Source organism: Acaryochloris sp. CCMEE 5410 (assembly GCF_000238775.2).
In the GTDB taxonomy this organism is placed as follows: domain Bacteria; phylum Cyanobacteriota; class Cyanobacteriia; order Thermosynechococcales; family Thermosynechococcaceae; genus Acaryochloris.
Map to the genome: position 1 here is coordinate 403,698 of NZ_AFEJ02000001.1, position 57,671 is coordinate 461,368.

The 57,671-nt window shown below is 46.2% G+C and carries 42 protein-coding genes and 2 pseudogenes (2 of these 44 cut by a window edge); 23 read left to right on the top strand and 21 right to left on the bottom strand.

From position 1 onward, the window contains the following. Positions 1–613, top strand: the 3' portion of a protein-coding gene (locus tag ON05_RS01665; protein WP_010476289.1) for a response regulator. Its footprint begins 602 nt before the window's first position; 613 of the gene's 1,215 nt are visible here — the last part of the coding sequence; its start codon lies beyond the left edge, outside the window; it ends in the stop codon at positions 611–613. A 548-nt stretch (positions 614–1,161) separates the two neighbouring features. After that, the gene (locus ON05_RS01670) at positions 1,162–2,517 is read left to right on the top strand and encodes a CHRD domain-containing protein (protein ID WP_010476288.1); all 1,356 of its coding nucleotides are present in this window, start codon (positions 1,162–1,164) and stop codon (positions 2,515–2,517) included. Between the two features lie 53 nt (positions 2,518–2,570). On the opposite strand, the gene ON05_RS01675 is transcribed toward ON05_RS01670, so the two are convergent. Beyond that, positions 2,571–5,846: a DEAD/DEAH box helicase gene (locus ON05_RS01675; RefSeq protein ID WP_010476287.1), complete on the bottom strand. Its 3,276-nt coding sequence runs from the start codon at positions 5,844–5,846 to the stop codon at positions 2,571–2,573. A 411-nt stretch (positions 5,847–6,257) separates the two neighbouring features. On the opposite strand from ON05_RS01675, the gene ON05_RS01680 reads away from it, so the two are divergent. Next, a complete protein-coding gene (locus ON05_RS01680; protein ID WP_029315367.1) occupies positions 6,258–8,408 on the top strand; it encodes a polyribonucleotide nucleotidyltransferase in 2,151 nt (716 codons plus the stop codon). On the opposite strand, the gene queG is transcribed toward ON05_RS01680, so the two are convergent. After that, positions 8,338–9,378 (bottom strand): tRNA epoxyqueuosine(34) reductase QueG, encoded by a 1,041-nt coding sequence (queG, locus tag ON05_RS01685; RefSeq protein ID WP_071826373.1) that lies wholly within the window; start codon positions 9,376–9,378, stop codon positions 8,338–8,340. The genes ON05_RS01680 and queG overlap by 71 nt on opposite strands. 478 nt (positions 9,379–9,856) lie before the next feature. Between queG and ON05_RS01690 the strand changes: the two genes are divergently transcribed. After that, positions 9,857–10,438: a pentapeptide repeat-containing protein gene (locus ON05_RS01690; RefSeq protein WP_010476284.1), complete on the top strand. Its 582-nt coding sequence runs from the start codon at positions 9,857–9,859 to the stop codon at positions 10,436–10,438. A 686-nt stretch (positions 10,439–11,124) separates the two neighbouring features. Here the strand turns inward: ON05_RS01690 and ON05_RS01695 are convergent. Further along, on the bottom strand, positions 11,125–11,484 hold the full coding sequence (locus ON05_RS01695; protein WP_010476280.1) for a hypothetical protein: 360 nt from the start codon (positions 11,482–11,484) through the stop codon (positions 11,125–11,127). A 140-nt stretch (positions 11,485–11,624) separates the two neighbouring features. Here ON05_RS01695 and ON05_RS01700 point away from each other — a divergent pair, with 140 nt between their 5' ends. Continuing rightward, positions 11,625–12,512 carry an SPFH domain-containing protein gene (locus ON05_RS01700; RefSeq protein WP_010476278.1) on the top strand — a complete coding sequence of 296 codons (888 nt, stop codon included), beginning with the start codon at positions 11,625–11,627 and terminating at the stop codon, positions 12,510–12,512. Beyond that, complete coding sequence (locus ON05_RS01705) at positions 12,509–12,691, top strand: hypothetical protein (protein WP_010476276.1); 183 nt, start codon at positions 12,509–12,511, stop codon at positions 12,689–12,691. The genes ON05_RS01700 and ON05_RS01705 overlap by 4 nt, the downstream gene beginning before the upstream one ends. 40 nt (positions 12,692–12,731) lie before the next feature. On the opposite strand, the gene ON05_RS01710 is transcribed toward ON05_RS01705, so the two are convergent. From ON05_RS01710 to ON05_RS01735, 6 genes are read right to left on the bottom strand one after another with little or no spacing between them, the layout of a single operon-like run. Next, positions 12,732–13,124: a DUF4280 domain-containing protein gene (locus ON05_RS01710; RefSeq protein WP_010476274.1), complete on the bottom strand. Its 393-nt coding sequence runs from the start codon at positions 13,122–13,124 to the stop codon at positions 12,732–12,734. 22 nt (positions 13,125–13,146) lie between these two features. Continuing rightward, a complete protein-coding gene (locus ON05_RS01715; protein ID WP_010476273.1) occupies positions 13,147–15,105 on the bottom strand; it encodes a VgrG-related protein in 1,959 nt (652 codons plus the stop codon). 25 nt (positions 15,106–15,130) lie between these two features. Then, positions 15,131–15,706, bottom strand: a complete 576-nt coding sequence (locus ON05_RS01720; RefSeq protein WP_010476272.1) for a hypothetical protein — start codon at positions 15,704–15,706, stop codon at positions 15,131–15,133. 29 nt (positions 15,707–15,735) lie between these two features. Further along, the gene (locus ON05_RS01725) at positions 15,736–23,160 is read right to left on the bottom strand and encodes a hypothetical protein (protein ID WP_010476271.1); all 7,425 of its coding nucleotides are present in this window, start codon (positions 23,158–23,160) and stop codon (positions 15,736–15,738) included. Positions 23,161–23,172: 12 nt separating this feature from the next. Beyond that, entirely contained in the window at positions 23,173–23,736 is a 564-nt protein-coding gene (locus ON05_RS01730; protein WP_010476270.1) for a phage tail protein, read from the bottom strand. Continuing rightward, positions 23,736–23,957: a hypothetical protein gene (locus ON05_RS01735; RefSeq protein WP_010476269.1), complete on the bottom strand. Its 222-nt coding sequence runs from the start codon at positions 23,955–23,957 to the stop codon at positions 23,736–23,738. The genes ON05_RS01730 and ON05_RS01735 overlap by 1 nt, the downstream gene beginning before the upstream one ends. Before the next feature lie 896 nt (positions 23,958–24,853). On the opposite strand from ON05_RS01735, the gene ON05_RS01740 reads away from it, so the two are divergent. The 3 genes from ON05_RS01740 to ON05_RS01750 are packed head-to-tail and all read left to right on the top strand — an operon-like array spanning position 24,854 to position 27,590. Beyond that, the gene (locus ON05_RS01740; RefSeq protein ID WP_010476266.1) at positions 24,854–25,135 is read left to right on the top strand and encodes an HU family DNA-binding protein; all 282 of its coding nucleotides are present in this window, start codon (positions 24,854–24,856) and stop codon (positions 25,133–25,135) included. 30 nt (positions 25,136–25,165) lie between these two features. Continuing rightward, positions 25,166–26,269: a threonine-phosphate decarboxylase CobD gene (gene cobD / locus ON05_RS01745; RefSeq protein WP_010476264.1), complete on the top strand. Its 1,104-nt coding sequence runs from the start codon at positions 25,166–25,168 to the stop codon at positions 26,267–26,269. A 34-nt stretch (positions 26,270–26,303) separates the two neighbouring features. Then, positions 26,304–27,590 carry an FAD-dependent oxidoreductase gene (locus tag ON05_RS01750; protein ID WP_010476263.1) on the top strand — a complete coding sequence of 429 codons (1,287 nt, stop codon included), beginning with the start codon at positions 26,304–26,306 and terminating at the stop codon, positions 27,588–27,590. Positions 27,591–27,628: 38 nt separating this feature from the next. On the opposite strand, the gene ON05_RS01755 is transcribed toward ON05_RS01750, so the two are convergent. Both ON05_RS01755 and ON05_RS01760 read right to left on the bottom strand, forming a co-directional pair. Beyond that, positions 27,629–28,630, bottom strand: a complete 1,002-nt coding sequence (locus ON05_RS01755) for a glutathione S-transferase family protein (RefSeq protein ID WP_010476261.1) — start codon at positions 28,628–28,630, stop codon at positions 27,629–27,631. A gap of 72 nt (positions 28,631–28,702) precedes the next feature. Next, positions 28,703–28,849 (bottom strand): hypothetical protein, encoded by a 147-nt coding sequence (locus tag ON05_RS01760; RefSeq protein ID WP_175307245.1) that lies wholly within the window; start codon positions 28,847–28,849, stop codon positions 28,703–28,705. Positions 28,850–28,905: 56 nt separating this feature from the next. Here ON05_RS01760 and ON05_RS01765 point away from each other — a divergent pair, with 56 nt between their 5' ends. Next, complete coding sequence (locus tag ON05_RS01765; protein ID WP_010476260.1) at positions 28,906–29,265, top strand: phage holin family protein; 360 nt, start codon at positions 28,906–28,908, stop codon at positions 29,263–29,265. 52 nt (positions 29,266–29,317) lie between these two features. On the opposite strand, the gene ON05_RS01770 is transcribed toward ON05_RS01765, so the two are convergent. Together ON05_RS01770 and ON05_RS01775 are read right to left on the bottom strand one after the other, a co-directional pair. Continuing rightward, the gene (locus tag ON05_RS01770; protein ID WP_010476259.1) at positions 29,318–29,608 is read right to left on the bottom strand and encodes a hypothetical protein; all 291 of its coding nucleotides are present in this window, start codon (positions 29,606–29,608) and stop codon (positions 29,318–29,320) included. Positions 29,609–29,882: 274 nt separating this feature from the next. After that, complete coding sequence (locus tag ON05_RS01775; protein ID WP_010476258.1) at positions 29,883–30,758, bottom strand: EamA family transporter; 876 nt, start codon at positions 30,756–30,758, stop codon at positions 29,883–29,885. A gap of 127 nt (positions 30,759–30,885) precedes the next feature. Between ON05_RS01775 and ON05_RS01780 the strand changes: the two genes are divergently transcribed. From ON05_RS01780 to ON05_RS01790, 3 genes are all read left to right on the top strand, one after another. Continuing rightward, a complete protein-coding gene (locus ON05_RS01780) occupies positions 30,886–31,377 on the top strand; it encodes a MarR family winged helix-turn-helix transcriptional regulator (protein ID WP_010476257.1) in 492 nt (163 codons plus the stop codon). 386 nt (positions 31,378–31,763) lie between these two features. Further along, the gene (locus tag ON05_RS01785) at positions 31,764–34,202 is read left to right on the top strand and encodes a PAS domain S-box protein (protein ID WP_010476256.1); all 2,439 of its coding nucleotides are present in this window, start codon (positions 31,764–31,766) and stop codon (positions 34,200–34,202) included. A 162-nt stretch (positions 34,203–34,364) separates the two neighbouring features. Continuing rightward, positions 34,365–34,790: a response regulator gene (locus tag ON05_RS01790; protein ID WP_010476255.1), complete on the top strand. Its 426-nt coding sequence runs from the start codon at positions 34,365–34,367 to the stop codon at positions 34,788–34,790. 26 nt (positions 34,791–34,816) lie between these two features. On the opposite strand, the gene ON05_RS01795 is transcribed toward ON05_RS01790, so the two are convergent. Both ON05_RS01795 and ON05_RS01800 read right to left on the bottom strand, forming a co-directional pair. Then, positions 34,817–35,224, bottom strand: a complete 408-nt coding sequence (locus ON05_RS01795; RefSeq protein WP_010476254.1) for a response regulator — start codon at positions 35,222–35,224, stop codon at positions 34,817–34,819. Positions 35,225–35,237: 13 nt separating this feature from the next. After that, the gene (locus tag ON05_RS01800) at positions 35,238–37,781 is read right to left on the bottom strand and encodes an HWE histidine kinase domain-containing protein (protein WP_262561056.1); all 2,544 of its coding nucleotides are present in this window, start codon (positions 37,779–37,781) and stop codon (positions 35,238–35,240) included. 610 nt (positions 37,782–38,391) lie between these two features. Between ON05_RS01800 and ON05_RS01805 the strand changes: the two genes are divergently transcribed. After that, positions 38,392–40,476 carry a chemotaxis protein CheB gene (locus ON05_RS01805; protein ID WP_262561057.1) on the top strand — a complete coding sequence of 695 codons (2,085 nt, stop codon included), beginning with the start codon at positions 38,392–38,394 and terminating at the stop codon, positions 40,474–40,476. On the opposite strand, the pseudogene ON05_RS01810 reads toward ON05_RS01805, so the two are convergent. Then, positions 40,473–41,863: pseudogene (locus tag ON05_RS01810) on the bottom strand (ISKra4 family transposase). The gene ON05_RS01805 and the pseudogene ON05_RS01810 sit on opposite strands and share 4 nt — an antisense overlap. Before the next feature lie 74 nt (positions 41,864–41,937). Between ON05_RS01810 and ON05_RS01815 the strand changes: the two are divergent. The 5 genes from ON05_RS01815 to ON05_RS01835 all read left to right on the top strand — a co-directional run bounded on the left by ON05_RS01815 (position 41,938) and on the right by ON05_RS01835 (position 47,983). Then, the gene (locus ON05_RS01815; RefSeq protein ID WP_010482010.1) at positions 41,938–44,394 is read left to right on the top strand and encodes a PAS domain S-box protein; all 2,457 of its coding nucleotides are present in this window, start codon (positions 41,938–41,940) and stop codon (positions 44,392–44,394) included. Between the two features lie 14 nt (positions 44,395–44,408). Next, entirely contained in the window at positions 44,409–45,005 is a 597-nt protein-coding gene (locus ON05_RS01820) for a PAS domain-containing protein (RefSeq protein WP_010482008.1), read from the top strand. A 651-nt stretch (positions 45,006–45,656) separates the two neighbouring features. Next, positions 45,657–46,130 (top strand): 2Fe-2S iron-sulfur cluster-binding protein, encoded by a 474-nt coding sequence (locus ON05_RS01825; RefSeq protein ID WP_010482004.1) that lies wholly within the window; start codon positions 45,657–45,659, stop codon positions 46,128–46,130. Between the two features lie 682 nt (positions 46,131–46,812). Then, positions 46,813–47,034, top strand: coding sequence for a hypothetical protein (locus ON05_RS01830; RefSeq protein ID WP_010482001.1), 222 nt, complete (start codon positions 46,813–46,815; stop codon positions 47,032–47,034). 205 nt (positions 47,035–47,239) lie between these two features. Beyond that, entirely contained in the window at positions 47,240–47,983 is a 744-nt protein-coding gene (locus ON05_RS01835) for a hypothetical protein (protein ID WP_010481994.1), read from the top strand. A 45-nt stretch (positions 47,984–48,028) separates the two neighbouring features. Here ON05_RS01835 and ON05_RS01840 read toward each other — a convergent pair. Beyond that, positions 48,029–49,417 (bottom strand): annotated as a pseudogene (locus ON05_RS01840) (ISKra4 family transposase). An 814-nt stretch (positions 49,418–50,231) separates the two neighbouring features. Here ON05_RS01840 and ON05_RS01845 point away from each other — a divergent pair. The 4 genes from ON05_RS01845 to ON05_RS01860 are packed head-to-tail and all read left to right on the top strand — an operon-like array spanning position 50,232 to position 53,525. After that, complete coding sequence (locus ON05_RS01845) at positions 50,232–51,581, top strand: hypothetical protein (RefSeq protein WP_010469055.1); 1,350 nt, start codon at positions 50,232–50,234, stop codon at positions 51,579–51,581. Positions 51,582–51,638: 57 nt separating this feature from the next. Beyond that, positions 51,639–52,376 (top strand): prepilin-type N-terminal cleavage/methylation domain-containing protein, encoded by a 738-nt coding sequence (locus ON05_RS01850; RefSeq protein ID WP_010469057.1) that lies wholly within the window; start codon positions 51,639–51,641, stop codon positions 52,374–52,376. Further along, positions 52,354–52,875, top strand: a complete 522-nt coding sequence (locus ON05_RS01855; RefSeq protein ID WP_010469059.1) for a Tfp pilus assembly protein FimT/FimU — start codon at positions 52,354–52,356, stop codon at positions 52,873–52,875. Before ON05_RS01850 ends, ON05_RS01855 begins: the two co-directional genes overlap by 23 nt. Further along, positions 52,872–53,525: a prepilin-type N-terminal cleavage/methylation domain-containing protein gene (locus tag ON05_RS01860; RefSeq protein ID WP_010469061.1), complete on the top strand. Its 654-nt coding sequence runs from the start codon at positions 52,872–52,874 to the stop codon at positions 53,523–53,525. The genes ON05_RS01855 and ON05_RS01860 overlap by 4 nt, the downstream gene beginning before the upstream one ends. A gap of 97 nt (positions 53,526–53,622) precedes the next feature. Here the strand turns inward: ON05_RS01860 and ON05_RS01865 are convergent, their stop codons facing one another. From ON05_RS01865 to ON05_RS01880, 4 genes are all read right to left on the bottom strand, one after another. Further along, the gene (locus ON05_RS01865; RefSeq protein WP_010469062.1) at positions 53,623–55,326 is read right to left on the bottom strand and encodes a YdiU family protein; all 1,704 of its coding nucleotides are present in this window, start codon (positions 55,324–55,326) and stop codon (positions 53,623–53,625) included. Between the two features lie 292 nt (positions 55,327–55,618). Continuing rightward, positions 55,619–56,578 (bottom strand): hypothetical protein, encoded by a 960-nt coding sequence (locus tag ON05_RS01870; RefSeq protein ID WP_262561061.1) that lies wholly within the window; start codon positions 56,576–56,578, stop codon positions 55,619–55,621. A gap of 51 nt (positions 56,579–56,629) precedes the next feature. Further along, positions 56,630–57,364, bottom strand: a complete 735-nt coding sequence (locus tag ON05_RS01875; protein ID WP_262561062.1) for a transposase — start codon at positions 57,362–57,364, stop codon at positions 56,630–56,632. A 209-nt stretch (positions 57,365–57,573) separates the two neighbouring features. Next, positions 57,574–57,671, bottom strand: partial view of a hypothetical protein gene (locus tag ON05_RS01880; RefSeq protein ID WP_262561063.1) — the 3' portion only. 916 nt of this gene lie beyond the right edge of the window; only the last 98 of its 1,014 coding nucleotides appear in the window; its start codon lies beyond the right edge, outside the window; its stop codon occupies positions 57,574–57,576.

The following is a 57,671-nucleotide window of genomic DNA, read 5'->3' on the forward strand; positions in this document are numbered from 1 at the left end:
CTTGCGAGATACCAGTGGGACCATGCAGAAACTCATTGATGCTTTACTAGATTATGCTCGGGTTGGCAATGAAGAGTTAGCCATTGAGGAAATTGCATGCGAGTCTATTTTGGCCATGGTACTCGATAATCTTCAGGTGGAAATTACTGAGCAATCTGCTGTTATTCATCATGATGCACTACCAACTATCATGGCAGATAGAAATCAAATGATGCAGCTCTTCTATCACCTCATTACAAATGCCTTGAAATTCCAGCCTCCTAATAACAAACCAGACATTAAAATCTCAGTAAATTTGTTACCACAAGATGTGACTGAGCAAACAGGCAGTACTGGGTTTCTTTCCTTTGGAAACTATGATCAGCAGGAAAACTATAAAACTCAAAGCTACCTGTTTAGTATTCATGACAATGGTATTGGTCTAGATGCTGACCAAGTTGAGTTGATCTTTGAAGTCTTTCAAAGACTTAATTCAGATGATTACTCAGGGACGGGGATGGGATTGGCAACCTGCAAAAAAATCCTAGAACGCCATAATGGACGCATTTGGGTGGAGTCAGAACTGGGTAAAGGTACAAATGTATACTTTACGCTTCCACAAAATCCTTCCTGATCGCTTGGATGTAAAGGACAAAACATTAATTTTTAAAAAATAATAAAAAGCAGATCTGAAGTAACCAGATAGGTGTTAGCTCACACCAGAAGTTCTGAGTGCAAACTCTATAGAATTAGTTTGCTTCCATGCTTTAGAAAATCATCAATTCCGTGTTAAATATCTGCCAGTTTGGCTTGATTTTTATCGCATCCATTTGCTTTTATACCTATAGTTAACTATTTCAAGGTTCCCCCTTGACCGTTTAATCTCGCATTATTTTCATTGCTAAACTCTTTTTTGAAGGTTAATTTATGTTTATCTCAACAAGAAAATATCCGGTTACTACCGAGGAATCTGATGCCGACCTAGATATATTCAGGAACAGTGGTGATCGGAGATCTACTTCTTCTAATAGTGATGACATATTTGATTTTTCCCTCCATAACGTAGATGTGACTGCGGCAAGCAGGACTGGAGTGAGCACAAAAAGGCAAATCAATGTTGTAGCCAATAGTCCTACTGTTCCTCCTAATCCATCCAATCCATTAGTCGCTAGCAGCCCAATAGTGCCTGCACTTTCTCTAGAGCAGGAAGATACCACGGGTATCCAGGTTCGGGTGGCTTCTGTCCTCACTGCAAACCAAGAAGTTACCCCTAGCAACAACCCTGGTGCCAGAGGAAATTCTATCCTTCTACTTAATCCTGATGGAGATGCCTTAAGTTATCAATTAACGGTCTTTGGTTTGGATTTCGGCCGGTTTATTGGGGATGGGCCCCCCTTTACAGCGGATACCAATGATGATGTGACCAAAGTTCATATCCATAATGCAATTAGAAATGAGAATGGCCCCTTAGCTTTCGCCCCCATCGATTTAAGCGATCCAACCATCGATAATCAGGATGCCGACGATTTGCAGTTCCAACTAAATGTGGATGGATCCGTGACCTTGACCGGACGATGGGAATTAACAGATCCAGCCTTAATTTCCCTGAGCGAGTTTGTAGATGATTTTCGCAATGTAGTTAGAGGTGGTGACATTCCTTTGTATTGGAATATCCATACTGAAGGCTCTCCTTCCGGGGCCATTCGGGGCCAACTTATTGAGCGGGGATTGCAATCTCCTGTCCGTCTAACATCAGAGTTAACGACAAGCCAAGAAGTTACACCCAGTAGTAATCCTGAAGCCTCGGGACAATCGGTGCTCCAACTCAATAGTGCTGGTGATGCCTTGAGTTATACCCTTACAATCTTTGGTTTAGACTTTGGACAGTTTATTGGTGATGGCACTGCCTTTACCTCTGATACCAGCGATGATGTGACTAAAGTCCATATCCATAACGCGGTTCGAGGAGACAATGGTCCCCTTGCTTTTGCTTTGATTGACTTAGAAGATTTAGCGGTTAACGATCAGGATAATGACGACCTCATAATCTCTCGAAATGAAGATGGCTCAGTGACCCTGCAAGGCATTTGGGAAACGTCTGATCCAGCTCTCATTCCCTTGAGTGATTTTGTGAATACGATCCGTGGTTCGGCTGCTGGCGAGGATATCCCTTTGTATTGGAATGTTCATACCGTGGGTTCTCCAGCTGGAGCGATTCGTGGACAGTGGCAGCCAGATGGGTTAACAGGGAGTGACTTGCCCAACAGCCTTGTCGCCAGTACTTCTCAGGCTACTTTGCAAGGAAGTGAGGGCTACGATCGCTTTACCTTGGGAGATGAGGTTGTTGAGGACACTCTCCAACAACATTTTGTTTTTAAGGATTTTGATGTTTTAGATGAAATGGATTTGGGTACAGCAACGGTACTATCAACCCATGTAATTAGCTCAGACCGGATGGTCGCTAACCTAAGTAGTGGCGATACTCTGACTGTTGTGGGTGATACTATTACAGCTCAAACCCAGATGATGACGGTATAGGTACATCTAAACTTACACTGCATTGACCGAAATGCCGTTATTGATAGGTGGAACTATGTTTCTTCTTCATCAATAACGGCATTTCGGTCTAGTAACAACAAATTACGAAGTTGATCTGTATCAAGTTCGGTTAACCAATTCTCTCCTGCACCAACAACCTGTTCTGCCAGCGCTTTTTTGCTTTCAAGCTGTTCATGAATCCGTTCTTCTAGGGTGCCAGTACAGACAAATTTATGCACCTGAACATTGCGAGTTTGGCCAATCCGAAAAACCCGGTCAGTGGCTTGATTCTCGACGGCGGGATTCCACCAGCGATCGAAATGAAAGACATGGTTGGCACGGGTGAGGTTGAGACCAACACCACCTGCTTTTAAGGACAAGATAAAGATTCGGGGCCCCTGGGGATCATGTTGGAACCGATCAATCATCGATTCTCGCTGCTTCTTGCTGCTGCCACCATAAAGCAACAAGGTTTCACGCTGCAGTTTGGTTTGTAAATACTGTTGGAGCAGTTTGCCTAACTCTGCAAATTGAGTAAAAATCAACGCCCGATCGCCTTCATCTAATAATTCTTCCAGCATTTCTTGTAGCCGTTTCAATTTGCCAGAACGCTGAAGATCGAGATCTAAGGTTTCTTCATGCAAATACTGGGCAGGATGATTGCAAATTTGTTTGAGCTTGACCAATGTGGCTAGGATAATGCCCCGTCGCTGAATTCCTTTGGCAGCATCCACTGCGTCCAGAGATTCTTGAACCGTGGTTTGGTAAAGTTTGGCCTGTTCAGGAGTCAGGCTACAGAAGACAGTCATTTCCTGCTTCTCGGGCAAGTCTTGGATGATGTCTCGGTCTGTTTTGGTTCGGCGCAGGATGAAGGGTTGGACGAGGGAGCGCAATGTTGTCAGCGATGCCGTATCACCGTATCGCTCAATAGGGGTGGCAAATCGTCGTTGGAAAAAGGGCTTAGGTCCGAGATAGCCTGGATTCAAAAAGTCAAGAATAGACCAAAGCTCAGTTAAGCGATTTTCTAAGGGGGTACCAGTCAAGGCAATCCGCACTTTAGATTGCAGATTGCGGACTGCCTGGGATTGCCTGGCCTCAGGATTTTTGATGTTTTGAGCCTCATCCAAGACAATTCCCTGCCAGGTAAGGGCGGATAAGGTCTTTTCGTCCCGATGGATCAGGGGATAACTCGTAATCACTAAATCTAAGGGTTTGATTTTTTTGAGAAAGGTTTTGCCCTGTGGTCGTCCCGAACCATGATGCACTACTACCTTTAACTTTGGACCGAACCGATGCACCTCTCGCTCCCAATTTCCCAGCACAGAGGTTGGACAAACGAGTAACATCGGCCCAGTTAATCGACCTTCATTTTTTAGGTGCAAAAGATAGGCGATAAACTGTACGGTTTTCCCCAGACCCATATCATCCGCTAAACAAGCGCCAAGGCCCCATTGCTCCAAAAAAGTTAGCCAGCCCACCCCTCTGGCTTGATAGGGACGTAAACTCCCCTCAAAACCAGGAGGTTCAGAGATGGCCGTTAAGGTTTGGTTGCCGTTTAGGGTTGTTAGTAATGCTTCTAAGGACCCTGAGGCTTCAAAACTGACCACCGGCAGTTTATCGATGGTTAAGGTATCTCCGGTGCTGATGCGAAGGGCATCTTCGAGGGACAAACCGGTTTTATTCTGGCGAGATGCAAAGAAGTTCTGAGCTGCCTTCACATCCTGAGGTCTAAATTCAACCCATTCGCCGTTAATTTCCACTAAAGGAGACTCTTGGGCAACCAACCGATCAAATTCGGCTTTGGACAAGGTTTGTCCGCCAATGGCAAGCCCCCACTGGAAATTCAATAAGCTGTCCAAGCCAATGGTACTGTCATTGTGAGATTGAGCCGCCGCCTTAATTTGCAGTCCCAGCCGATTTGCCATGGCATTTTGGTCTGACAAACTGGGGGGAAGCATTACTCCAAACCCACTATCTTCCAGTCGCCATGCTGCTGCTTTGATAAAATCATAGGCTTGGGTTGGGGATAAGCTCAATTTTGTCGGCCGTGCTCCCTGTAAGCTTTCTTCTAACAAGGGGTAAACCCTGGAGGCCAATCCCAATCCCTGCAACAAGGTTTCTTGGGGGCGCTCAACCTTACGGCCTAAATAATCCATATGTTCTGAATTCGTATTCCAAACCACCTCTGCGGTGACCAGAAAAGTTGGATCATCTGTTGCTTGGAGAAAGTACTCTACTTTCCAGTCTCCATGACTGGTTGGAGGTTGTAAATTGAAGCAGGCGCGATACTGCTGTTCTTGTAGGCTTTGTTCAATGGGACGCAACCATTGATTTAGGGTCTCAACCCAAGTACCACAGTTTTCTTTCGTTTCTTTGAGAAGCGAGTTAGATGAGCTAAAAGCTGGTAACCATTGTTTAAACGTTGAATTGATCCCTGCCTTTTGCATGGAGGTGATGAGCTCATCGTCAATCCCTTGACGAACCTGATGATCGATGATGTGAGTTAAAAAATCTGTAAGCAGATATCCAGCTTTGGTCGGTAAGCCCACTGCTGGTGCTTGAGTAACGATGGCCTGATAAAACAGACAAGCTTGAGGCATCCCTTTAACGAACTGTTGAAATCGCTGTCGATCCGTCGCGCTATCTAGTAAGGGTTGCCAGAAAAAGTGGCAGGTTTGGTCTGTTTGAGCCTGAATTGAGGGTATAAATTTTGAACGGGTAAGTAAGTCCAGCCCCCAACGTACTGAATGGCACCAAAAAAGAAGTTCTGCTCCTAAAAATGCCTCTTCACCGGTACTGGTGTGTAAGGGGAGTCCAGCTAAGAAATCCAAAGCTTGCCCAGGGGGAATCTCTAAACCTTGCACGATGAAAGGGTGCAGTTCATAGGATTCATCCTCATCGAATACTGTAGATGAGTGCAATGGTATTAGCTTTTCTTCCTCGGTATAGGCCGGTAAGGTAACAGTCTGGGCACTCCACGAGGTCGTAATGGGGGATTCTTTGGCAGCACGACTTTTTGCTGAACGAGATTTTTTCCGCTTGGGGGGGGATGTAACGACCGTTTGCAGGGAGGGGGTGAGGGATAGTTGTCGAGACTCAGATAACGTTAGTAGAAACTGACTCAATTCCTTTGGGTCCATGGCCAAAGGATGGGGCAACGTCTCTTCTGAAATTGGATTTTGTTTGGCGGTTGTACCGCGCCAAGTTTCAGCCCAAATAAACAATGTTCCATTTAAAAGCCGCTGAGCATTGGTTTTAGATGCAGCGTTTGACGGTTGCCCATCTTTAAAGTCTGAGGTTGGCCGCCAACTACCATGCAAGATCGCCATAATTTAGTTATGAATACTCCCTTGGAGACGTATGGTCCATTCACTGGTAAAAACGGGGTTGATATCACCTTTAAACTCGTTAATGTGATGACAATATTGATGCAACCTTTGCTTCATGATGATGCGGTGAAGAGATGACTGGGATTTGTCTTTTGAGCCATCATCAATCTGAAAATATTGTTATGAACATAAACGGGCCACCCAAACTTAAGTGTCTTAAGTCTAGGCGGTGATCTTCTATACCTATGCTACAGGGTGAACTTGTCATATGGATATCCCTTTTAAAGGTCAGATGGGAATCAATAAGCAACATGTCTGATTGCTGTTCTGCAAAGCAAGCGGTTCTCTATCAATGTTAGGATTGCGACAGAAAAAAAAAGGACAAAACAATAAGTAAGGACAAGTCACTTAATGTCAGAAGTTATTAAGTCAATATCTGTTGACGGGCGGGAAATAAAACTCACTATCGGCCGTTTCGCTCCGCAGGCCGGTGGGTGTGTATTGATTGAATCTGGTGAAACTTCAGTTCTAGTCACTGCGACGAGATCGTCAGGACGTGAAGGAATTGATTTTCTTCCTTTACTCGTAGATTACGAGGAGAGACTGTATGCAGCCGGTCGTGTGCCGGGGGGCTTTCTACGACGGGAAGGCCGACCCCCTGAAAAAGCGACCTTAACCTGTCGCCTGATCGACCGACCCATGCGGCCCCTATTCCCAAATTGGTTGCGGGATGATTTGCAAATCGTGGCGACAACGATATCTATGGATGAGCAGGTTCCCCCTGACGTCTTAGCCGTGACGGGGGCTTCTGTTGCCACCCTCTTGGCCAAAATACCCTTTAAAGGGCCCATGGCTGCAGTGCGAGTCGGCCTAGTGGGGGATGACTTTATTATTAACCCCACCTATGAGGAGATCTCTGAAGGGGAACTCGATCTCGTTGTTGCTGGTTCACCGGATGGGGTGATCATGGTTGAAGCCGGGGCCAATGAAGTGGCTGAGCAAGACATGATCGAGGCCATCGATTTTGGGTATGAGGTGGTTTGTGATCTTATTAAGGCTCAAAAAGAGTTGATTGCTGAGTTGGGGATTGAGCAGGTAGAAGAAGCTGCTCCAGAAACGGATCCAACCCTAGAGAACTTTGTCCAAGAGCGCGTAACTGACCCTGTTAAAGAAGTGCTGGCCCGGTTTGAAAAGGATAAGAATGTTCGGGATGCTGCCTTAGATGAGATTAAGGAATCTGTGAAAGTTGCTATCGATGAGCTTCCAGAAACAGATCCAGTACAGGTGGCAGCAGTAGAAAACCCCAAAGCTATTGGTAAGGTGTTTAAGAGTATTACTAAAACCTTGATGCGCCGCCAGGTGGTTGAAGATAAGGTCCGAGTGGATGGCCGCAAGCTAGACGAAGTCCGTCCTATTTCTTGTAATGTGGGCGTTCTTCCCCAGCGCGTTCACGGCAGTGGTTTATTTAACCGAGGCTTAACCCAGGTTTTATCTATCGCGACCTTGGGAACACCGGGTGATGCTCAAGAGATGGATGATCTCCATCCTGATAGCCAAAAACGTTACCTTCATCACTATAATTTTCCGCCCTACTCTGTGGGTGAAACCCGACCCATGCGCTCACCGGGACGTCGGGAAGTGGGGCATGGGGCTCTTGCTGAAAGAGCTTTACTACCGATGCTTCCTAGTAAAGAAGAATTCCCCTACGTTCTTCGAGTCGTTTCCGAAGTCTTATCCTCTAACGGGTCTACATCGATGGGGTCAGTTTGCGGGTCCACTTTGTCCTTGATGGATGCGGGAGTGCCCCTGGCTAAGCCGGTGAGTGGAGCCGCTATGGGCTTAATCAAGGAAGGAGATGAAGTCCGAGTCCTGACAGATATTCAAGGGATTGAAGATTTCTTGGGGGATATGGACTTTAAGGTGGCGGGTACTGCAGATGGCATTACCGCCTTGCAAATGGACATGAAGATTACTGGGTTATCTATGAAAGTGATCGCTGAGGCGATTCATCAAGCGAAACCCGCTCGACTCCATATTTTGGATAAGATGCTGGCGACAATTGACAGTCCTCGCAAAACGATGTCTCCCTATGCACCTCGCCTATTGACCATCAAGATCGATCCAGAACAGATTGGAATGATTATTGGTCCAGGCGGTAAGACCATTAAAGGGATTACCGAGGAAACGGGGGCTAAGATCGATATCGAAGATGATGGTCGCGTTACGATCTCAGCAGTAGATGAGAAGGCTGCATCTCGTGCCCGCCAGATTATTGCTGGTATGACGCGCAAGCTGGCAGCTGGCGATGTATTCTTGGGTAAAGTGACTCGGATTATTCCGATTGGGGCCTTTGTGGAAATTGCGCCTAGTAAGGAGGGCATGATTCACATTTCTCAGTTGGCAGACTATCGAGTTGGCAAGGTGGAAGATGAAGTCACCGTTGGCGATGAAGTGGTGGTTAAAATCCGTGAGCTAGACAATCGCGGTCGCATTAATCTGACTCGCTTGGGGATTCATCCTGAAGAAGCGGCTGCGGCTCGTGCAGGTGGTTCTGAGTCATAGTTAGCTTGGTTTTTTGACGATTGGATTTAAGAGATGCTGTGGCGTTCCGTTGCAGCATCTCTAGTTTGATGCGGCGGAAGGCAGAGGCTCTAAATCTGCGATCGCGTTCTGATACCGATAGGGTTGCTAGCTCTGTTAGTGTCGGGGCAACATTTTCAGGATAGGGCTGGAAGTCAGAAATATCTGTTTCTTGGGCAAATCTTTGATTCCAGGGACATACATCTTGGCAAATATCACACCCTGCAACCCAGCCTTGTAAATTCGCTGCAATTCCATCGGGCAGTGCAGCCTCCCGATTCTCAATGGTGTGGTACGCAATACAGCGATTCGCATCAACGACAAAAGGTTCACGAATCGCATCCGTGGGGCAGGCTGTAATGCAGCGGGTACAGGAACCACAATGTTGAGTGTGGGGACGATCCGGTTCCAAGTCTATATTCGTCAGAATTTCTCCTAGAAAAAGCCAGGAACCATAGTTCCGCGAAATCAGGTTGCTGTGTTTACCAATCCAGCCAAGACCAGCTCTTTCAGCCCAGACTTTGTCTTGGACAGGACCAGTATCGACGTAGTAGCGGACTTGGATCCGCGGGTCCTGTGCTTGCATCCACAGAGCTAAAGCTTTGATGCGGCGACCCACGACACGATGGTAGTCTCGGCCCCAACCGTAGCGTGAGATTTTGGCATACTCTTGTCCTGATGGGCGTTGGTGGGGAGTGTAGTAGTTGATACCTAAACAGACGATGGAGCGGACATCGGGCATAACTTGGTAAATATCTTGTCGACGTGGATCATTCATCCAAGCCATATCGGCGTGATATCCCTGGTTGAGCCATTGTTGTAAGGGGAGAGTTAAGGCTTGCGCTTTGTCCTGCCATTGAGCAACACTGACAAGGCCAACTTTGTGGCAACCCAGTTCGATGGCTTTATCCTTGAGGGTTTGACTATTTATTCCTGAGCCATGGGTAGCCATAGGGTAGTTATCTAAATCAATCGTTAGTCCAGAGACTATTGAGTATCTTGCCCTTAAAGGGGTTGGGGAAATTAAACGTATGTTAGGTAAAGGTTCATTGATAGAGGTGTTGGAATTCGAGATAGACGATTTACAATGAATTTCTCTGATCTTTTTGGGAGAATTTACCTTTTATTGAGCTAACTCTGCAACCGGACAAAAATATCGTTATATTGCAACAATAATCTCCCTAATTCAATTGATTAATATTAACTGTAGAAATGAATTAAGTTTTTCCTCATCTTGAAAATCTAAAGATCGGGAGTTTAACCCATGTCAGTAATCTATTCTGTCTGGGACGCTAAAGCTACCCTCCTCAATCGAGTATCGACAAATGGTTACTTTGATTAAGAGTGATTTTCCCAATGTATTTCTGATCAGTACGCTTTAAGAGCTACTGGAGATTGTGACCACATAAGGCCATGTAACTCTTGACTTGATGATGGCGAATCCTGAACATGTCGCGGAGTTAAAGAAAGGGGTTCAATCCTGGAACCAATGGCGACAAAGGTATCCTGATGTGATTCCAAATTTGACAAGCTCAAACTGGGTTGAAGTTGACCTGAGCAATGCTAACCTCCAGATGGCAGATATGAGTGGGGCTAATCTGCTCGGGACTATTCTGATTGGGGCAGAATTACGATGTGCCAATTTGGCCAACACGGATTTATTAGGCGGGCTATTGAATGGAGCCGATATGAGTCGGGCCCACTTGTGTTGGACTAGATTATTTGGAGCGAATCTAGACAGTGCGACTTTAGCTGGTGCTGATTTATATGGGGTTGATCTGGGGAGAGCGATTCTCTCCAAATCTAATTTAATGGGAGCGAGCTTGATGGAAACAGATTTATGTGAGGCCAATCTTCAAAGAGCACAGCTACTGGGAACGAATTTATATAATGCGAATTTGCATCGGGCTGTCCTCCGGAAGGTCGAAGGTCTAACTGTCTCGCAAATTAAAACAGCTCATAACTGGGATGGCGCTTTTTTTAGCGAAGAGTTCAGAATGAGATTAGGTTAGCGGTAAACATTCGTCTTTTTTGCGCCGTACAACCGTCTTCATTCTAAGAATCTAAGAATGTTACTCATTCCAGATTGTCACTTGTTCTGGATGTTGGTCACCAGAAATTTCTTTCAGGAACCCTAGTTCATTGCAGGGTTGTCCCAACTCATAGAGGGAATTTCGCGTTTTGACATAGACATGCCCTGCACCTGCAAAATATCCCTGAATAGTTGAGGTTATAATCTTAGCCCCAACGGAATGGTTGGGGTGACCATAAAGCCTACCTTTGATAATCGGCCTTCCAGCTTTTTCTAAGCCTATCCATGACTCAATAATCGGAATCCTACTGGAGCTCTCTTGTGGTGTTTGTCTAGATAGAGAGATATTCCTTTGGAAAAAAACTTTGATATCTTCAATCGTGACCATAAAGATATTGAGCTCTTAAAAAGGACACCTATGAAGCGGGAGATGAAAACTCTAAATTTTCTATCCCTATATCTAAATTAATTGAAATTTTGATATAGCAAATCAGTAATATCCCTGAAAGCTAATCTCTAATATGGTTTTAACTGATTTGGACAAGGTGGATTGGAGATAGATAGACCCTGCCGAGTGATTAGATGGATCGGCGCACTTAATTTCCGTGAATAGAAAACAAAAAATTATATTTATCGGCAAGAAAAGTCTGTTGGAGCCAACATTGACTATTGAGCGCAAGCCAAATCTCGAATCGCTTCATTAAGGGGATCAGAGATGAGTAAATGCCAATCCTCTTTCGTCAATTGACCGTTAACCTCTACATCTTTAAATCGGTTGGAGTTGCAATCATACGTAGTTACATAATCGATACGCGGCGGCGTTTCACCTTCATTGAGGTAGTAGCTGAGGACCGTGACCTCTGAACCTATTCGTTGGATAGAATCGCGATCATAATATTGGCGAATTCGGCCTTGATCAGTTTCTGCAGCTAGTTCCCAGGATATAGCTGTGGCGGGTTGTGCGGCTAGTAGTAGCCATGCGATCGCAAGCCCGATCACCAGCACTCCCATTCCAATCTTTTTCATTGCTCACCTTCAAGCGCCAAACTGCTGTTATCGCTACTTTACGTTAGCGAGACCTGGCCTTCCATGACAAACAGTAACAGTAATATCAAAATGATATCACTTTGCTATCTTAGTGATATGGATTCAAAGGAAACGAAGATATGAATTCCACGAAAGAATCATCCGCTTGGAAAATTAATGGGTTTGGGGTGTTGCCGATTCTCTTATTGTTTTTGGGGATCAGTAGTTGGTATTTATTTCCCTTTGTTCTCTTTGAGAAAACATTAGCAGGGCCACAACTCTGGCTAGGGTCTGGATTACTCGCTATGGCAGGGATATTGGCCAGTGGCTTTTTCCTAGTCGATCCGAATCAGGCTCGGGTATTAATCTTGCTAGGAAAATATATCGGCAGTATCCGTGAACCAGGTTTTTACTGGACCATTCCTTTCATCGTCAGTAAGCGCCCAGTCTCCCTACGGGTTCGCAACTTCAACAGTGAAAGATTGAAGGTCAATGATGCCCAGGGCAGTCCGATTGAGATTGCAGCAGTTGTCGTTTGGCGAGTGATTGATTCCGCAAAAGCCACCCTGGATGTGGAAAGTTGTCGTGATTTCGTCGCGATTCAAAGTGAGACGGCCCTTCGCAGTTTAGCCAGCCGCTATGCCTACGATATTTTTGACAATACCCAAGAGTCTTTGCGGGGCAACCCTGATCAAATTTCTGACCTGCTTAAACAAGAAGTCCAGCGTCGGTTAGACGTTGCCGGGGTTGATATTATCGAAACTCGAATTACACACCTGGCCTATGCCCCTGAAATTGCCCAGGCGATGCTTCGTCGCCAACAAGCGATCGCAGTGATTGCTGCCAAAGAGCGAATCGTCGAAGGTGCCTTAGGCATGGTAGAAATGGCACTGCATCGGTTGAGTGAGCAACAGGTGGTAGACCTGGATGAAGAACGGAAAGCTGCTATGGTAAACAACTTACTGGTGGCCCTGGTTTCTGAAAGTTCAACACAGCCGATCATTAATGCTGGAACCCTGTATACGTGAGCAAAAAGAAGCGCTTCTTATTACGACTCGATCAGGCTCTTTACGACACCCTCGAACGTTGGGCGGCGGATGAGTTGCGCAGCGTCAATGCTCAAATCGAATTTTTACTTAAGGAATCCACCCGCAAAGCAGGACGAAAGAAGGAACCCTCATCCGATCAGGAATCAGCGTCCGATTAGTCCTGGTAACGTTAATGGCAACCCTTACAAACCCGTCTTCTTAAGGAATTTGAGTGGTAACTTGTCCTGGATAAGTTATCTGAATTACCCCTCCCCAAGTACAAAAGCACTTAGACGTATTGTTTAATGCCGGAAAATTATTGATTAGAACCGTTGGTGAACCTGGTGTCCAAGGGGCTGGAATAACGGGGATACAGGGCATCGGGGTAAGAACACCCATTGCGGCGGCTGTTGCCGAGGCGACCGTCGGGTTCGCCAGGGAAGAACACATGCCAAACGGTGGAATATTGGCAATGGGGGCATAGTCCATAATGGTGGCGGCAGCGGGTCCCCCCGTCAGAACTGGTGGTCCTTTGGGAATCACAATCAAAGAACTAGGCGCTGCTCCAAAAGAACATTGTAAGGACGCCCCCATGACGACTTGTTGTCCCATTGACTACTCCTTCCTGTCACTATCAATTGATCTTTACGATTGAGCCCTTGATGGTATTCACCCCAGAGGCCTGAACGGTCACCAAAGCCCCATCAATTTTGGTTTGGGCAGTTCCTTTGATCGCAGCCTGAACCCCCTGAATCGTGACACCAGAATTGCTGAGTTCAATCGATGAGCTACCCACTTTTAACGTAATTTTGGTCGTTGCCGTCAGGGTGATTTCGCCTGCATTCAGGCTGATTTTCCGCGAACTGCCGCTGGTCCCGGATTTAACATTGATATCTCCCGTCGAAATCATATCGATCTTGGCGGAGCCATTATCATCCAGTAAAACTTTATGACCCCCTTTGGATTTAATTTCTAGCTTTTTGCCTTGATCATCCAGCCGAGCATAATGCCCCTCTTTCGTTTTTAATTCTGCGAACTTTTCACTGTCATTCAGATACAGATGATGGCCATACACCGTATCTAAATAAATGCCTTTCTTTTTAGCATCTTTATCCGCTTCTACAAATTGGAGGGTATGGCCCGTGCGAGTTTTTACTGTTCGGAGATTGACCTTGCCATCGACAATGGAACTCTCCACTTTCTCTGGAGGACTATCCTTGCCATTCCATACCCCACCCACAATATAGGGACGGTGGATATCGCCATGTTCAAACCCCACTAGCACCTCATCATCGACTTCGGGTAAACAGTCAAAACCTCGATCTTTCCCGGCTCCACTGGCCACGACTCTGGCCCAGTTGCTCTCATGCTCCTCCGTCAGGGTGGGAAACTTGACTCGAACTCGTCCCCAACCTTTTGGGTCCTTGTTATTCGTGACTTTGCCCACTAACAGGGTTTGCCCCGCCTGCAGCCGTTGAGAGGGAGCCAAGGTTGAGAGTAAATCGCCTCCCCGTAACCCCCGCACGCTGAACTCCGTGGAATAAACCCGATCTTGAAATAAATGGCGCGTTTCAGTGATGTAGTACTTGCCGCTGTATTTGCCCATATCTTTGAGTTGGACTACCTGCCCTGTTCTCAAATCAGGATTACCCTCAGCTCTAGCATCCGCCACCACAAACTCTCCTCCCAGTTCATCAATCAGAGCCTGGGCGATGGTATCGGCTTCCTTGGCACTAAAGACGGGTTGATCCACCACAATCATTTTGGGCGTCGTCGGTTTGCCATTAAAGACAGTGCTTTGCTTCTGGCCGGAGCCATGATCGGTGGAGGTTAGTAGTTTCTCGCTATTTTTAGTGGAGACGATAGCTTCCTTGCGTTCATAATCCCAGCCCCGCACTTCAACACTTTTAACCTGTTCGGCACTGGTAACTCGCACTCGAAAGCTATGCAGATCCTTGAGCCAGGTTAGGGAAATATTGGAATTGGCTTTGGGCTTCCTAAAATTCATCTTGCCGTCTTGAACATAGAGTTCAAACCCATTCCGGGCTGCCCGCTCCCGTAGAAATTCCATATTGGTCTGATTCTCTTGAAAAATATAGTCATGGGGAGACCCGCTATTATCGATGGTGCCAGCGGGGATTCCGACTTCTCCAATCAATTTCTTGACTACATCCGTGTCGGTCATATTCTGGAAGGACCGATTGTAGCGACCTCGATGGAGTCGGTGGGACGTGTCGTAGCCCCGAATCACGATAGGGGCTTGGGAACTCGCAGTAAAGTTCGTCTCCATACCGGTGATTTCTCCATCCAGCACATAGCCCTGATTCTCTTCATCAAAGTCCTGGGCTTCGGTGGTGCTGCCACTAAAGCCGATTTTGATGGTTTTACCAATCTGAAATAGATCGTCATATTGCCAAGGGGCATCAACGGAACGGCCAGAAAAGTAGTCGTTCTTAATCACCAAGACAAACATGCCAGGTAGGTGCAAGCTTTCTTCCACGGAAATCTGGAGAATATCTTCCATCAGCTCGTTGGACGCTTTTTTGCCATCAATTTCTAAAAGTGGCTCGGCAATGTAGGTGGTTGCAGGCATGGGCAGTTAGCTTGATTTCAGTACTTTAGCGACCAAAGGTTGTTCGGTTAGAACGACTATCCTGGGAGCGATTGGGAGAGGCAGACTGGCTTCCCCCTGCTAAGCTTGATTCGTCAATTTCCTTTAGGGACATATCGACTCGGGCTTGGACAGGGGTACCGTCCGGTAAAAATAAGGTGAGTTTGTAGGTAATTTGCTCGACAAAACAGCGTAAATATTGCTGGTCTCCCCAAGTGAAGATATAGATGGGCGGTCGTTTGTTGGCAGCGTCGCCACTGTCATCAAAGTCCAAAGCTTTGATCAATTTGCTGACATAGGCATCAATCACACTGGTCCCTTGTTCGTAGGTATCAAACAAGATATTGCTCAAGGACAGAGAGCAGGCTTCTGGGTAGGCAAAGGTGACCTTGGGTAATCCCTTAGCAGTTCGTGCCCCTTGGCTTTCATTCAGACGCATCGACTGCTGAAAGACCAACTCTGTGGGGTTGAACATAAATTCAATATCTTTACTCTTGTCCGTGGGTTGGTGGACTAAAGTTGCTTTGGCTAACTTGCCTGAGGCAACAGCACTATTATTGCTGCGAGAACCACTATAGGTCATGGTTTATATTCAACCTCTTCATATATAATTCACCACGGTAAACGACCCGATTGATACCCTCCGTGTCTCTCTCGCTCCACTTCTAGGCGCTGTCGGAGGACGTGATAGATCTCTCTTGCTAGGATTTCGAAACTTTGCTCATCTACTTCAGGTTCAGTTGACTTTTCAGCTTGGGATTGACGCATCACCACTTCTGTCATTTCGGGCGTGGATGAGATTGGGGGAGCAGTAGTTGGAGACTTTTGTAAGGGTTGAGCCGTTCGTTGGGTAAATGCTGTTTTCCTTTGGACTTGCTTTTCTGGGTGAATTCCTGTGGGGGTGAGGACTAAATCTGAAGTGTCTTCAGGGGTTGCAGTGGTTTTCTCTGCTTTAGGTTGGATGACGGATGACCGGGTTGTGAATAGGTCTTCGATACTGGACCAGTTGGAGGGGAGTGCTGGGTTGCTTGAAGATGGGATTGTGGGTGCGATCGCATCCTCCGTATTTATCTCATAGCGCTCGCTAGACCATCCTGTTTCATCATCAGCTTTTCGTTGTAATGGTGCATTCGGATTTTGAAAATCCCTTAGTTTCTGAGAATGATGTTTACGATTTGGTTGACTGGAAGGTAATAGGTTACTGATAAGTTTCGGAGAAACGAAATTGTCTGCAATGTTGGACAAGGGAGTAGGCGACTGGCCCGTTGCCAACAACTGGGCAACGGTTAGGTCTGGGGAATTCCCCTCTGGTTGTTTGGGCTCAGGTGGTTGAGCTGCTATCTCAATAACTCGACGTTGCAGAGACTCTCGTGAGCCAGACTGAGTATCTACCGGGTCTATCGGTTGAGGACGTGAGTTGAGGGTATCTTCAGCTTGAGCTTGGTGCTGGATTGTGGGCTTCAGGGGAGACGTTGATAATGGCTGGACTGAAGTGAGCGAGGAGTCTGAGCTATCTGCCTCTGAAGGCTGCAACTTTGAATCAGATTTTGCGGCAGGAAGTTCTGCAACCTCGGATGTTTCTCCAACAGGTGAGGAGATGTCTCTATTGGCACGGTCAAGATCTGTCTCTACCAGAGAAGAGTTGCTCTCTACAGTCCTTTGAAGAATCGGGTCTTCGTGGAGATCCGAGGATGAGCTGGACGCACTATCCTTAGGGTGTAAATTATCATTTGCGAGATTTTCGTCAGGACGTTTAGCTGGGATCTCTATAATCCGACGGTGGGGAGAATCGATCTGATCCGGTTGAGGCTGGATATGCTCTACTTTTTGGAGGGATGAATCAGCTTGAGGAAGTGCTGAAACCTGAGATTGTTCAGCAATATTGGAAGAGGGTTTGGGATTGACAGGGTCAAGATTTTCCTCTGTCAAAGAAGAGTTGGCCTCTGAATTTCTTTGCAGGCTTTGATTTTCGATGATTTCCAGGGATGAACTGGATGAGATATCTTGATCGGATAAGTTAGCTTTTTCAATATTTCCGTCAGGATGTTGAGCTGGAATTTCTATAATCCGACGGTTTGGAGAATCGATCTGGTCTGGTTGAGACTGGATGCGCTCTACATTTTCGGGTGGAGATTCACCCAGGTTATCAGTTGGATGTTTCTGTAAATCTGGTGTTGGGGTATCAGTATTAGTGGGTTCAGCCGAGAGAGTGGGATTAGCTTGAGTCTGGCTGGTGGATAAGTCAGGGTCGGTCTTTAGCTCTGAACCAATATGGGATTGATGTTTTGGCTGGATGATTTCTGACGTTGCTGAAATATCAGTCGGAGCAGCACTAGAATCGGGTGACTGCTCGATATCGATACTGGATGCTTGTAGTGTAGACTCTGTAGTCGCTTTAGCTACATCATTTGCAAGGGACTTATCAGTAGTTGGAGCCGTTTCTGAGTCGCGATTAGGGACAGCTTGCTGTTGGTCGGGTTGCTCTATAGGTTGGATTTCTGGGGTTGGCTGGATTTTAAGCTTATCTCCAGACTCTAGAGGTGATTCTGGGGTGCGATCGCAATTATCAAACGATTGTCCAAGGTTGTCTTTCGTAGGTTGTAGCTCCGTTGCGGGCTGGACAACAGAAATTTCAACAGCTTGAATTGGAACGGTAGAGGCTTGCTTTGATTCTAAATTCGATGGTGCTGTATGGGGCTCAGTTTGAGCTGAAGTCTCTCCTAAAATAGAAGCTTCAGAGATTTTAGGCTGAGCATTTGACGGTTTGCTGGCGTTACTGACATCCTCCCTTGGGGGAACAAATGGCAGGTCGCTATCGATGTGAGCCTCAATCTTTCGTTGAACATTGCCTTCTTTCTCCAGGACATTACTGCTAACATCACTACTCTTTATAGGAGCTTGAGGAGCATGATGTTTCTGAGATTCAAGATCCTTGGAGTTCCGTGCTGAATCTAAAGCTGTATTGTCAGAGTTGATCGCAGGTACATGGGTGCTTGGGACAGATAAGCTTTCAGATACTGGCTCTTCCAATGGATTCTCTTGGGCTTGAATCGTTGGGGAAGTACCAAGTGGAATGTTGTCGTCTTGTTCCTTAATTTGGGATGCTTGGACATTAGGGCTAGCCAAATTTTGACTAGCCATTCTTGAGGTATTAACGTCTAAAACTACCTCTGAACTCTCTTGAAGGTTACTTTGGCTACTCTCGCTGGAAAGCTTTTCCTGGTTTTGACTAGATTTATGGACAGATGAAGTTGGGCTAGTAGGCAATTGGGGGTGGTCAGTTGCCGATGGCTGTTCAACCTTAGTTTGAATCGAAATTTCGCTAATAGGTGGACGTTCTGAAACAGGTGATTCTGTTTCTAAAACATTTTGAGTCAGCAAGGGTTGGGTTTGAGATTCAGGCTGCTCGGGTTGAGACTGCTCTTGTATTGTTTCACGCTGGATTAAGCTGTCTGGATTACCAGATGGATCGCTTTTACCTGATACTCCTGGAGCTTCATTGAACTCTGTTGACCTCTGTATAGATCGTTCAGCTTGAGAAAGAGGATGAGAACTAGAAGTTGTAGAAGTATTTGAATCATCAGAACTATCAGGTGTTGAAGATTGCTGAGGCGCAATATCCTGACGTTGAATAGCGTCACTCATACTTGTAGTAGAGACCGCTTGTTTTGCCACACCACTTGTATTAGCGTTTGGTTTTTCTGGAGAATTGGGGTGTTCTGTTGATTGCGCAGTTTTCTCTGGTTTAGCCTGCACGTTCAGGCTCGTCGTCGAATCGGTTTTTGTAGTCTCCCTAGACATTTGTGCGGGAGACGAAACTGATTTTTGTTTCTTTGCCTTAGTTTTTGACTTATGTTTTTTAGGTTTTAGGTTGGTTAATTGCTGGACAATGGTTGTACCTAACTTTGAAATAGGGGAATTGAAAGGACGGTTGCGATCGCGACTTTGAGACGCTTCTGGTATTGCAGTACCAAAGTTTGCTGAACTTTGGCTCGATACATTGGTGATGGGCTGCTCTGAGCTGCTTGAGCTTGCCTCAGCGCTATCCCTCTGTATTGTTCCCTCGTTCTCATGGAGCAATGCTGGATTGTCTTGTCCTGAATCCTGCTGAGGCTCAGGAGTCTTTGCTTTATCTACAGAGCTAGATTGAATGGACGGCTCAGTCGTAAACGCTTGCGGATGACTGATATCTTCTTGGGAAGGGGAAACAACGGAACTTGTTTCTGTTTGCACAAGACTTTCTGTCACAGCGTCAGATGTAGAGGTTAGCTGTTCTGAAGCAGTCAGTGATGGTTGTTCAATGCCATTAACTGGATCTGCAATAGACTCAGTAGTGGCTTGAATATTTTCTCCATTCAGCTCCGGTACTACAGAATTGAGTGGTTGATCTGTCTGTGCAACTCCAGATGATGTTGCTATTTGAGCCGAGTCAGTTTCATTAATTTGCGTGGGTTGAGGTGATTTTCTCCTTGAATTTTGCTTGAGTATCGACCGGTCAACCCTCTGTCTAATTTCTGAACCTAGATTTGTAATCCGATCCGCAAGCTGATTCTGAATTAATTGCCATTCAGGTATAGGGGCATTGGTTTGTGACTCCACGACTGATGCGGAGCTATGCCCTTCTTCAGGGGAGGAGGTCTCAATACTGTTCGAGGTAGGAAAGTTTACTTGCTCAGACTGGGGAGGTGAAGGGCTTGAGGATTGTGAGTCTTCAGCTTTTTGTACAGTGGGTAATTCTTGAGTTTGGAGATGATCTTCAGCATTCACATCGGTGTGGTGATCTGTCTGGTTGTTAGGATGTGCTTGTTCATCTGAACTCAGTTCAGGCTTTGATGGGCTAGCGGTGCCTAGGCTTGTATTGGGTGAATAGGACTTCGCTTGAATGTCTGATTGAATGGACGTTGCTGCGGATTTATCTTCACTACCAATATCTTGTAAGGGTTGGGAATCTCCATTTACAGATCTGTGAAGTGAGACAGGGCTAATGGTCTGATCTTCACGCTTCTGGTTTGAGTTTTTAGGTAAATTTTGCTCTTGCTTTTGAAATGGATTAAACTCTTCATTCGGATAAGGTTCAAGTTGACGACTAACCGTGTCCATGACCTGCTGGCTGAGATGGGTCAGCCGTTTTAGGGGGTGTGCTGGTAATTGTCCCCACTTCTTTGTTTTTGGTCGGGAAGTTTCAGTCCCAGCACTTGAAGTAGCACTAGGCGATGAAGTCGTCTTTAGCTGATTTACACTAATCTCGGGTGTTGAAGATTCAGAATTATTTCGATGCTGTCCAGTAATCGTAGAATTTGAGGCTGACTCAGTCTTCTTTTGGAGGTCTGTGACTGAGTCAGATTGTATGTCTTGATTGATCGTCAGTTCAGAGGTCGCTGGAGTAGCATGAGGATGCTTTTGGGGTGAGTCTTCAGAATCAGAAACTGCTTGAACCATTGGAGAATTCTGTTCATGGTTAGCAATCTCAGTTTTCTCTGGTAAAGCATCTTCCCTGGCAGATTCCTGTGGAGAAGCTTGTGCTAAAGCCTGGACTTCACTTTGGACTAGAGGTACTTCAGGAGGTGATGGCGTTGAGTCGGGAAATGATTTGGTTTGGATAGATGGAGGGTTTGACGGCTGGGGAGAAACACCAGTGGATTTCTGCAACCCATTTACTTTGGCTTTTGATTGACCAGTGGGGAATGAATGAGATGCTTGTTTGAGCTGAATCCCAACTTTATGAATATCCTGCTTAGCTCGTTCCCCCACCCGCGATAGCCGAGCTTGTAAGGGAATCTTTTTCTGTTTGTTTTTTTTATTCTGTTTCTTCTGTTGTTTTGAAGTTGCTTTAGTGGATGCCTCGGGAGATGGTTCGTCTGCTCTTTGAATAACGGTTGCCCGTGTCGCATTCCCATCAGTTTTTTTGGTAGTGCTGGGTGTAGGGGGAGTTTCGGTCGATGCGGGAGGGGAACTAGTCGGACTAGTTTGATTCGTTTCTATCTTGGATGTATGCAGGTGGTCAGTAGAAGATTGCTGAGCTGCCGAACTTTCTATTTTTTGAATAACGGCTGTATCGGTTTGGCTCTCGCTACTCTGGGCTGTAGAGCTTGGCATCGTAGAATCCTCAAGCAAAAAAGGCTTTTCATCTAGAGATTGCTGAGGAGATGCTTGGGCGGCTTGTTCAATAGGTGTTGTCTCTATTGATTTCCCCCTAGGTATGGTGGGAGGGCTAGATGTTATGGGTGTCTCAATTGAAGAGCTGCTATCAGTTGAGCTACTTGGGTTAGCGTCTTCTTTGGAATTTGTGAGGGAAAGCTGTTGCAGACCGTTAGGGGGAATTGGAGATGACTGGATAGTCTCACTAGCTGGTTTAGCTGTGTTGCTGTTAGTCCCTTGTTTGGATGGTGTAGTGTTAACCTGCTCGCTGTGAGCTGTGGTCTCCAGTGAAGTTTGGATTGAAATGGATTGAGATTCGATAGGTTGACTATTAAGTAAGTCCGTTGAGGTGTCAGTCCCTTGTTGGGATGATTTAGTGGCTACCTCCTTATTGCTTTGAGCTGTGGCTTCCAGCGAAGTTTGGATTGAAGCGGATTGGGATTCGTTCGGTTGAGTGCTGGATACTTGCGGTTCCGGGCTAGGTTGAACAGAGATAACTGTTTTTTGGCTAGAAGGTGGAGATACTGTTGGAAGGGAGGCTTCTTTACTTTGGGTAACCTGGGTTGTTTGTGCAGATCGAACTAAAGAATGGTCATTGGTAACCGGAACTTTTTGGAGGCTCGGCTGATGAGGTGCAGAGATGACTGAGTCTTGGGTTGGCGACGGATCATCATTTGTAGCACTAGCAGTAGGCGAAGGTCTTGGGCCTGAAGATTTAAATTCTGAGTTTAGAGAAGTGGATTGTTCATAAGACTGGGGAAGACTCTCTTGGATTATGGAGGGTTCAGAAGCAACTTTAGTTTCCAGGATATCCTGGTGCTTCGCTTGGAGGGGGGACCCATCAGGTGCTTCGGCAGAAGTACTCACCTCTGGAGGTATTGCTTTGGTGGTGGAATGGATGGTTGGGTTAGCCGTTTGTTCAGGCTTCTGTTTAGATTCAGAAATGGTCTGCTTAGAAACTACCTTTGATGATGTCTGGTCTCCAACAGTTTCGTCCTGTGAATAAGAAACAGGGGAAAGTGTTGATTGTTGAAGATGGGATTTCGTGGGTGGAGGGCTAGTTTGTGAAGCTGGGTCTAGTTTAGGTTGGAGTGTTTGTTCAGGCTTTTGCTTAGATTCAGAAATGGCCTGCTCAGAAACCATCTCTGATGATTTCTGATGGTCATGGGTGTTTTCTATTGGGGAGGGAATAGAGGAAGTTGTTAATTGTTGAAGATGGGATTTCGTGTATGGAGGGCTAAATTTTTGAGCCTTGTCTAGTTTGGGTTGAAGCGTTATTTCAGGGCTGTTTCGTTCTTGGGCAATCTGTGTTCCTGACTCAGCTTGCTTAGTAACGGGTCTCTCCCTAGTCTCTTGTTCTCTATCCTGAGCAGGCTGAATAGAAGGGGCTGATATTTGGGGTTGGTCATTATGAACGACTGCACCAGTCTCAAGAGAGGGTGCCTGTTGCACTTTTGGTGTACTAGCGGCATAACTATCGATTTTGCCAGGGTTGTTCTGAGCGCTTGACAGTCGCTGATTGGAGGGTGTTTGTTCTAATTTGGGTTGCAGACTTTCGGTGGGTACTTTCGGAGCAAGTGTGTTGGGTTGGGTTTCAGGAGACTGAGTTACGAAGGAATCAGAAATGTTGGAATTGCCCGTAGAGCTGTTGCCGATGGCTTCTCCTGGCACCTGATTAGAAAGCTGACTACCTAGAGAATTTGTCCAAGCCGCTTCGGTCGGCAGACGGGTATCCAAATTGATTAGGGATACAGCGCCCAAGGGAGATAGGGTATGGGGTTGGAGAAAGGATTGTCCTAGAGCTGGAGGGGGGAGCAATGGATGCTGAAGGCCAAGCGAGTCTGAGGAAGGGATCTCTTCCGATGGAGATTGATGACCTTGGCCTGAATTAACATCCATAAACTTTGCAGGTTAATTACTGGGATAGAATCCTCCAGCATTGGCATCTCTACCTTGTAAGAAGGTGGCCCCACCACCTGCATTGCTGCTGGGTTGCAGATTGGCAACAACCTTTAGACCTTCGTAAGCCAAGGTGAGTTCTTCGATGGCAACGGTGGAGGTATCTGCTTGGAGGGCGGGTGCTTGCCAAGCCACAGGGACTGCACCAATTAAGGTCCAGGTTTGAATGGTTTCTCCTGCTTGATTGAACAAAAGGATATTGATGTTGCGACGTTGGGGATTGACATTACGATCGGTCGGTTCTAATTGGGTAAGCATACGACTGGCCCACCCCCAAAACACCAGATCATTAGTGATCCCCCGCTTGAGGGTGACATCGGAGAATTCAGTTTGACCGAGTATGATCCGCTGCTGGTTGTTGACGCCGCCTTCAAAATAGGTGTCATGCTTAATTTTGGCGCTTAACCCCGAACATTCAGTGAAGCAAGCACTGATGTAGCTCTTTTCTTGGATTTCGACATAGAAGCGATTGGCGGTGACGTAGTTAAGGTTATGGGTTTCACTGTTGCTAACCACTAGTACCCTCCTCCGTAGGTTCGCTCGCGCTGATAATGTAAGTCGTTTTGCATCAATTCATAGATGCGATCGCATAACTTAGATTGCGCCAGAGGATCTTGCAAAATCTGGGCTGCTAATCTGAAAACCCTATCTCGTTCAGATAGCTCAGACAGTCTAGGCGAACCGTTCCCCCTTGAAATTCCCCAGTTTTCTCCTAGAGACTGATTCCCTTGGCTCATATGGCAAGTACCTATTCACAACTCTCCCCGCCAACCCCCAATCACCCTGCTTCAGACAAGGTATAAGGGACCAGCCTCACTCTATGGGGCAAACTAAGCAACTGATAGTAGCCAAAGGTCTAACTGCAACCTTCAAAGAGGTCTAAATTTGCACCTGCTTTCTATGATCATAAGAAGCTGTGATCAATAAATAAGGTCTAATGGACAATTTATCTCTTTCCTAGATTTATTCAGAAGCGAGAAGGAGTCGTGCATATTTCTTAGCTTTCTAATCAGAATATTTTTCGTTTTGGCTCTGTCAATTATTAACAAAAGATAAAATTTTAGTAAATATAGCCAGCGATCCATCGGTCGTAAAGAAATTAAATTTCAGGCAGAACTTTACCTAGCGGATATCAACGGGTGGGTAAAAGCAGAATAATTTTCAGACTTCATTCACATTTTTCAACTGTAAGGACAGCTTTTTATCAGCTGAGACCGCCAAAAGAGCCTTAACTTAATAATTTTTTACAGGATTAAATTTCTTCTGACAAATAAAACCTGTTGATCATTAACAATCGAGAATCATCACAATAAGAATGCCTTAAATGTATATATAGGAAGGATTCTGGGATTTTTACTTGCCTGTAATTTTTGCCAAAACACTCCAAAATTTTCTAGTCATAAACTCGTAATAACCAAAAAAAACCTGAAATCCAGAGATTATCAAGGTTCTGTCGATCTATATTTAGCAAATAGCATTTAGAATATTCCATTAAATCGACGTGGTTGCGACATTTCAGCCAGTTAGACTGTAGTCACACTCCAGATAAATCTGATGTTTTGTCTATATTTTTCTGGAACTGCAGATTCGATTTTTTTTGCTCACGCTTAACTGAACAATTAGGAGTCAATCAATGAATAAAGGAGAACTCGTCGACGCCGTTGCTGATAAGGCAAGTGTCACGAAAAAGCAGGCAGATGCAGTTCTGACTGCCGCCTTAGAGGCCATTGTTGAATCTGTCTCGTCAGGAGAAAAAGTCACATTGGTGGGATTTGGCTCATTTGAACCTCGCGAACGCAAGGCCCGGGAAGGACGTAACCCCAAGACCGGTGCGAAAATGAAGATTCCCGCAACTAAAGTTCCAGCTTTCTCTGCAGGTAAGCTATTTAAGGAAAAAGTTGCTCCTAAAAAGTAATTCCTTAATTTTCTGGATGAGGCGTCACTATTGAGTCGCCCTTTACACGGAGGCAACCTGCGGTGGGCTGCAGACATAGCAGGTTGTTCTCCCGGCTGTATCCTTGATTTTTCGGCAAGTATCAACCCACTTGGGCCGCCTAAATCTGCGATTGCAGCCATTCAAACTCATCTCGATACCCTCACGGCTTATCCAGATCCGAGTTATCAGTCAATATGCCAGGTGTTGAGTAAGGTTCATCAGCTCCCCGTTGACTGGTTTTTGCCGGGAAATGGTTCAGCTGAATTACTCACTTGGGCCTGCCGTGATTTGGCCCAACTGGCATGGACTGGGGTTCTAACGCCTGCCTTTGCTGACTATCAACGAGCATTGAAGGCGTTCCAAGCTCAAATTCGGCCATTACCTCTGAATATTAGACAGATTCAACATCAATCTTCCAGTGATTTGATCGAGCAGGCATTACAGATCGCTCGTCAGTCTGCCGATTCAGCTCAAGCTGGACTATTACTGAATAACCCCCACAATCCCACTGGGGGGTTAGTCAGCATCCATCAAATCGAACCGTTTCTAGAGCAGTTCCCTTTGGTGGTGGTGGATGAGGCATTTATGGACTTTCTGCCTGTAGATGCTGACTTCAGCTTGATCTCTAAAGTGCAAGATTTTCCGAATCTCGTTATCTTGCGTTCCCTGACCAAATTTTATAGTTTGCCTGGGTTGCGGTTGGGGTATGCCATTGGCCACCCCGATCGGCTCCAGCGCTGGCAGAAATGCCGTGATCCCTGGTCTGTAAACTCTCTGGCCGTTATGGCGGGAATAGCAGGGTTGGGAGATCACGTTTTTCAAAATAAAACCCTATCTTGGTTGCCCCCTGTCCGTACCAAACTGATGCAAGGTTTGGTGGAGTTGGGGGCTTATCCCCTGGAGGGGGCAGCGAATTTTCTGTTAGTACAAACGAAGGTTTCAGTACCTTTGCTGCAGGAGTTGCTTTTAAAGCATCATCATATTCTCATTCGAGATTGTCTTAGCTTTCCCGAATTAGGAGATCAGTATTTTCGGATTGCGGTGCGGACTCAAGCAGACAATCAACAGTTACTCACTGCTTTGGCCGATTGCCTACCTCAGTTATCTGTTTAGATGAGAGAGGGCATAAACGCCTGGGGAGTAGGCAATGGCTGATTATGATTTGGTGGTGGTGGGTAATAATGCGGTGGCTCCCTGGGCTGCGATCGCAGCCAAAGAACGGTCGGCCCGAGTGGCGTTGATTGCTGTTGCGCCAGCCCCCATCCCGTATCATCTGCTGTTGCGACAGTGGGTACAGACCCAGCCCTCTATGGCTTTGGCCGATTGGGTTGAAGCCATGACCTCGCGGTTGCAGGCACCTTATTCGCCAGCCAAATTAGCCAGTTTGGGCATTGAGCAGATCGATGGTATCGCTCAATTTAAAACCAAACCGCAATTTCAGGTGCATTGTCAGAATCGGGTATTGCGAGCCCGCCGGTATCTTCTCTGTTTAGATGCCGATTTATCTGCACCAGATGTTCCAGGTTCAGCGGACTGGCTTAGTCCCGCGCAGGTCCTCACCCGCCTAGAGAATCCCCATCAGCCTTTAGCCGATCCAGTGCTAGTGGTGGGGGATGGTCCAGTGGCCGTTTCCCTCAGCCAATCCTTAGGTCGATTGGGGCATTCCGTTCACTTAGTTTGTCCCCAGGGCCAGATACTGCCTGGGGAAGATGCTGAAGCGGCTTGGCGAGTGCAAGCCCACCTAGAAGCCGATCGTGTCAATAGTCACACCCACAGCCAGATCAAAAACGTTACTCCATCATCCAGCTCCTATCAGGTAACGACAAATCAAGGCCAATTGATGGCCGGATCCTTAGTTTGGGCCGTAGAAACAACGTCAGCCATCATCAATCCCCATCAAATTGCTGTGGATCTTCGCCATACCGCTCAAGGTTTGTGGGTGAACCCGCAATTGCAAACCTCACGCTCCCAAGTGTATGCCTGCGGGTCTGTGCTAGGGGGATATACCCTGGCAGATATTGCTCGACATGAGGCCGGGATAGCGGTAAATAATGCCTTGGGTGCTAGACAAGCGATTGAATATGGCATCCTACCCTGGGCTATCCCGACCATGCCAGAGCTAGCCAGGGTGGGGTTAACAGAGACCCTGGCCCAACAAGCGTCCATCCCCTTTCGGTGTTTCTATCACACCTATCAACAGTCAGACAAAGGCCAACTCCAGGACCAGACGGGTTGGTGTAAGGTCCTTGTCCACAAGAATGGACAAATACTGGGGGCTCATATGGTGGGTATTGGGGCAGCCGAAGTGGTTCATCTGATCGCTTTAGCGATGCAAAAGCGGTGCCCCGTGTCTGAGCTAGCTGGACTGGGTACGTTTAGTTCCAGCTACGGCAGCCTTGTCGGGCAAATCGCTCGGCAGTGGTGCCAACAGTAACTTCAGCCAAGGCCGTTTTCAAGGGAATGTTGTATCTTCTACACCGCTTGAGGCGCTTTGCCTATCTGTTCACGGCCATGGGGGTCAGACAAGCTGGTTATATCAGGCCCCGCAGGAATAATGCCGCCAGGATTTAAGGGAAAAAGAAAACCGTAGTAACTTTGTTTGACGGCTTCTAGGTTGCAGGTGTCTGCTACACCAGGGAGTTGGTAGAGGTCCCGCAAATAGGGGCCTAAATGCTGGTAGTCCTGAATGCGTCGTCGATTGCACTTGAAGAGGCCGTAGTAAGCGACATCGAAGCGAAATAAAGTTGGAAAAAGCCGTACATCCGCGAGTGTCAAGGTATCACCACAGAGATACCGTTGCTGGGCTAAGGCTGTATCGATTTCGTCTAGTACTTCGAACAGCTCCCTGCAGGCCTGATCGTAGGCGGTTTGGGTTTGGGCAAATCCACAGCGATACACGCCATTATTGACGGCATGATAGATTTTTTCATTCCACTGGTCGATGGGAGGACGTAGGGCTTCTGGGTAGAGATCTAGATCTGGCTGCTGAGCCAGGTCGTTGAAGGCTGAATTCAGATTGACGATGATCTCGGAACTTTCGTTGTTGACGACCTTTTGGGTTTGGGTATCCCAAAGCACAGGTACAGTGCAACGGCCTTCATATCCAGGTTGGGCCAGTAGATAGAGATCTCTAAGGTTACGGCACCCTTGATGCTCTGAGGCAAAAACCCAACCCCCTTCTGTATCCGAGGGTTGAACCACGACGACATCGATGACATCTTGTAACCCTTTTAAGGCACGAACCACTAAGGTGCGATGGGCCCAAGGACAGCCTAATCCCACATAGAGGCGATACCGTTGGGACTCTGCCGGAAAGGACTCGCTGCCAACGGTGTTTCGGAACTGACTCTCAGGGCGAATATAGGCTCCAGCTTTACTCCGAGGGGCCATATTCGACATCATCACATTCCACATCGTGGTCCAAACAAACTTACCCAGGCTGATGATGGCTTTGGGGGGGAGAGATTTACCCATGATCTGATCTCCTCTGGATGGGTGGGCGCACAATGGGGAAAGATGGCTTTGCTCTGACCTATTGAACCTTACCTAAATCTGCCAAAACTGAACCGACGAAGGACGATTGCTGAGCAGTTGCACAAAGGTAAAGGTGAAATGATCTTTATTTTCAAGGAGGGAAACGGATTTGTCTTCTAAAGTTAAGACAGTTTCATGTTTAGCAGCTACATTCCCCATCTTCCCACTCCAAAGGAAGCTTTTATGGCAACCTCACAGATTCAGAGGATATCGAAATGCGTGGACTTCTGTTAACTATTTTGGCTACAGCCCTCAGTCTACTGGTGGTGGATTACGTGTTTCCTGGGGTTGATTTGGACAGTATCCCCACTGCGATCGCAGCTGCAATTGCCATTGGCTTGGTGAATGCCATTGTCAAACCCGTGCTGAAAGTGGTGTCTTTCCCATTGACCTTACTATCCCTAGGCGGTTTTTTGCTGGTGCTGAATGGGTTATGTTTCTCCCTCGCCGCTGTATTTGTACCCGGCTTCCGAGTGGATGGCCTATTGGCATTCTTTCTAGGGCCGATTGCCTTATCGGTAGTGAATGCGTTCTTGAATCAGTATTTACCGGAAGAATCCCCCTCAGCCAGCTAGTAAGGCAGTATGCCCACAGTTAGTTTTTTGTGGTGTTCTGGCGTCTGGTGTTCTAACCCGCAATCAAGTCCCGTGTGCGAACTTCCAGGGGCGGGTGGATAGCAACTTTTACTTTGAGGGGGCAACAGAGATCCTTCCGAGATTGGGCCAACTCGCGAATCAGCAGTAGCCGAGAACGAATGTAAGCTTTTGCATTGGCTTCTTCGTCCTGAGGCAGTTGGTTGCGGTTTTTAAGATTGGTCACTAGAACCTGGACAAGTTGATTGTCGTTGAGCTGGGTCAACATATCGGTCTGAGTCGTTTCGATAACTTCCCAGACTTGCCGGAGAAGGTTGGAATTCATTACATTCACCCTAGGTGAGTGTTTTTCGGAAAAGGTTTTTTATGGAATTATTAATATTTTCTTTAGATTTGAATATTCCCAATTCTACGCTTATCGTTCAGCAACCCACTAACAGATCGAATACAAAACACATAACTTAACTTATGTACATGGCCCGCAAACTACTGTGAATAGGTAAATCTACGGTACGAGGGTATCTCACGATTGGAGATCTGGATCCATCAGATAGAAGGTAAATTGTGATAGCTACAGGAGGAGCAGAGCCCCTTGGACCCTAGTCTGCCCCGCTTGATCTCCGAAACGTTTGTTGTCCTAAGAAAACGCTACTCAACACGATCACACCCCCCAACAGTTGAAGGGAGGACAGGGTTTGCTGGAGAAAGAGATACCCCAACAGCGTCGCCACGATAGGGCTTAATAACCCCAGATAGGAAGCAGCAGTGGCATTGAGTTTACGGATGCCTCGAAACCACAAGGCATATGCCAGCCCAGTGCCGATCAGTCCTAAATAGAGAAACCCTAATAGGTTCGTTCCCGAAATTTGCTCGAAGGGGCCTTCCACAATCAGAGCAATGGGGAGTAGCATCAGTCCTCCTACCGTGAGTTGCCAGGCCGTAAACACCATCAGGGACACAGGAGATTGCCATCGCTTCACCAAAACCGTTCCCAAACCCATGGTTGCAGCACTTGCGATCGCAGCCACAATCCCCACACTATCCAGCTGAGCTTCGGGTCCCAACACCAATAGGCCCACGCCCATAAATCCAGTGATGGCAGCTAGGATCGATCTCCGAGATGGCTTCTCCCCCAAGAGTTGCCATGCAAGCAAGACCACCAGCAAGGGCTGAATCGAACCTGCGGTTGCGGCCACTCCCCCTGGGAGTCGATAGGCCGCCACGAACAAGAGGGCTTGGAAAAGACCAATATTGAGTCCCCCCAGAACCAACATCCGCCCCCACCAGATACCTTGGGGGAGCTGCCTCAGGCTAAGGATCAGGATCAGACCCATGGGAAGTGTTCTTAGAGCTGCCACTAACAAGGGATGCCCTGGCGGCAGTAACTCCGTCGTTATCACATAGGTGGTCCCCCAAGCGATTGGGGCTAGAGCTGTCAACAAGACATTGAACAGCCAAGCTGAGGGAGCATTCATAATTTATCTTGACATTAAGATACTTGACATCAAGATTCTAGCATTTATCTTGATATCAAGTATCTTGAAATTAAGATTTATCAGATGTTAAGATAATCGCCATTCAAATGCTGAGCCGCCTGTTCCCATGGATATCGATGCAGTCGACGAAATTTTGGCCCAATGGCAGAGAGAACGTCCTGATTTAGATGTATCGCCCATGGGGACAATTGGCCGCATGACCCGATTGGCCAAACATTTCCAAGGGGCAATGGGGGACACCTTTGCCAAATTTGGCTTGAATCCAGGCGAGTTTGATGTCCTCGCCACCTTGCGACGGTCTGGGCAGCCCTATCAGCTTTCACCTACCCGGCTGTTTCACGCCATGATGGTGTCCTCCGGGACCATGACTCATCGCATTGATTGTTTGGAAAAAGCCGAGCTGGTTGAACGCATCCTCGACCCCAACGATCGTCGAGGAACCCTGGTTCAGTTAACGGATAAAGGATTTGAGCTAATAGAAAAAACCGTTGAAGCTCATGTCACCCATGAACACCTTCTTCTGAGTACATTAGAGAAATCTGAAATAGACCATCTTACTCAGTTACTTCGAAAGCTTTTAGGCTCATTCGAGCAGTAAATAGAGTATTTTGGCAGGTACTATATATCACAAAAATAGAAAGATTTTTCCGACTAAAATTCTTTCCCTTAATCAAAAATATATTCTATCGAATAAAATTTCAATGACCCGTTTTCTTAGGCATAAAGATATAGATAATTGCATTGAGTCTAGTAGAATTAGATGGACAATGACATCAAATTTTTAGATGTTGCACTGAATTAGCCATACCTGCCAACCCTATCTGAATCAAGGCCTTGGCAGATAATCAGAATCTAGCTACACTAAATTAAAATTTTATCTATACTTTCAAAGGGAGATTTTTTTGCGGGTTAATATCCTTCGCATCATTGAAAAAGTTTTCTAGTTTTATAGATAGTTAAATATTGTGGAAGGAGATAATAAATTTGAGTCTCCTAGGTTTCTTTTTTTCTTACACAAGTTTATTGATTGCTAATCTTTTGGGTCAGCAGGAACCGTTCCCCATCGCGCTCCTTCCGGATATAACGGTTGCCTTAATGTTTGGAGGCATGGCTTGTTTATTGACCTCTATGGCATTTCGTCATCAGACCTTTTTGAGCGATTCAAAACCCTATGGTCTGCTGATTACCTTCTTGGGGGCATGTAGCCTCATTCCGGTTTTAGATATTGTCTCTCTTCGCATACCCATTGCTGGAGTACAGGGGGGCGTTAAGATTCTCACCGCAGTCATTGGGATCTGGACTGCGAGGGAATATCTGGCCACTGTTCCACAGGGGTTTTCACCAAGTTATCCTTCATCCTTAATAGATGAAAAGCAAGTCCTCAAGCAGGAGCTCGATCTGACTCACCAACCAGTATCAGGACCAGATAAAAGCCTGGAACTCTTCAACTATGCCTTTGAATATGCCTTAGTCGGTCAGGCGATTCTATCCCCAGATGGGGAGTGGATCAGAATCAATCCAGCCTTCTGTAAAATACTGGGTTATTCGGAAGAGGAACTATTGCACACAACCCTCGGAAGTCTTACCCATTCCGAAGATTTAGAATTGGAGCAACAATATTTTGAGCAATTATTGTCGGGAGAGATTGCAGTCTGCCAGTTTGAAAAGCGATATTTTCACAAGCAAGGGCATTTTGTTTGGGTATTGTTGAGTATCTCTTTAGTCAGAGCCCCAAACCATCAGCCCCTCTATTTTATTGCTCAAATCGATAATATTTCTGAACGCAAACAGATTGAAGCGGACTTAAAATCAGTCATTAAGCAGCTAAAACTATCTATTGCAGAGCACTCTACAGAACTAGATAAAGCTTATGCAAACCTACAAAGATCGGCTGCTCAGTACCAAGATCTATATGACAATGCGCCTGATATGTACTTGTCAGTCGATCCTGAAACCTCGAAAGTGTTGCGTTGTAATCAAACGTTAATCAAAGAGTTGGGGTACAGCTATCCAGAAATCGTGGGGCGCTCTGTTATCGACTTGTATCATCCTGATTTTCGTTCGGAAGCCAAGAAAGCCTTTCAGACTTTTATCGATACAGGTGAAATAAGAAATATTTACCTGGTGGCACAGCGCAAAAATGGGACAACTCTAGATGTTAGCGTTAATGCGCAAGGGTTTCGAGATAAGCAGGGCAAGCTTCAATACAGCCGATCAAGCTGGAGAGACATTTCTGAACGTAAACGCTTGGAAAACCAATTGAAGCAAGTCAATGCTGATTTGGATGAAAAGGTGCAAAACCGAACTTGGGCTTTACAAGTCGCGGTCCAGTCTTTAAAGGAGAGCCAGTCCCGATTAGAACTGGCTCTAGAGGTTTCGGGGGATGGTTGGTGGGACTGGAACTTGTTCACGGATGAAGTGAACTGGAGTGATCAGTTTTTTCAAATGCTGGAGTACAAATCAGAAGAATTATCTCCCTCGTTGCAAACTTGGCAAAGCTTGATCCACCCAGACGATCTACCCCGTGTGATGGCTTTGCGTGCAGAACACTTGCAGGACGACGCTATTCCTTATGTGTTTGACTATCGGGTACGAACCAAATCTGGACAGTGGAAATGGATTTCAGCTTTTGGGAAAGTCGTTGACTGGAACAGTCAGGGCGAACCGCTTCGTATGGTGGGGATGCACCACGATATTAGTGATCGCAAACAAGCGGAGCAAGAACTACAGAGAATCAATGCTGAGCTGGTTCGCTCCAACCAGGAATTAGGGCATTTTGCCTATGTTGCCTCCCATGATTTACAAGAACCGTTACGAAAAATTGGGAGTTTTGCGGATCTATTGGCTGATCTCTATCAAGGCCAACTAGATGAGAAGGCAGATCGTTACATCCGATACATCACGGACGGGGCAGTCCGCATGCAAGGCTTGATTGATGATCTGTTAAGCTTTTCTCGGGTTGGCCGAGCTGAGCTGAAGATTGAACCAACCGCATTATCCTCGCTGGTTGATCAGGTCCTGACTGATTTAGACAAGGTAATTGAACAGCGCCATGTTGAAATAGTTATCGACCCCTTGCCAACGGTTGTAGTTGATCCTGTTCAAATGAGGCAAGTATTCCAAAATCTGATTTCTAATGCCATCAAGTATTGCCAAGCAGATATTCCGAGCATTTACATTAATGCTACTCAAAATCAAGGTTTATGGACTATTTCAGTGAAGGATAATGGCATTGGGATTGATCCTCAGTTTAATGAGCGGATTTTTATTATTTTCCAACGGTTACATCATCGAGAGGAATATTCTGGTACAGGGATTGGTTTAGCTATCTGCAAAAAAATAGTTGAACGCCATGGTGGCCGCATCTGGGTGGATTCTGAAGAAGGTCAGGGAGCGTTGTTCTCTTTCACGTTGCCCAGATAATATTTTTAAAAAATCAGCCTAAATCTATCTTCATTAGTTAGAATAATGTGGATAATCATTTTTATCTAAATTTATCCGGCAGTAATATATAACTTTCTCTTATTTTCTTGGTTTCTTAGATGGTGCTAGAGAGTTAGTGCAATTCAATAGCGGGGACAGAAAATGATTGAAATTTTGTTAGTGGAGGATGACGAAGGGGATATAGAGCTAACCCTTGAAGCCTTCAATCGCTCTAAAGTCACCCTGAATGTAAATGTGGTTCGGGATGGGATGGAAGCCATGGCCTATCTCCGGCAAGAAGGTGAATTCAAGAATGCTACGATGCCAGATTTAATGTTGCTGGATCTCAACTTACCCCGGAAAGATGGTCGAGAAGTGCTGGCCGAGATGCAAGAAAGCGAGAATCTAAAGCGAATTCCTGTGGTGGTACTGACTACTTCAGAAGCGGATGAAGATATTTTGAAGAGTTACCAAATTGGGGCGAATGCCTATGTCACTAAACCAGTGGGATTGAAAGGCTTAGTCAAGGTCGTCAACTTGCTTGAAGAGTTTTGGTTCACGATCGTCAAATTACCTCCTCACCAGTAAGTGACAACAGACAAGATTTACAGGGGCTAACGCTTGCTAGCCTGTTCCTTTTCCACCCGATCAACGACAGCAATTAGGTCTGGTAGGTCAATGGGCTTTTTCATATATTCGTCTGCGCCTACGGTCTTAGCGATTTCCAGCACTGAAAAGCCAGGATCATGGGAACGACCACTAACTGCAATTAACCAAGGTTTATGCTCTAGGGACAACAGGTTGATTTTGGAAATCAGCATAATCCCTCCTCTCGGACTCTCTTGACTGCCTTCCAAAATAAAAATATCAATGAGGGCAATATCCACATATCCTTCATAGAGTTTGGACATGGCCACATCGATATCAGCGGTATGTTCAGCTTGGTGCCCGTGCTCGCCCAGCATCTTTTGCCAGGTTTCTGCCAGGATTTCATCGTCTTCAAAAATAAGGATATTGGCCAAGGTGCAGCTCCTTTTAGGCTAGGAGTTGGTGAATTGTGACATTGAGTTGGTCCCCATCAATCGGCTTTTTAAGCATGGGCACTTGGTTGAGGGCTTTTGGAAGAGTGAATTTGGAGTTGTAGCCCGTCGTAAAGAGGAAAGGAATTTGTCGCTTTAAAAGTTCTTCTGCCACCACAAAACTATTCTCATCCTTGAGATTGATGTCTAATATACCCAGAATGTATTTTTCTTGGTCCAAGTATTTAATGGCCTGCTTGACTCTGGGGGCTGTATCTATTTCTGAAAACCCCAAAGACTCCAGTAAATTTTCCATCTCTAGCGCAAGCAACATATTGTCTTCAACGATGAGGACATGACCTGTGTCGAGATCTGACTCTTCCTCTCTTGGAGAGGAGGGAAGGGAGGTAGAAGTGGCTTCAGGTTGATCTTCTTGGAGCAGGATGAGGTGATCAGGTAACCAGAAATTAACTTGGACACCTGATCTAGGAAAGCGGATTGTCGCTTCCCCTTCAAACTCAAACGGAATGGCTCGCTCGATTAACGTCCGTCCAAATCCTTTGCGTTTGGGAGGGAAGACGGTCGGTCCATCGGATTCCTGCCAATAGAAAGCAAGCCCACCATCCTGTTCCAGCCAATGGACTTCAAGCTGACCCTCAGAAACCGATAAGGCACCGTACTTGGCAGAGTTGGTAATCAATTCATGAATGACGAGGGCAAACATGGGCACAAAGTTGGCCTTTAGACCGACTTCTGGTCCAGAGAGACTGACTTGGCGTTCCGCTTCGGCTAGGTAGGGGCGAAGTTCGATGGTGAGCAGATTGTGGAGACTGGGCCATTCCAAACCATGACCGGCCACTAAATCATGGGCATATGCTAGGGCTGCAATTCGCCGATCTAGAAGTAAGGTGTATTCTTCAATGGAGGTGGTGGAGTGACGAGTTTGGCGAGAGATGGATCGGATTAGAGCCAAAATATTTTTGACCCGATGGTTGAGTTCAGCAATCAGAAGATCTTGTTGTCGCCGTTGTCTGAGCCACTCCTGTTGCTGAACTTCTCCTTGAGTAATGGCTAACTGCATTAACCCCGTGCGCAGTTCTAGGGCAACTTCTGCTTCTGCGTCTGACCAGGGTTGGCATTGACCGGCCACGGTTTCTCGGTATTCTGCAAAGGAAGACCGGGGGCGGAGTCGTGGACCGTCAGGTCCTTCAACAATATCTTTCTCGGGTGATCCAGCCCAACGAACTTCATAGATAATTTCATTGCGAAAGAAAATAACGAAGACCTCGTCGCTGGGAGAAATTCCGAGGCAGAGGGCACCAGCCGTTTTATCTAATTGAGAGGCATCAAAGTTGTCCAGTTGGGATAGGTTTTCCAGGGGTACTAAATCCGGAGTAGGATTCGTTTGTATCTGGCGAACCAGCTCCATGATCAAGCCGTGGCTGGGCACGTCCCCATAGGTTTGTACATCTTGCTTTGCAATGACCGCCAGGCCATGGGATGAGAGCATGGAACACAGTCGTTCTCCCAATGCTTGGACGGTTTGAGTAAAACTGCCTTGATTAGTTAGCGTTTTAACGACTTGAGCAATGGCTGAGGTAGTTCGTTTTCGAGTATTAAACCGTTCTTCTTCCAGGACTTGCTGAAACTTGAGGGAAAAGAGCTGTCCAAATAGATCGCAGGTGGAACGGTAATCAGGGGACAGTAACTTGTCACTATTGTGATGAAAGGCAAAAAGGGCCCATAGTTGCCGACGGACGATGATGGCCACATTCATGGCGGATTGAACGCCCATGTTGGCAAGATATTCCAGGTGAATGGGAGACACGGCTCGCACATGGGTGAGGGAAAGATCTAGGGGATCTGCAGTCGAATCAGCAGCAATGAGGTCTGCAGTTGGGGCATCAATATCTGCGATCGCACGAATAGGCATTCTTAGGGCAATCGAACGGACTTGTTGAGGAATATCCGAAGCCGGGTATCTGAGGCCCAGGTAGGGTTCTAAATTATCCGTCAAGGCTTCAGCGACGACTTCCCCAGCCCCATCCGGTAGGAATTGATAAGCCATCACCCGATCAAATCCAGTTACCCGCTGCAGGTCTTTAACGGCCATTTCCAGTAAGGCAGAAGTGCTGGTTTCTTCTTGCAAGCGGGCTAGCAACATCCGGGCTTGGGTAAAGGCCGTTTGGTTATCGCGATCCTCCGAGGGAAGCGGCTCTAGTTCGATCAGAAAAGAAGAGCCGCTGCGATGGAGGCTGATATCGAGATGCTGTTGGTTCAAGGGATACTTCCCGACCCGATCGCGCTGGGATTCAATGGTGGGATGACCGCCAACATTCCTCAAGTTATGGATGACCTGTTCGGGTAAGAGAACGCTTAAGTCCTGGCCCAAAGCATCATCAGGGGCAACACCTAAGACATCACCAATATTGCTGGAAACATGGGTGATGGATTCAAGATGTTTATCGGTGGCAATCAGAGCCCCAAAAGATTGGATGCAACCCGGGATATGAATCGGTTCGCTATCACAATTGGAAATAGCTAGTTCTCTAATTTCCATATCTTAACTGCATGCATCAATATGTAGCCTTCAAAATAAGCGAGTCCAATGAGCCGCATTTTTCTCATTAGGAAGAAAATAATGGCTCATTCTTTAATACGGTGAAATTAAATTTTTTAGATAACCTATGGTCATCATAAAGGATTATGTGGTGAAGAAATTATAGTGCCATGAATTGCTTGGCACTATGAATTTACCTTCCATGCATCACTTGATTTTTTGTTTCTAGATTTTAGATGGCATAGATATATATCTTTCCTCTCAATGGATGCAGATAGATGATGGTAGTGCTTCTGAGAATAAATTTATAATGTTTTCAGGCTTCAGAACATGAGATTTTACTCTTGCCATAAATCAAAGAAATAAAGAACTTTTTATGCTGATCCCGAGTCCAAAAAAACAGGAAAAGATATAGGCTTCCCCCTTTATAGCCATGGTTTGCAAGAGAATCTTCATTTAACTGCTAAATTGATCAATATTGATTTAGAATATCCAAAAGTTTGAGAAAGTATTTTCATGTTTTAGTGTCTATCTGTAGTTAATATTTTCTATCAGTATCTCTACACTTCTGTGGAGAGTTTTAGGCCAATTGGAAGGAATTTTTTAAATAATGGATTCTCACGATCATCAACCCCTGGATGCTGATTCAAATGCTTTAAAAACGATGGACACTGCGTTCTACGTTGTTGCCGTTGGAGCATCTGCAGGTGGCCTTAAACCTCTTGAAGTATTTTTTGGAAATATAACCCCTGACTCAGGTGTAGCCTTTGTCGTCATTCAACATTTGTCCCCAGACTTCAAGAGCTTAATGAATGAAATTTTGGGTCGCCGCACCCAAATGGAGATTCAAATCGCAGAAGAGGGGATGGAACTTCAACCCAATTCGGTCTATTTAATTCCGTCGGGTCAAAATATGATTGTTCGGGACCATTGTCTTTATCTTTATCCCCAGAAGCGAGACCAAAAGCCAAATTTCCCAATTAATTTATTCTTTCAGTCTTTGGCAGATGATATTCAAGAACGTGCCATTGGCATTGTTCTCTCTGGCACAGGGAGTGATGGTACCCATGGACTCCAACATATCCACGAAAGTGGGGGAATTACGTTAGTCCAAGACCCAAATTCTGCCGAATTTGATGGTATGCCCCATACCGCTATCAGTACTGGATGTATTGATTATGTAGCGGATCCTAAAGTTCTAGCTGAAATGGTAAACGACTTAGGAAATCCTTCCATCGTTCCGGCAGATTTAGTTAAATTTAGCAGCAACTTAGGAGCAGAAGCCCATCAACTTCAAAAGATTGTAGATTTGCTAGCCAAGCATGAGGGCATTGATTTTTCTCAATATAAGCTTTCCACCCTGGGTCGTCGAGTCGAGCGCCGACGACTCTTAACCCAAAACACTTCCCTCCATGACTATGCCAGCTTATTAGGAGCATCTGCTGATGAACGATCGCTGTTACGACGAGATTTACTGATTAATGTCACCCAATTTTTTCGAGATGAAAAGGTTTGGAATTACTTAAAAGAGCAGGTCTTGCGTCCTGTCATTGAAGATTTTCCCACAGCTGAAACCCTAAGGGTCTGGGTAACTGCCTGTGCGACAGGAGAAGAAGCCTATTCCATGGCAATTGTTATTCGGGAACTGTGCGAAGAATTGGGGCGACAGATACCCACCAAACTCTTTGCGACGGATATCGATCAGATGGCGCTAGACAAAGCCACCTTAGGCGTCTTTGATGAATCGATCGCGGATTATGTGAGTTCAGATCGGCTACGCAAGTTTTTCACTTACGACAACGGCCATTTCACCATCAAGCGAACCCTGCGAGAAATGCTAATTTTCTCCCCCCATGACCTCACCAAAAATGCCAGCCTGACTCGCATGAATGTGGTTTGCTGTCGGAATGTGCTGATCTATATGCAACCCATTTTGCAGCAGTATGTCCTCCGCAACCTACATTTCTCCCTCAACAAGGGCGGAATCCTCTTGTTGGGAACCTCAGAAGACTTAGGTGAAGTAGAGCCTGAATTTGAAGTTCTACATTCTAAGAATAAGGTCTTTTCTAAATTAAGAGAGCAACGTCTAAATCTAAATTATTTCCGAACGAAAACGATTGCTACCCCAGTGATTTCGGGGCGAGATTCACGCTACCGTCGTCAAACGGACCCTCTGCTGGAGAATGCCTTTAAAGCCCATCTTGAAGAACAACACGTTACTTGCCTGTTGTTAGATACGGACGAGAAGTTACTGCGGGTCTGTGCCGATCACCTCGATATCTTACGAATTCCAGATGGTCCAGCCACTGAGAACGTTAGAGCGTTGCTGCCCGAAGTGATGCATCTCCCCTTTATTTCAGCCATCAGTCGAGTCCAGCGGGAAAAGCAATCCGTGCAATTCAGTGGCCTCCTGTGGGAGCACAAGAATGAGCAGTTTGAATTAAGGTTTAAGCTTAGCCCATGCCAACCCAACCATCGTGACCCCCTGTTCTTGAAGCTAGAGATTTCTACTATTTCCCGACACCCCACACAACCTCAACTGCAGGATGTGGAAAGTAGTACGGAGGTGATGAATCGGATCGAACAGTTGGAACTAGAACTGTCTTATACCCGAGAGAACTTGCAGGCCACCATTGAAGAGTTAGAAAGTACGAATGAAGAACAACAAGCCACTAATGAGGAAGGGCGTAGCTAATGGATCGGGGATGCCTTAGACTTCGGAATGGTTACCCCTGGGAATAGGGAGTCAAACCGTTGATTGACCCAGGCAAGCCGCAGCATGAGTAGATGATTGAAACCATCCTCACTCCAGCGCATACCAACCCCCTTAAAGCGCTGTTGAATCAGCCACTTACAAGCACTTTCGACCATTCCTGACCCCAGCGGTATCTGTAGTTGTTCAAAGTGGCGATATTGGATGTGTCGCAGATGGCGCTGGAAATAAGCCTGTACCTGGAGCAACGTCGTAAAGATTTGCCCGTAAACAATTGTGAGTGAATCAACATCGTCAAGGACCGCAATACTAATAGGTGTTGCCCATGTCGCAATTGGTGTCGCCAGCGCCGAAACCAGGCTTGGGCTTGAGCAGAGCGAACATCCCCAAACATCACTTTTGTTGCTCGTGCAAGATGGCCTGCTGCATGAAAAAAATCGAGAACTGCCACAGCACAGTGAGAGAACAAGGTGCGGTAGACTCGCCAGAAGCCTCGCCCCCCATCACTCAACCAGATGACGCTTGGGGCCGATTCAAAGTCTTGTTTGCGGGCTTCGAGTTGCAGTAAGGGGATGAACTGGTCGATATCGCCCAATACTGCTACCAGTCTTCGACGTAGTAGTTGGGGGACACGCTTTTGTGCTCGGGTGCCCCGTGTTCCTAGGCGGGCTAAGATAGCAACTTTGACTTCTCGCCACTGGATTTTTCCCTTGGGGGTTTTCGGGGTGGGGCGAAAGGGCACCATCACACCGTCAGCAGCAATGGCCAAAGGTAGAGCAGACAACACCTCTGAAATCGCTTCACAAGGAGTCTGGTCACCTGAGGCTTGAGCTTTGAGTTGAGTCTCTAGCTCCTGATAAGCTTTGTTGCCCATGACTTGCACCCAACTCCACAAGCTTGATGAGCTGACGGATAAACCACTCCACTGACTCAGCATCCAACTGGCCAGTTCATAGGGCATAAATAGACTTAACAAGCAGCCTAGACGAACCAATTCTTCACTGCTGTGCTGATAGGAGGTAATCCCAATGGATTGATCCAAAGGAGCGGATAGACTACCTGGACACCTGTGGGGACAACGACCCACCCGTCGCTTTCAGGCAATATTTCCCACCAGTGTCTGCATCTGACGAGATTCCCATCCCTTCGAGTGCAAGCGGGTTCCGCAAGTGGGACACCTCGGCCATTCCAATACTGTTTTTGCTCGCCGTGAGAGTTCATCCTCCAGAAGCCATCGAGCCAAATACAAACCCATTTGCAGAACGATATAAACCATCTGACTCAGGCTGGGTGATTCTTTGAGTGCTTCGACCTGTTCTAGAAATTCGTGATGCTCTAGTACGGTTGGCAATTGCGATGTTAGGCTCATGACAAGTTTTTGATTCGGGTACAGGATCTATTGTCCTTGACCCGTTTTTCTTTGAGCCATACATCCCCGATTCTGTGCTTACGCCCAATGAGGAACTGATTGCCTCCAATGAAGAGTTACAGAGTACCAACGAAGAACTCCATGCGGTTAATGAAGAACTGTACACCGTCAATAACGAACATCAATCCAAAATTCTGGAATTGACGGCCCTGAGTAATGACATTGATAACCTGTTCCGCAGTACGGAAATTGGCGTGGTATTTCTCGATCAGAGCCTGCAGGTTAGGAAATTTACCCCGGCGGCAAATCAAATTTTTCAATTTCTACCCACGGATGTGGGACGTCCGATTCGAAATTTAGCCATCAATGTCAACTATCCCTCTTTGCTCGAAGTTTTATCGGAAACAGCGCGGACCGGCAAAGTCACCGAACAGGAAATTAACACCAATGACCAACATTTGCTGGTTCGGATCCATCCCTATATCGATAATGATGAGGAACAGCAGGGGGTAGTGATGTCGATTATTGATATTACGGCCACTCGCAAGGTCCAGATTGAACTCCAATCCCAACGGATTAAAGCCAAGCTGGCCCAGGACACCCTAGACGTTTTTCAAGAGCGCTATCAGCAGCTCTACCATGAAACCCCGGTGATGATGTACTCCTTGGATGCCCGAGGGGTCGTTATAGCAGTGAGTAATTTTTGGCTTTCGAAATTAGGCTATCCCCGCAACATGATTTTGGGGGCGACCGTGGATCTATTTCTCAATCCAGAATCCCAAGAGCGGTTTGAAAAGCTGTGGCCGCGTTTTCTAGAGTCTGGTTTAAGCATTGATGTGCCAATGCGGATTCAGACCAAATCCGGCGAGATCATTGATGTATTGCAATCGATGATTGCCGAGCGAGATGATCTAGGGGAGGTATCGCGATGTTTAGTGGTTTCGGTTGATATTAGCCAACGCAAACTGGCAGAAGCTGCGAGACTAGAGAGCGAACAGCGATTTCGCTCCATGGCAGACCATGCCCCTGTGATGATCTGGCTCACGGATACTCACGGACACTGTACTTATCTGAATCAAGAGTGGCTGCAGTTTACAGGGGATTCCCTAGAGCCAGCCCTAGATAAAGGTTGGACAGAGGGGATTCATCCCGAGGATGCAGAGGAAACGGCGGCAGCCTATCAGCAAGCCCTGTCAGAACGACAGCCCTTTCGCCAGGAGTTTCGACGGTGCGATCGCAATGGCAACTATTGTTGGCTCTTAGATACCGCCAAGCCTCGATTTCTACCCACAGGGGAATTTGCCGGCATGATTGGGTCTTGTATTGATATCACCCTACAGAAACAAGCCGAACAATCCTTAGAACTATCCAACCTCACTCTGGAAGCCGATTTAGCTGAAAAAGATGCCTCTTTACATACCATCGAAGGTAACTTGCAAGAAAGCGAAGCCCGATTTTACTCCCTAGCAGATAATGCTCCAGTGCTAATTTGGCTCAGCGATGCCCAAGGAAACTGTACCTACGTCAACCAAACCTGGGAGATTTTGACTGGCCAGTCCTTGGAATCCCAACTTGACGGAGGATGGCTGCATACGATTCATCCAGAAGATCGTGAACGAGTCCAATCCCTATTCCAAGAAAGTTGTGCTCAGCAATGTCCTTTTGAGCAGGAATTTCTACAAGCCAGAGCAGATGGCGTCTACCGTTGGATTTTGGCAACGGGAGTCCCGAGGCTAGCGGCCGATCAGTTTGCTGGCCTGATTTGTTCCTGTATGGACATTTCCGATATCAAGCATTCTCAGAAAAGATTAGAGCAAGCGATTCAAGAGCTACAACGTTCGAATCAGGAGCTAGAGCAGTTTGCCTATATCGCTTCCCACGATTTACGGGAGCCTCTCCGTAAAATCCAAAGTTTTGCAGAACTTTTACAAGACGATTTATCGACAAAGCTAGATCAAGATCAAAGCCGATACTTTGGGTACATCATGTCAGGGGCAGCGCGGATGCAATGTCTCATTCAAGATGTGCTGCAATACTCTCGGGTTGGGCGAAACGACCAACCCCTAGAGTTGATCGATCTAAACCACGTGCTCGACATTGTGCAATCGGATTTAAGTTTATCGATAGAAGAAAATCAGGCTGTTATCGAATTTGACTCACTCCCCTCGATTTATGCCCATACCGTAGAGATGACTCAAGTTTTTGAAAATCTAATCAATAATGCCATCAAGTTTCGCTCTTCTACTCCGCCTCGGATTCAGATCTCTGCAGAACAACAATCTGAATCTTGGACAATCTCCGTTAAGGATAATGGAATTGGGATTCCTCAAGACTCTTTTGAGCGCATTTTTACCATGTTCCAACGCTTACATTATCCTGATCAATATCCAGGAACAGGAATTGGTTTGGCATTGTGTCGCAAAGTTATCGAAAATTATGGGGGAACCTTGATATGCAGATCTACCCCAGGTGAAGGGGCAACTTTTGTCATCCAACTCCCCCTGCAGCCCAGGGTGCCGATATTGAAGTAGTCTCTGAAGTAACGATGAAGCTAGCTGAAGATTCTCATTATCTCCGTATAGAGCTCTATGAATTGATTCAAAATGATCCCTCTGTCTTTGATTTTTTACAGGGAGCGACCCTAGATGGAGTGTGGTACTGGGATTTAGTTAACCCAGAACATGAGTGGATGAGTCCGGAGTTTTGGCTTTTTTTAGGGTATTCTCCCACCCAAAAAAAGCATCTAACATCAGAGTGGCAAGACTTAATCCATCCCGACGATTTAGTCGTGGTCAGTAAAAATTTAGAAAAGCATCTTGCCAATCCAGCTCACCCCTACGATCAAATCGTTCGGTATACCAAGAAAAATGGAAAGATAGTGTGGGTCCGATGTCGAGGAATTGCCATTCGAGATCAGTTTGACCAGCCCGTTCGAATGTTAGGCGCCCATGTGGATGTCACAAAGCTGATGGAAGTAACAGAACTGCTGGAAATTCAGCTCCAAAGACTAGATGCCTGCAAGATGCGGCTTTCTCTAGAACAGCAGAAAGTCAGCCAACTCGCCCATGAGAAATCACAGTTGGAAGGACAACTGCAGCAAAAGGAAAAAGAAATTCAGGTACTAAAACAACGGGTACTCTAGTTTAGCCATACCCAATGAATTCTGAAACCAACCGGCATTTATCTTGCCTCACCCACCCATAGGGCTCCAATGAAATAATCTATTTCTGCGACTCCTATTGGATTCAACAGTGATTTGTACCCGTTAGCAAGACAAGAAATCTAAAATCAGCTAAGTCTATTTGCGCTATATACACTCAAAACGAACACTAGCTTTGCCATAGAAGCTTGCTGTGAAAGGGGTTTAGGCCGTAAAGTATACCCATAAACTGCGAAGTATAACTTATTCTTATACATTATTCTATTGACCTTCAAGCTTGCTGCAATGGTTAGGATGTTCCTATCAACAGCCGAAAATCTTCTAACGATTACAGCACTTTTTATTTTCTCTTCTAGCCCAGATCCAATGACTATCACACCTGCCAATTCTGAACAGTCTCTTTTTTTATCCAATGAGGAGATTAATAGCTTTCTCCTACTCAACTTAGACGAAGACAGTATGAATGATGCGAGTGTAAACGTCTAAATCAAGATGATAGGGATGTCAGAGAGCACATCTCTTTGGAGGGTTGTTGGTTGATGGGCAATATAGAGGGAAGTAGTGTTCCCCTAGCTTAGACAGGCTTTTACTCCATTACTACAATTCACAGGTAAGCGTTCACTCCAAAAAAATATGGCGAAAAAAATTACGCTGGAACCCATCGAGTCTCAGGCATCTATTAAGACGAATGATCATCTTTTGGCAGTGCTACTCCAAGAAAAGTTAGATGTTCAGTGGAAATGCGGTGGCAGGGGAAGATGTGCCACCTGCCATATTTACATTCAATCCGGAGAAGAGAGCTTATCTCCAAAAAGTAAAAGAGAGGTGAAAACCCTAGAGTTAATCTCGAATAGCCAAGAAAATTCTCGATTGGCGTGTCAAGCCAGAGTATTAGGAGAAGGGGTTGTTGTAGAACTCCCAGTGGGAATGTATCTGAGCGAAATTGACAATCTGGATACGTTAATTGGGAAAAAAATTCAAGAGCATATTCTTCATCCACTGAATGGAACTGTTCTGGTGCAGGAAGGCATGATGATCACCCGTTCTATGGTGAACCAACTGAAAGAGGCCCTCGTTCAAATTGATAAAGTTCTAGGTATAATCTGAACTCGGGTACTGCCCTTTCAGCATCGGCTCAAATATTCAATCCCTTCATTAAACTCGAAGAACTTAGAAACCTATTTTTCTTCCTTATATACTGCCAACGGCTGAGGGCTTAACATTTCAGATTGAGCTATAACTCTCTCTAACAAAGAATTTAAAGCTCATCTAAAAAGTAAACTTTCAACTCGTTCGGAGTATAATTACTGAATTTTCAAAGTATCTATAGCCTGATCAAACAGGAAATTGAGTGTATTCCCTGTCGCCAGTTGCATTGGACAAAAGCCATTATCAAGAGAGAATTGTCTTTTTTGCAAAGTCAATAACCATGAATGGCATTCATTCTTTCCACATGTCTGAAGATGGCTAGCTTTCTAGAAGCTTGGCTTTAATCCATCGGTCATGGAAAGAACCTTTTACCCATGCTGTCTGGGGACAGACTATCGGCTGCAATGAACATCCAAAGTATGCCATTGTCAAAACTCCTCTATTCCTTAATTGTTTATTGTTCTCGAGGCTTAAATTCTAAGTGGCAAGAACAGGGATTTGCGTTGCCTCTTGCCCTGGGTTTAGGGTTTGTGATGGTCATTTTGGGCTTGTCCACTTTCCCTATCATGAATTAAGGTTGCTGACCACAGGACCCGGATGTCCAGGGGGACAAAACACATATATTGAAGGGGTTCTATGGATGGAAGCCATTCTCAGCTCTAAGAATGAGGCCACTCATCGTAATGTGGAATATTTGGGATATGGCGGCGGTGACTACGACACAACCACGAAATCAGGTGCAACGTCTGGCATTGCTGTGTCCGAAGACGTTACTAGCCTGCTTGACCTATTGAAATATATTGACTGGCCTGCCCGCTATCGATTTGGGGGTGTTTTGCAATGGCAAAGGGTGAGGTTGTAATGAAAATGCTTTAACTCATGGTTCGCTTGCCAAATTAGACCCATTCTTGGCAATTCTCATGGCTCATTTCCCTGAACCCCGTTCTGAAGACATCCTTGTCCGTCTCCCTATCCTGTTGTAATTTCCCATGCTCCGCACCAGCTGCAACCCAGTCTCTAAACTTAGGTCTTCTCTTTCAGAAACAGGTTTCACTCTGACTGAAAAGATGGTGATTATTGCCATTATCGGCATTGCCGCTGTTGTTTCAGCTCCCAGTATTATGGCTGCGATGAATCGAGCCAAAGTGAAACAGACGATGGTTAAAGTACAGGCCGCGTTGAATGAAACGCAACGAGAAGCGATCAAAGGTAATAAAATCTGCACTCTGACCCTTAATTTTGATGCAGGACAAATTTCGGGGTCTTGTCTTAAAGTTAGCGATCGCAGTTTGGATACCAGTGTGGCTATCGCGACAAATTTGATTGATCCCACAGCCAAAACAGCCCAAGACGATGAAAGTCAGCCTGTGTGGATCAGTTCAGATGTCCAAGCACCCTCCCTTGGCCTCAATGACGGAGAGAACATTTCGCAGATTGCCATGGCTTCTGCACCCGAGCATAAAAGCCAATGGACCGACGCAGGTATGGTGGTTCAGGTTATTGCTGAAAAATGCAAAGGGAATACTGATGAAGGCTTAGGGCTAGGGACTTGTAAAGATCAGCTCATTCCCATTAAATATGGCGTTTTAGGAAATCCAGAGTTTGCCATCATTAGCGCTCAAGCCAGTCCAACCGACCCCAGTGGCAAGATTATTTTTTTCGATCCAAACAATGCTAGTGGAAAAAAGCACTGCATCGCTATATCCAACACCTTGGGTCTAACCCGAATCGGTACTTATAAAGGTGATATTCAACCCATTGCCATTACTAATGCAGGCCGTTGTACAGCTGATAACTGGGAAGATCAGTAATAGGCGAGTAGAGGGATAAAATTTGAAAAGAGCTGTTGGGCGTAGCTAATGGATCGGGGATGCCTTAGACTTCGGAATGGTTACCCCTGGGAATAGGGAGTCAAACCGTTGATTGACCCAGGCAAGCCGCAGCATGAGTAGATGATTGAAACCATCCTCACTCCAGCGCATACCAACCCCCTTAAAGCGCTGTTGAATCAGCCACTTACAAGCACTTTCGACCATTCCTGACCCCAGCGGTATCTGTAGTTGTTCAAAGTGGCGATATTGGATGTGTCGCAGATGGCGCTGGAATAAGCCTGTACCTGGAGCAACGTCGTAAAAGATTTGCCCGTAAACAATTGTGAGTGAATCAACATCGTCAAGGACCGCAATACTAATAGGTGTTGCCCATGTCGCAATTGGTGTCGCCAGCGCCGAAACCAGGCTTGGGCTTGAGCAGAGCGAGCATCCCCAAACATCGCTTTTGTTGCTCGTGCAAGATGGCCTGCTGCATGAAAGAAATCGAGAACTGCCACAGCACAGTGAGAGAACAAGGTGCGGTAGACTCGCCAGAAGCCTCGCCCCCATCACTCAACCAGATGACGCTTGGGGCCGATTCAAAGTCTTGTTTGCGGGCTTCGAGGTGCAGTAAGGGGATGAACTGGTCGATATCGCCCAATACTGCCACCAGTCTTCGACGTAGTAGTTGGGGGACACGCTTTTGTGCTCGGGTGCCCCGTGTTCCTAGGCGGGCTAAGATAGCAACTTTGACTTCTCGCCACTGGATTTTTCCCTTGGGGGTTTTCGGGGTGGGGCGAAAGGGCACCATCACACCGTCAGCAGCAATGGCCAAAGGTAGAGCAGACAACACCTCTGAAATCGCTTCACAAGGAGTCTGGTCACCTGAGGCTTGAGCTTTGAGTTGAGTCTCTAGCTCCTGATAAGCTTTGTTGCCCATGACTTGCACCCAACTCCACAAGCTTGATGAGCTGACGGATAAACCACTCCACTGACTCAGCATCCAACTGGCCAGTTCATAGGGCATAAATAGACTTAACAAGCAGCCTAGACGAACCAATTCTTCACTGCTGTGCTGATAGGAGGTAATCCCAATGGATTGATCCAAAGGAGCGGATAGACTACCTGGACACCTGTGGGGACAACGACCCACCCGTCGCTTTCAGGCAATATTTCCCACCAGTGTCTGCATCTGACGAGATTCCCATCCCTTCGAGTGCAAGCGGGTTCCGCAAGTGGGACACCTCGGCCATTCCAATACTGTTTTTGCTCGCCGTGAGAGTTCATCCTCCAGAAGCCAGCGAGCCAAAACAAACCCATTTGCAGAACGATATAAACCATCTGACTCAGGCTGGGTGCTTCTTTGAGTGCTTCGACCTGTTCTAGAAATTCGTGATGCTCTAGTACGGTTGGCAATTGCGATGTTAGGCTCATGACAAGTTTTTGATTCGGGTACAGGATCTATTGTCCTTGACCCGTTTTTCTTTGAGCCATACATCCCCGATTCTGTGCTTACGCCCGAGCTGTTGATCTAAGAGCCTCCCTCGCATAGTAATTAAAGCCTTATGAAACTACTACTTGTGGCACAGCCTTTTCTATACAAAGGCTTTAGTTTCGAAGATTCTGTTAACCACTAAGTGCTATCTATGCTGATACCGAAGTCTCCCTTAATAAAATATATTTCTATCAAATTCAAGATTTTTTAGCTAATCCAAGAAAACATTTTCTATGAGTGTCAAATATCCAGTTTTTTTATTCTAACTGTATACTTTCTTTCAGAGGCTTATATATTCCCATCCATGCTCAATTATTCGGCAAAATTTAGGATTTATGAGATTAGCCCAAGACTCGATTCACAATGAAAAATATCAGCTTTTCAGTGATTTTACCTAGAATATATATCCGTTTACACTACGATCTACGTATGATCACTGAAGAAAGGTCCTATTTTATTTCGTATACTAAAAATATACATAAATCAAACATTTACAATAAAAACATTCAGAACAATATTTTAAGTAATTGTTATTATATATTTAGAATGTGATTGGCTTATCTCGAAAATAAATTCATATAAAAATTTCAATCAACTCTTTTCACGTTCATCTGGCTTATCAACAAATAAATCCTATTGAACTAAGGTGATGTCATCATCTTTCTTGGTTCATTGAGGGTTCGCTGCAACCTATCTCAGATTAGATAGAGCGACATAAACATATCCAATTTATATTTCTCTTCTCATCGAAATATGTTGAAGTCCAGAAGAAAGACGACCGATGAAGGGTTTGCCTTACCCATTGCCATCGGTTTTGGGTTAATCATGGTGCTGGTAGCCCTGACTTTAAGCATTAAGTCCAAGGATGATCAAGTCTCAGCCGTTTCTCAAAAGCAAACAACAGCCAGTACCACCGTTGCAGAAGGCGGAATCTCTCGCACCCTCGGATTCTTAAATCACAACTATCACATGCTGTTGAGATCGAATTACGACCCCAACAGTCTCCTAGGATCAGATAGTCCTGATGAATGGTCTTTTCTCGCCAAGCCTCCTCCCTGTTTTACAGGGGTGAATGATATCCTCACAGGCAAGATTCCCACTAACGCACCTGCCGACACCTATACAGTCGAAGCGTATCGCTACAGTGACCCAGATGGCATCTCCAATTCTGGAGATGAGACTGGAACCTTAATTGTCAAAGGTCATCCGCCTAATTCATCTGCAGTATCGCGGATTCAGCAGACGATGAATATTTCTCAGTCAACTTCTCTAGCTAGTTTCCCAGGACTGATGGCTCAAGATATTACCTTGGGCAATAATGACGTATTAGGTGCAATCTCGGGGAATGTCGTTTGCACAGATACCCTCAACTGTGTAGTGCCGGTTAGTGGATGTGTCAATGGTCAACCAACAAATGCAGGACTGCGCACAGCCATTAATGCGCTTAACAATGGTGTTGTACAGGGACAAATTTATGTTCGAGATGTGACTTGGCCTCCTGTTCCCACCATTCCCTCAGGTGCAATCAATGTCTCGATCAGTGTCGCCACCAGCTTTCCTCGGATTGGAGACTCAGTAGGCGCCGATGGTGCTTACCACTATCAAGTAAGTGACATCACCCTTAGTGGCAGCGATCAGGTCACAGTGGATACCACCTCAGCCCCCGTCTATTTTTACGTTACGGGTGATATTGCAATGAGCGGCCAAGCCACGTTGGCCCATACCTGTTCAGGTTCTGCTAATAATTGCGGAACTTATGGGAGTGGTTTAGGTAGCCCAGAACGCTTTCGAATATATGGCAATGCTGATGATGGTGATAGCTTCTCCGATCAAGACTTCATATTGAATGGTGGAGCCACAGCCACCAATGTTTTCATTCACGCCCCAGATGCCCGTATGGGAATTAATGGTGGCAGCAGCAATCCTGATATACGAGGTGCCATTTGGGTCAGAGAGTGGGATGGCTCAAGTTCTAACACTGCTGAAATTACGGTCCCCAATGCCATGAAGCAACTGTTAACAGATTCTGGTGTTGTGGTTACTTCAGCGTCCCATAAAACGTCTGCAGCAACGAGTTGGACTCGTTTAGAAGCAACTCCTTAATAAACAAACCTCCCAATAGAATTCTCCTCACTTAGCCTCACTGCCAGGAAGACTTCCGTGATCACAAGAACACAAAAAAAATCTCATGAACAAGGATTTACCTTAGTTGAAGTTGCTGTCTCTATGTTGGTTTTAGCATTATTTATTGGGACCGCCATGCAGGGGTTGGTTCTCTCAACGAAGTTTAAAATGCGCGCCAAACAGTTGACTGCAGCGAATAACTGGATTCAGCAAGACTTAGAGGAAGTTAAAGCAGTCGCCAGTGATGTAGGCCAAGTACCTCTCACTTCAGCATTACTCTATGCTGATGCCCTTCCAGGAGATACAACGATCAAAGTTACTCAACTTGGATTTAGGTTAGGCGATTCCATTGTTATCGGTACAGAGACTAGCAGTAACGTTATAACCAATCTGCAGTTTCAAAATGACCCCGCAACCAACACAAATTATTTAGAAGTCTCCTTGCTCAATCCTTTGGCATATGCCCAAAAAGCTGACTCCACAGCTCTGGTATTGGCAAGATGTCGATCTCATTTGGCTACAGGAGGGTTTGCCGCCTATCTTGATGAATCACTGCCTGCAGTCCAGTCAGAAACGGACAACAGTAGCACGCCTACCTCAGGGCAAAAAACTATTATGGGCCAAGAATTTACCCTGAAAAGGACAACAGCAGTCCGGCCAGCAGAACCCTATCAAATCTTAGAAGTTACTTATAACGTTATTGATGAAAAGCTGGAGACAGTAGCCCAAGCCAATTCAGAGGTGGTGCCTAATGCGTTCTTTGCCTGTCCGTAGTGAACAAGGGTTTACTCAGCTCGAAATCGTCATTGTCTTGGTCGTTATGGGGATCTTAGGAGCAATTTCAGCCCCCAGCTTTCTAAATTGGGTTAATTCCCGAAAGCTTGAAGTTGGCTTAGTTGAGCTGGAAGGGACTCTAATCGAAGGCCAAGACCAAGCTATCCGTCTCAGTAAGACTTGCACCATTAATCTGCCAACGGGAAGTAATGCTGTGCTAAGCAGTTCACCTGCAGATTGCCTACGCAATGGCAATCGCACCCTAGAAGGGCTTCAGCTTAGACATTCATTCGCTACTCCTCTCAGCTTTGATTTCAAGGGGCGAGTGCCTTCCTCATTCACCTCAGAACAAACCGTTGTTCTGTCGATTGCAAATGAAACAAGTTTCCCTTCAAAGTGCCTAGTAATTGCACCTGGAATTGGATTGACCAGAGTTGGAGAATATATCGGCTCATCCGATACAACATTAGCCAACAACTGTAAAACCCCCACATTATGATTGCCAACACTTTAGACGCGATGACTGCCCAAATCCCATATTCTTTGCACCTTAAGACGATTCATCAAGGCTCGAATAGGTCGAAAAACGCGACTCATCAAGGGTTTACTTTAGTTGAGCTGTTGGTCGGCATGGTGGTGACCAGTATATTTCTAGCCTTTGCAGGGTCAGGGCTAATTTCAATTCTACAAAGTCATCGCCAATCGGAAGCTGAGGTGGATCAGCATACTCAATTGAACCGTGCCATAGACTTTATCGCGGATGACATCCGAGAGGCCAAGGCAGTGTCTACTACTGCGCCATCAGGCTGGATTGTTCCGACCAACTATAGTGCTATTCTCTACCTCACCAAGCCGGATGACACCACCGTTGCTTACTACACATTTGATACGTCTTTGGGATCTAACTGGCAAGGACCACAGGTAATTTATCGAGCCACAACTCCTAACTCAGCAGGAAATCCACTCGTTGATCGAGTCTCTAATGCGTCACCAGGGTGTTCTGGTGCAGGGACATCAGGGTTTGACATATCGCCTTCTCCTCTAACGCCAACTCATCGATCCGTCAAATTATGCCTCTTGGGCGATTTACCCAATGGGACCACTGAACTGGTGGAATACACAGTGACCCTTCGAAGTAATGAAGTGTAACTGATTCCATATCGGCGCATTCGTAGAGATGGCAAGACTGAGTCACCTGTCCCACACTTTGTTGATGCACAATCAATTCTTCAGTTGTTATGCAAAATCAAGATGAACAGCTATAGTGAGACACACCACCAGCGTTAAAAAATGCCTTAGGTCTTAGACGATAGTATTTATCTTCTATTTCTTGTGATTGCTCATCATAGGGATAGCTCAGTACTTCTTGAAGCTCTTTAACTAATGTATAGTCACCCTGCATGGCTTGTTGGTAGGCGGGGACAATCAACCATTCTCGCCAAGTGTATTTTGGGTTAGTCTCTTTCATATGTGTTGATATCTCAGCCAAATTGCCGTCCTTCTTGACAAGGTCGCGCCAGCTTTTTAGCCAAGATTGCCATTGCTCATCGAGTTGTTGAGACGTTTTACCGTAGAAGCTCTTTTTCAATGCTGAGATATCCTCAGGTATGTGGGATAACTCCCGGAAGAAAATGGTGTAATCTACCTCTGAGTCAGTCATTAACTGCATTAATGTCTTAAACAGCTGTGGGTTAAATTCAGTCAAGCCAAGTTTGGCTGCCCACATTTTTTGGACTTGTTGTTGCATGGCTTCTGAAAAGCCACGGCCTACTTGGTCGAACTGTTCTAAAGCATCAGCATCTTCTTCAAGTAGCGGTCTCACAGCTTTCCAAAACATATAATAATTCGCTTCTGCTGCGATGGGCTGATAGACGAATGAAAATTGTTCAGCGCCGCCGGTCCAAGGTTGAAACCAAGGGTCAAAAACTTCACAAAACCCAAAGGGTCCATAGTCGAGGGTAAAGCCACCAGCAGCGCAGTTGTCGCTGTTAAAATTGCCCTGGCAATAACCAACACGTAGCCAGTTAGCCACCAGTGACGTAAGACGCTGGCGAAATAGCTTAGCCAACTCAACCAATTGATTAGTAAGACCAAGGTTTTGATTAATGTCGCGTTTGTATTCTCGCTCAATTAAATGGGACACGATCATGCTCAACTCTTCTAATGCTCTTGGATGAGCATTGTTGCGAGCGCGGCGGGCAAATAACTCTAGCTGTCCCACGCGCAAAAAGGAGGGGGCAACGCGAGTTGAAATGGCCACAGGATCGTCCATCAAAACATCAGGGTCAGCGGAGTAGGAGTTTTGAGAATACCAAGGCCGCTTAACAGTCTCAGATTTAGAAACATACAGGGTCAAAGAACGCGATGTTGGTACACCTAAAGCCTGCATATATTCTTGCGCTAGAAACTCCCGCACACTTGAACGGAGTACTGCGCGCCCGTCACCACCACGGCAATAAGGTGTTGGGCCACCCCCTTTCAATTGCATTTCCCAGCGTTGGCCATTGATGATTCCTTCAAACACAGATATCGCACGACCATCGCCATAACCATTACCCGTACCGAAGGGACATTGTTGGGTATATTCGGTGCCAAGAATCGACAATGCATAACCCGTCGCCCAGCCAATCTGACGCATAGGCTCATGGGCAGCAGTGATATCACCCGAAAATACATGGCGAAATTTTTCATTCAGTGCCAGCTCATTGCTTAACCCAAGCTCCTTAAAAAAAGTGCTGCTGTGAGCTACATATTCTGCTTCTGCAAGCGGCTTGGGTGCCACAGGTACGAAATGACCAGAAAAAACCTGGCGGGGACGGTGATCATTACCATCGACCGTGGCATCAGGATCGGCATTTAAGGTGTCCATCAGGGAATAATCCGCCAGTTGCACAAACTCATCGAAGGTCGTTACAGAGGGCTCAGCAGATGTTTTAGATGGATATGACATTGTTGCTAGCGTCGGTATTGTTGGGAAAGGTTCATGTTTAATTTTAGACCTTGTAGAGGTATGACAACGATTAACCAAATGAAGGGGCATAGAGCTGAAAAGCAATGGCAATATATACTCTGGCTTGCAGTGCTACCAAACCCTGAATATTATGGGGACGAAATAATATAAGTAAAGAGGTCTTATTTGGGAAAGATCATCCTTTATAAGTGTTCAAGAAGTTTGGGCCATATTATCTTGGCATTCGCGTTATCCAATTCTGAATAAATGTCTTGCTTCATCCTCCTGTAATTCAAGCCTCATCAGTACTTGACTCAAGACTGGAGTAGATATCAGGGGCCAAGCCTAGAAGTTCTAAGATTCTCTGTTGCAGTGAAGTTAACGGGGAGACATGTCCATATTCTTCGTCTTTTACGCCAAGAATGGTCAGAGATATGTCCTTAAACGCCCTTAGAATTCTTTCCGTAGTGGGTCGGGTAGTGGCGCGTTTTGGATTTCCCGGGAAGAGTCCAAACAATTTCTCCTTGTGTTGCTTTAATCGACGTTGAACAACGAATTCAATTAACGTCAAGATCCGCAGTCCCAGACTCAGTAAATGCATCAATCCTTTGGCTTGGTCATCCCTTTGCACAAAGAGTGGAGATGCCCCGAGAGGTCTACCTTTCAAGCGAGAGAACCCACTTCCTTGAATCCAAGCGTCCCGAACAGTCAAGACAGCTTCCTCAAATGACAACTCTTCAAGGGGAGCATTCGTGACGTAAACCCGCCAGCCAAAGCGTTGTTGTGTTGTCTCAACTGCGGCTTTTATGAGTGTAACTTTGGTGATTTGGTAGCGCTCTTTCTGTTGCTTTACCGCTGGGTGATACTCACAGCTATATTCAATCAATCCCTCAACGCGATGGGCTTTAAGGATGGCGTTAGCCTTCCGCTGAAGCTCTGAGAGGCTGCGAATTTGTCGCTTACCGCGTCCAACGGCAGGTGTCAGTGCGTTTAACTTTTGGGTTGCTCGTTTAAGTCGCTGTTCAAGACCTCGCTGTTGCTGTTGGGCATGGGTAGGAGAATGGACTAACAATACCCGTTCGCTCCACTCTATTGTGGAGCCATCCGCTTGATGATGCTCCTGCTTTCTGGAGAACTCATATCCCGTGGCAATTTCCTGGGGGTGTCCTTTCTCATCAAGACGATGAACTCCTAATAGAGGAGACTCGTTGGCAACTGCAGCGATGAGTCCTTGTTCCAGTAACTCTGGCACTGAACCCACTCTGGCTAAAGGTGTCAGGTAACTGCAAGGGCGACATGGCGACTATAACCCAGCACAGACAAGCTCCATCGCTCTCATCCCCCGTTGATATTCAGGTAGCTTATTGGGAGAGAGTTTCATCAGCTCATCCACCAATCGAGCCAGAACTCCATCCCCTGTTATCGCCCACAGATGAGCAGAGAGTCCGACTCGGAATGCACTATGACGCTTGTTCGGTGAGGTGGGAGATTCGGGTCTAGTAATGTAGCGCTGGAGTCCTTTTTGCTTAAGACTTTGCCCTTGCAGGGCTGCACTGGTATAGGCAATGGCAATCAGAATGACAATCGCAACCAAACGCTCTTCCATCGCTTGAGAGCCTTCGAGGCAATAGCCTCCCTGTTTGAAGTCGCGGAACATTTCTTCGATACAGAAGCGTTTTTGATAGCTGACGATAGCGCTGTTGAGGTCACAGAAGTTCGTGAGGATAAACCAGGCTTCATCAGGCGCAAAGCCGTGATAGCGTCGTTTCCATTTGGCGGCCACATTGAAGTGTCCAAAGCCTTTAGCCTGAGTGACGCGTACATCATTGAGAAACAGCTTTTGACCAGGGGCAAGGCCAAACTGTTGAAGTTGTTGAGTAAACTGCTGGTCCATAGACACTTCGGTATTCCGCTTGAGGCGCAGACAAAAGTGGACCTTCTGTTGAGCTAACCACTGTCCGAGCTTGACGGAACAAAACTCTCGGTCACCGAGGATAACCAGACGATAGGCGGATAAATGGCGAATGACGTTGCTCAAATAGCCGTTTGCTCGTCATAGTTGCTGCTGCCCTTTTAGCGAGCGCTTCACACCATATGGGAATAGCGCGATGTTGCCAGACCACGCTCACCATCAATAGATTAATCACACCCCAACTGGTACGGTCGATGACGATATAAAGCTGGGAGCCTTGAGGGTACTGCTTGCTCAGCCACAGTTCAACCAGCGGTAGCCAAAGCGTTTCAAGCTCAAGGGTCGGTAAGGATAAGAACCGTTGTATTTTTTTCGGCGACTCTCAATAGAATCGGCAGTGGCAGTCCTTCTGCTAGGGTCTCGATTTTGACAC

Excerpts from the sequence above, each read along its gene's own strand:
- ON05_RS01765 (WP_010476260.1), top strand. The coding sequence starts at position 28,906 with ATGCGTGGACTTCTGTTAACTATTTTGGCTACAGCCCTCAGTCTACTG.
- queG (WP_071826373.1), bottom strand. The coding sequence starts at position 9,378 with ATGGCTACCCATGGCTCAGGAATAAATAGTCAAACCCTCAAGGATAAA.
- ON05_RS01820 (WP_010482008.1), top strand. The coding sequence starts at position 44,409 with ATGAAGCTAGCTGAAGATTCTCATTATCTCCGTATAGAGCTCTATGAA.
- ON05_RS01710 (WP_010476274.1), bottom strand. The coding sequence starts at position 13,124 with ATGGGACAACAAGTCGTCATGGGGGCGTCCTTACAATGTTCTTTTGGA.
- ON05_RS01770 (WP_010476259.1), bottom strand. The coding sequence starts at position 29,608 with ATGAATTCCAACCTTCTCCGGCAAGTCTGGGAAGTTATCGAAACGACT.
- ON05_RS01845 (WP_010469055.1), top strand. The coding sequence starts at position 50,232 with ATGTTGAAGTCCAGAAGAAAGACGACCGATGAAGGGTTTGCCTTACCC.
- ON05_RS01805 (WP_262561057.1), top strand. The coding sequence starts at position 38,392 with ATGGATTCTCACGATCATCAACCCCTGGATGCTGATTCAAATGCTTTA.
- ON05_RS01735 (WP_010476269.1), bottom strand. The coding sequence starts at position 23,957 with ATGAGCCAAGGGAATCAGTCTCTAGGAGAAAACTGGGGAATTTCAAGG.
- ON05_RS01715 (WP_010476273.1), bottom strand. The coding sequence starts at position 15,105 with ATGCCTGCAACCACCTACATTGCCGAGCCACTTTTAGAAATTGATGGC.
- ON05_RS01775 (WP_010476258.1), bottom strand. The coding sequence starts at position 30,758 with ATGAATGCTCCCTCAGCTTGGCTGTTCAATGTCTTGTTGACAGCTCTA.
- ON05_RS01855 (WP_010469059.1), top strand. The coding sequence starts at position 52,354 with ATGCGTTCTTTGCCTGTCCGTAGTGAACAAGGGTTTACTCAGCTCGAA.
- ON05_RS01800 (WP_262561056.1), bottom strand. The coding sequence starts at position 37,781 with ATGGAAATTAGAGAACTAGCTATTTCCAATTGTGATAGCGAACCGATT.
- ON05_RS01790 (WP_010476255.1), top strand. The coding sequence starts at position 34,365 with ATGATTGAAATTTTGTTAGTGGAGGATGACGAAGGGGATATAGAGCTA.
- ON05_RS01830 (WP_010482001.1), top strand. The coding sequence starts at position 46,813 with ATGGAAGCCATTCTCAGCTCTAAGAATGAGGCCACTCATCGTAATGTG.
- ON05_RS01725 (WP_010476271.1), bottom strand. The coding sequence starts at position 23,160 with ATGGATGTTAATTCAGGCCAAGGTCATCAATCTCCATCGGAAGAGATC.
- ON05_RS01720 (WP_010476272.1), bottom strand. The coding sequence starts at position 15,706 with ATGACCTATAGTGGTTCTCGCAGCAATAATAGTGCTGTTGCCTCAGGC.
- ON05_RS01760 (WP_175307245.1), bottom strand. The coding sequence starts at position 28,849 with ATGGGGAATGTAGCTGCTAAACATGAAACTGTCTTAACTTTAGAAGAC.
- ON05_RS01860 (WP_010469061.1), top strand. The coding sequence starts at position 52,872 with ATGATTGCCAACACTTTAGACGCGATGACTGCCCAAATCCCATATTCT.
- ON05_RS01690 (WP_010476284.1), top strand. The coding sequence starts at position 9,857 with ATGATGGCGAATCCTGAACATGTCGCGGAGTTAAAGAAAGGGGTTCAA.
- ON05_RS01825 (WP_010482004.1), top strand. The coding sequence starts at position 45,657 with ATGGCGAAAAAAATTACGCTGGAACCCATCGAGTCTCAGGCATCTATT.
- ON05_RS01700 (WP_010476278.1), top strand. The coding sequence starts at position 11,625 with ATGAATTCCACGAAAGAATCATCCGCTTGGAAAATTAATGGGTTTGGG.
- ON05_RS01865 (WP_010469062.1), bottom strand. The coding sequence starts at position 55,326 with ATGTCATATCCATCTAAAACATCTGCTGAGCCCTCTGTAACGACCTTC.
- ON05_RS01750 (WP_010476263.1), top strand. The coding sequence starts at position 26,304 with ATGGCTGATTATGATTTGGTGGTGGTGGGTAATAATGCGGTGGCTCCC.
- ON05_RS01695 (WP_010476280.1), bottom strand. The coding sequence starts at position 11,484 with ATGAAAAAGATTGGAATGGGAGTGCTGGTGATCGGGCTTGCGATCGCA.
- ON05_RS01680 (WP_029315367.1), top strand. The coding sequence starts at position 6,258 with ATGTCAGAAGTTATTAAGTCAATATCTGTTGACGGGCGGGAAATAAAA.
- ON05_RS01755 (WP_010476261.1), bottom strand. The coding sequence starts at position 28,630 with ATGGGTAAATCTCTCCCCCCCAAAGCCATCATCAGCCTGGGTAAGTTT.
- ON05_RS01675 (WP_010476287.1), bottom strand. The coding sequence starts at position 5,846 with ATGGCGATCTTGCATGGTAGTTGGCGGCCAACCTCAGACTTTAAAGAT.
- ON05_RS01780 (WP_010476257.1), top strand. The coding sequence starts at position 30,886 with ATGGATATCGATGCAGTCGACGAAATTTTGGCCCAATGGCAGAGAGAA.
- ON05_RS01835 (WP_010481994.1), top strand. The coding sequence starts at position 47,240 with ATGGTGATTATTGCCATTATCGGCATTGCCGCTGTTGTTTCAGCTCCC.
- ON05_RS01740 (WP_010476266.1), top strand. The coding sequence starts at position 24,854 with ATGAATAAAGGAGAACTCGTCGACGCCGTTGCTGATAAGGCAAGTGTC.